50 protein-coding genes and 1 pseudogene (1 of these 51 running past the window's edge) are annotated in these 57,671 nt (G+C 61.1%); 28 read left to right on the top strand and 23 right to left on the bottom strand.

Annotated elements, in window-relative coordinates; genetic code table 11:
- The 5 genes in view from HMPREF3092_RS00265 to HMPREF3092_RS00245 are tightly spaced (at most 16 nt apart) and all read left to right on the top strand, a layout consistent with a single transcriptional unit that may run on beyond the window.
- Window positions 1–512 carry the 3' portion of a helix-turn-helix transcriptional regulator gene (locus tag HMPREF3092_RS00265; RefSeq protein ID WP_070423436.1) on the top strand. 505 nt of this gene lie to the left of the window's left edge, so only the last 512 of its 1,017 coding nucleotides appear in the window; its start codon lies beyond the left edge, outside the window; its stop codon occupies window positions 510–512.
- Window positions 505–1,431, top strand: a complete 927-nt coding sequence (locus HMPREF3092_RS00260; protein WP_070423435.1) for a WYL domain-containing protein — start codon at window positions 505–507, stop codon at window positions 1,429–1,431. Before HMPREF3092_RS00265 ends, HMPREF3092_RS00260 begins: the two co-directional genes overlap by 8 nt.
- Before the next feature lie 16 nt (window positions 1,432–1,447).
- Complete coding sequence (gene tatA / locus HMPREF3092_RS00255; protein WP_062021417.1) at window positions 1,448–1,720, top strand: twin-arginine translocase TatA/TatE family subunit; 273 nt, start codon at window positions 1,448–1,450, stop codon at window positions 1,718–1,720.
- Window positions 1,717–2,523 carry a twin-arginine translocase subunit TatC gene (gene tatC, locus HMPREF3092_RS00250; protein WP_083272000.1) on the top strand — a complete coding sequence of 269 codons (807 nt, stop codon included), beginning with the start codon at window positions 1,717–1,719 and terminating at the stop codon, window positions 2,521–2,523. Before tatA ends, tatC begins: the two co-directional genes overlap by 4 nt.
- Window positions 2,524–2,537: 14 nt before the next feature.
- Window positions 2,538–5,234 carry a DEAD/DEAH box helicase gene (locus HMPREF3092_RS00245; protein WP_070423434.1) on the top strand — a complete coding sequence of 899 codons (2,697 nt, stop codon included), beginning with the start codon at window positions 2,538–2,540 and terminating at the stop codon, window positions 5,232–5,234.
- A gap of 2 nt (window positions 5,235–5,236) precedes the next feature.
- On the opposite strand, the gene secA2 is transcribed toward HMPREF3092_RS00245, so the two are convergent.
- Complete coding sequence (gene secA2, locus HMPREF3092_RS00240) at window positions 5,237–7,492, bottom strand: accessory Sec system translocase SecA2 (protein WP_070423433.1); 2,256 nt, start codon at window positions 7,490–7,492, stop codon at window positions 5,237–5,239.
- A gap of 17 nt (window positions 7,493–7,509) precedes the next feature.
- The gene (locus HMPREF3092_RS00235) at window positions 7,510–9,213 is read right to left on the bottom strand and encodes a 5'-3' exonuclease H3TH domain-containing protein (RefSeq protein ID WP_070423432.1); all 1,704 of its coding nucleotides are present in this window, start codon (window positions 9,211–9,213) and stop codon (window positions 7,510–7,512) included.
- A 60-nt stretch (window positions 9,214–9,273) separates the two neighbouring features.
- On the opposite strand from HMPREF3092_RS00235, the gene HMPREF3092_RS11265 reads away from it, so the two are divergent.
- Complete coding sequence (locus HMPREF3092_RS11265) at window positions 9,274–10,224, top strand: amidohydrolase family protein (RefSeq protein WP_176745673.1); 951 nt, start codon at window positions 9,274–9,276, stop codon at window positions 10,222–10,224.
- Entirely contained in the window at window positions 10,224–10,952 is a 729-nt protein-coding gene (locus HMPREF3092_RS00225) for a polyprenol monophosphomannose synthase (protein WP_070423431.1), read from the top strand. The genes HMPREF3092_RS11265 and HMPREF3092_RS00225 overlap by 1 nt, the downstream gene beginning before the upstream one ends.
- 134 nt (window positions 10,953–11,086) lie before the next feature.
- On the opposite strand, the gene HMPREF3092_RS00220 is transcribed toward HMPREF3092_RS00225, so the two are convergent.
- A complete protein-coding gene (locus tag HMPREF3092_RS00220; RefSeq protein ID WP_019174989.1) occupies window positions 11,087–11,428 on the bottom strand; it encodes an RNA polymerase-binding protein RbpA in 342 nt (113 codons plus the stop codon).
- A 113-nt stretch (window positions 11,429–11,541) separates the two neighbouring features.
- On the opposite strand from HMPREF3092_RS00220, the gene HMPREF3092_RS00215 reads away from it, so the two are divergent.
- From HMPREF3092_RS00215 to HMPREF3092_RS00185, 6 genes are all read left to right on the top strand, one after another.
- Window positions 11,542–11,961, top strand: a complete 420-nt coding sequence (locus tag HMPREF3092_RS00215; RefSeq protein ID WP_061942814.1) for a hypothetical protein — start codon at window positions 11,542–11,544, stop codon at window positions 11,959–11,961.
- Window positions 11,962–12,031: 70 nt separating this feature from the next.
- The gene (locus tag HMPREF3092_RS11380; RefSeq protein WP_218078995.1) at window positions 12,032–12,709 is read left to right on the top strand and encodes a septal ring lytic transglycosylase RlpA family protein; all 678 of its coding nucleotides are present in this window, start codon (window positions 12,032–12,034) and stop codon (window positions 12,707–12,709) included.
- Window positions 12,710–12,822: 113 nt separating this feature from the next.
- On the top strand, window positions 12,823–13,623 hold the full coding sequence (locus HMPREF3092_RS11375) for a septal ring lytic transglycosylase RlpA family protein (RefSeq protein ID WP_062021438.1): 801 nt from the start codon (window positions 12,823–12,825) through the stop codon (window positions 13,621–13,623).
- 211 nt (window positions 13,624–13,834) lie between these two features.
- Window positions 13,835–14,599, top strand: coding sequence for a TSUP family transporter (locus HMPREF3092_RS00200; RefSeq protein ID WP_061942808.1), 765 nt, complete (start codon window positions 13,835–13,837; stop codon window positions 14,597–14,599).
- Window positions 14,600–15,215: 616 nt separating this feature from the next.
- Complete coding sequence (locus tag HMPREF3092_RS00190; protein WP_070423430.1) at window positions 15,216–16,388, top strand: hypothetical protein; 1,173 nt, start codon at window positions 15,216–15,218, stop codon at window positions 16,386–16,388.
- Window positions 16,375–16,848 carry a hypothetical protein gene (locus HMPREF3092_RS00185; RefSeq protein ID WP_231864024.1) on the top strand — a complete coding sequence of 158 codons (474 nt, stop codon included), beginning with the start codon at window positions 16,375–16,377 and terminating at the stop codon, window positions 16,846–16,848. The genes HMPREF3092_RS00190 and HMPREF3092_RS00185 overlap by 14 nt, the downstream gene beginning before the upstream one ends.
- A gap of 96 nt (window positions 16,849–16,944) precedes the next feature.
- Here the strand turns inward: HMPREF3092_RS00185 and HMPREF3092_RS00180 are convergent, their stop codons facing one another.
- From HMPREF3092_RS00180 to HMPREF3092_RS00170, 3 genes are read right to left on the bottom strand one after another with little or no spacing between them, the layout of a single operon-like run.
- Window positions 16,945–17,655: a DUF429 domain-containing protein gene (locus tag HMPREF3092_RS00180; protein WP_070423429.1), complete on the bottom strand. Its 711-nt coding sequence runs from the start codon at window positions 17,653–17,655 to the stop codon at window positions 16,945–16,947.
- Window positions 17,652–18,431, bottom strand: coding sequence for a class I SAM-dependent methyltransferase (locus HMPREF3092_RS00175; RefSeq protein ID WP_070423428.1), 780 nt, complete (start codon window positions 18,429–18,431; stop codon window positions 17,652–17,654). The genes HMPREF3092_RS00180 and HMPREF3092_RS00175 overlap by 4 nt, the downstream gene beginning before the upstream one ends.
- Complete coding sequence (locus HMPREF3092_RS00170; protein WP_070423427.1) at window positions 18,431–19,507, bottom strand: Ldh family oxidoreductase; 1,077 nt, start codon at window positions 19,505–19,507, stop codon at window positions 18,431–18,433. Before HMPREF3092_RS00170 ends, HMPREF3092_RS00175 begins: the two co-directional genes overlap by 1 nt.
- Before the next feature lie 165 nt (window positions 19,508–19,672).
- Between HMPREF3092_RS00170 and HMPREF3092_RS00165 the strand changes: the two genes are divergently transcribed.
- Window positions 19,673–20,896 (top strand): aspartate aminotransferase type Ic, encoded by a 1,224-nt coding sequence (locus HMPREF3092_RS00165; protein ID WP_256174340.1) that lies wholly within the window; start codon window positions 19,673–19,675, stop codon window positions 20,894–20,896.
- 70 nt (window positions 20,897–20,966) lie between these two features.
- Here the strand turns inward: HMPREF3092_RS00165 and HMPREF3092_RS00160 are convergent, their stop codons facing one another.
- Genes HMPREF3092_RS00160 through HMPREF3092_RS00150 form a run of 3 tightly spaced genes read right to left on the bottom strand, consistent with a single transcriptional unit; the run spans window position 20,967 to window position 25,769 of the window.
- Window positions 20,967–21,824, bottom strand: coding sequence for a 3-hydroxybutyryl-CoA dehydrogenase (locus HMPREF3092_RS00160; RefSeq protein ID WP_070423425.1), 858 nt, complete (start codon window positions 21,822–21,824; stop codon window positions 20,967–20,969).
- Window positions 21,825–21,877: 53 nt separating this feature from the next.
- Entirely contained in the window at window positions 21,878–22,375 is a 498-nt protein-coding gene (locus tag HMPREF3092_RS00155; protein ID WP_070423424.1) for a peptide deformylase, read from the bottom strand.
- Complete coding sequence (locus HMPREF3092_RS00150) at window positions 22,368–25,769, bottom strand: pyruvate carboxylase (RefSeq protein WP_070423423.1); 3,402 nt, start codon at window positions 25,767–25,769, stop codon at window positions 22,368–22,370. Before HMPREF3092_RS00150 ends, HMPREF3092_RS00155 begins: the two co-directional genes overlap by 8 nt.
- Window positions 25,770–25,908: 139 nt before the next feature.
- On the opposite strand from HMPREF3092_RS00150, the gene HMPREF3092_RS00145 reads away from it, so the two are divergent.
- Genes HMPREF3092_RS00145 through HMPREF3092_RS11580 form a run of 3 tightly spaced genes read left to right on the top strand, consistent with a single transcriptional unit; the run spans window position 25,909 to window position 31,402 of the window.
- On the top strand, window positions 25,909–27,027 hold the full coding sequence (locus HMPREF3092_RS00145; protein ID WP_061942781.1) for a metallophosphoesterase family protein: 1,119 nt from the start codon (window positions 25,909–25,911) through the stop codon (window positions 27,025–27,027).
- Complete coding sequence (locus HMPREF3092_RS00140) at window positions 27,024–30,056, top strand: AAA family ATPase (RefSeq protein WP_070423422.1); 3,033 nt, start codon at window positions 27,024–27,026, stop codon at window positions 30,054–30,056. The genes HMPREF3092_RS00145 and HMPREF3092_RS00140 overlap by 4 nt, the downstream gene beginning before the upstream one ends.
- A gap of 26 nt (window positions 30,057–30,082) precedes the next feature.
- Window positions 30,083–31,402 (top strand): ParA family protein, encoded by a 1,320-nt coding sequence (locus HMPREF3092_RS11580; protein WP_070423421.1) that lies wholly within the window; start codon window positions 30,083–30,085, stop codon window positions 31,400–31,402.
- A 91-nt stretch (window positions 31,403–31,493) separates the two neighbouring features.
- Here HMPREF3092_RS11580 and HMPREF3092_RS00130 read toward each other — a convergent pair whose 3' ends face one another.
- Complete coding sequence (locus tag HMPREF3092_RS00130) at window positions 31,494–32,060, bottom strand: MerR family transcriptional regulator (RefSeq protein WP_019174972.1); 567 nt, start codon at window positions 32,058–32,060, stop codon at window positions 31,494–31,496.
- Window positions 32,061–32,249: 189 nt separating this feature from the next.
- Window positions 32,250–32,954, bottom strand: coding sequence for a lysophospholipid acyltransferase family protein (locus tag HMPREF3092_RS00125; protein WP_019174971.1), 705 nt, complete (start codon window positions 32,952–32,954; stop codon window positions 32,250–32,252).
- A 108-nt stretch (window positions 32,955–33,062) separates the two neighbouring features.
- Between HMPREF3092_RS00125 and HMPREF3092_RS00120 the strand changes: the two genes are divergently transcribed.
- Genes HMPREF3092_RS00120 through HMPREF3092_RS00110 form a run of 3 tightly spaced genes read left to right on the top strand, consistent with a single transcriptional unit; the run spans window position 33,063 to window position 35,951 of the window.
- Complete coding sequence (locus HMPREF3092_RS00120; RefSeq protein WP_176745672.1) at window positions 33,063–33,809, top strand: alpha/beta hydrolase; 747 nt, start codon at window positions 33,063–33,065, stop codon at window positions 33,807–33,809.
- Window positions 33,799–34,203 (top strand): hypothetical protein, encoded by a 405-nt coding sequence (locus HMPREF3092_RS00115; protein ID WP_070423419.1) that lies wholly within the window; start codon window positions 33,799–33,801, stop codon window positions 34,201–34,203. Before HMPREF3092_RS00120 ends, HMPREF3092_RS00115 begins: the two co-directional genes overlap by 11 nt.
- Before the next feature lie 35 nt (window positions 34,204–34,238).
- Window positions 34,239–35,951, top strand: a complete 1,713-nt coding sequence (locus tag HMPREF3092_RS00110) for a DEDD exonuclease domain-containing protein (protein ID WP_070423418.1) — start codon at window positions 34,239–34,241, stop codon at window positions 35,949–35,951.
- Here HMPREF3092_RS00110 and trpD read toward each other — a convergent pair.
- Window positions 35,931–37,013 carry an anthranilate phosphoribosyltransferase gene (gene trpD / locus HMPREF3092_RS00105; protein WP_070423417.1) on the bottom strand — a complete coding sequence of 361 codons (1,083 nt, stop codon included), beginning with the start codon at window positions 37,011–37,013 and terminating at the stop codon, window positions 35,931–35,933. The two genes, HMPREF3092_RS00110 and trpD, sit on opposite strands and share 21 nt — an antisense overlap.
- Window positions 37,014–37,413: 400 nt before the next feature.
- Between trpD and HMPREF3092_RS00100 the strand changes: the two genes are divergently transcribed.
- The 4 genes from HMPREF3092_RS00100 to HMPREF3092_RS00085 are packed head-to-tail and all read left to right on the top strand — an operon-like array spanning window position 37,414 to window position 41,612.
- A complete protein-coding gene (locus HMPREF3092_RS00100) occupies window positions 37,414–38,058 on the top strand; it encodes an aa3-type cytochrome oxidase subunit III (RefSeq protein ID WP_256174339.1) in 645 nt (214 codons plus the stop codon).
- A 49-nt stretch (window positions 38,059–38,107) separates the two neighbouring features.
- Window positions 38,108–38,890 (top strand): cytochrome bc1 complex diheme cytochrome c subunit, encoded by a 783-nt coding sequence (locus HMPREF3092_RS00095; RefSeq protein ID WP_019174965.1) that lies wholly within the window; start codon window positions 38,108–38,110, stop codon window positions 38,888–38,890.
- Between the two features lie 41 nt (window positions 38,891–38,931).
- Window positions 38,932–39,987: a cytochrome bc1 complex Rieske iron-sulfur subunit gene (locus HMPREF3092_RS00090; RefSeq protein ID WP_070423416.1), complete on the top strand. Its 1,056-nt coding sequence runs from the start codon at window positions 38,932–38,934 to the stop codon at window positions 39,985–39,987.
- Complete coding sequence (locus HMPREF3092_RS00085) at window positions 39,987–41,612, top strand: cytochrome bc1 complex cytochrome b subunit (protein WP_061942767.1); 1,626 nt, start codon at window positions 39,987–39,989, stop codon at window positions 41,610–41,612. Before HMPREF3092_RS00090 ends, HMPREF3092_RS00085 begins: the two co-directional genes overlap by 1 nt.
- Window positions 41,613–41,914: 302 nt before the next feature.
- Here the strand turns inward: HMPREF3092_RS00085 and HMPREF3092_RS00080 are convergent.
- The 10 genes and pseudogenes from HMPREF3092_RS00080 to HMPREF3092_RS00035 form a co-directional block, all read right to left on the bottom strand.
- Window positions 41,915–42,166, bottom strand: a pseudogene (locus tag HMPREF3092_RS00080) (transposase); the annotation flags it as partial.
- A 45-nt stretch (window positions 42,167–42,211) separates the two neighbouring features.
- Window positions 42,212–43,428 (bottom strand): IS3 family transposase gene (locus tag HMPREF3092_RS00075; RefSeq protein ID WP_141737908.1). Its coding sequence is split into 2 segments (ribosomal slippage): window positions 42,212–43,167 and window positions 43,167–43,428, totalling 1,218 coding nucleotides; the frame shifts between segments, so codons are not numbered across the junction.
- A gap of 41 nt (window positions 43,429–43,469) precedes the next feature.
- Window positions 43,470–44,210 carry an IS256 family transposase gene (locus HMPREF3092_RS00065; protein WP_256174350.1) on the bottom strand — a complete coding sequence of 247 codons (741 nt, stop codon included), beginning with the start codon at window positions 44,208–44,210 and terminating at the stop codon, window positions 43,470–43,472.
- Entirely contained in the window at window positions 44,159–44,407 is a 249-nt protein-coding gene (locus HMPREF3092_RS11435) for a transposase (RefSeq protein ID WP_256174338.1), read from the bottom strand. The genes HMPREF3092_RS00065 and HMPREF3092_RS11435 overlap by 52 nt, the downstream gene beginning before the upstream one ends.
- A gap of 837 nt (window positions 44,408–45,244) precedes the next feature.
- Entirely contained in the window at window positions 45,245–45,646 is a 402-nt protein-coding gene (locus HMPREF3092_RS00060) for a cytochrome c oxidase subunit 4 (RefSeq protein ID WP_019174961.1), read from the bottom strand.
- Complete coding sequence (gene ctaD / locus HMPREF3092_RS00055; RefSeq protein WP_019174960.1) at window positions 45,643–47,346, bottom strand: aa3-type cytochrome oxidase subunit I; 1,704 nt, start codon at window positions 47,344–47,346, stop codon at window positions 45,643–45,645. The genes HMPREF3092_RS00060 and ctaD overlap by 4 nt, the downstream gene beginning before the upstream one ends.
- The gene (gene coxB, locus HMPREF3092_RS00050) at window positions 47,343–48,236 is read right to left on the bottom strand and encodes an aa3-type cytochrome oxidase subunit II (protein ID WP_070423414.1); all 894 of its coding nucleotides are present in this window, start codon (window positions 48,234–48,236) and stop codon (window positions 47,343–47,345) included. The genes ctaD and coxB overlap by 4 nt, the downstream gene beginning before the upstream one ends.
- Window positions 48,237–48,381: 145 nt before the next feature.
- On the bottom strand, window positions 48,382–49,023 hold the full coding sequence (aat, locus tag HMPREF3092_RS00045) for a leucyl/phenylalanyl-tRNA--protein transferase (RefSeq protein WP_231864022.1): 642 nt from the start codon (window positions 49,021–49,023) through the stop codon (window positions 48,382–48,384).
- A 13-nt stretch (window positions 49,024–49,036) separates the two neighbouring features.
- Window positions 49,037–49,384 carry a HesB/IscA family protein gene (locus HMPREF3092_RS00040; protein WP_019174957.1) on the bottom strand — a complete coding sequence of 116 codons (348 nt, stop codon included), beginning with the start codon at window positions 49,382–49,384 and terminating at the stop codon, window positions 49,037–49,039.
- A gap of 83 nt (window positions 49,385–49,467) precedes the next feature.
- Window positions 49,468–50,859 carry a dipeptidase gene (locus HMPREF3092_RS00035; RefSeq protein WP_070423413.1) on the bottom strand — a complete coding sequence of 464 codons (1,392 nt, stop codon included), beginning with the start codon at window positions 50,857–50,859 and terminating at the stop codon, window positions 49,468–49,470.
- Window positions 50,860–50,945: 86 nt separating this feature from the next.
- On the opposite strand from HMPREF3092_RS00035, the gene HMPREF3092_RS00030 reads away from it, so the two are divergent.
- Complete coding sequence (locus tag HMPREF3092_RS00030) at window positions 50,946–51,509, top strand: DUF3043 domain-containing protein (RefSeq protein WP_070423412.1); 564 nt, start codon at window positions 50,946–50,948, stop codon at window positions 51,507–51,509.
- Window positions 51,510–51,552: 43 nt separating this feature from the next.
- On the opposite strand, the gene HMPREF3092_RS00025 is transcribed toward HMPREF3092_RS00030, so the two are convergent.
- Window positions 51,553–52,617: a quinone-dependent dihydroorotate dehydrogenase gene (locus tag HMPREF3092_RS00025; protein ID WP_070423411.1), complete on the bottom strand. Its 1,065-nt coding sequence runs from the start codon at window positions 52,615–52,617 to the stop codon at window positions 51,553–51,555.
- Window positions 52,618–52,677: 60 nt separating this feature from the next.
- On the opposite strand from HMPREF3092_RS00025, the gene HMPREF3092_RS00020 reads away from it, so the two are divergent.
- The 3 genes from HMPREF3092_RS00020 to sucB all read left to right on the top strand — a co-directional run bounded on the left by HMPREF3092_RS00020 (window position 52,678) and on the right by sucB (window position 57,622).
- The gene (locus HMPREF3092_RS00020; protein WP_070423410.1) at window positions 52,678–54,171 is read left to right on the top strand and encodes a leucyl aminopeptidase; all 1,494 of its coding nucleotides are present in this window, start codon (window positions 52,678–52,680) and stop codon (window positions 54,169–54,171) included.
- Between the two features lie 130 nt (window positions 54,172–54,301).
- Window positions 54,302–55,690 (top strand): dihydrolipoyl dehydrogenase, encoded by a 1,389-nt coding sequence (gene lpdA, locus HMPREF3092_RS00015; protein WP_070423409.1) that lies wholly within the window; start codon window positions 54,302–54,304, stop codon window positions 55,688–55,690.
- 24 nt (window positions 55,691–55,714) lie between these two features.
- Window positions 55,715–57,622: a 2-oxoglutarate dehydrogenase, E2 component, dihydrolipoamide succinyltransferase gene (gene sucB, locus HMPREF3092_RS00010; RefSeq protein WP_070423408.1), complete on the top strand. Its 1,908-nt coding sequence runs from the start codon at window positions 55,715–55,717 to the stop codon at window positions 57,620–57,622.
- Window positions 57,623–57,671: the final 49 nt, after the last annotated feature.

Genomic DNA, 57,671 nt, shown 5'->3' with positions numbered 1-57,671 from the left:
GGCGCCCCATGCGCTTTCAGTATCGAAAGCCCGGCTCAGCCCCTTCGCGACGCGAAGTCGTTGGATATTGTCTGCTGACCCGCGGTGAGAAGACCTACGTGGTCGGCTACGACCTCGAGCGCAAAGCGCAGCGTGCCTTCCGCCTGTCCCGCATCGTCGGACGCATTACGCCACTGGCCGAATCTCTTCGCCACGCAGTGCCGGAAGACTTCGCGGTCAGTCCCCGCGCGGTAGGCGAGACCGCACACACCGGAACCCACACGCAGAAAGCCGTGCTCCGCCTCGTGCCCGGCAAGGGCCGGCCCCTGCGTCTGAGGGGTACAAAAACCGCCGACGGGACGTACGAGGTGCCGTTTGCTGATCTGCAGTCCTTCGCCGAAGAGCTGCTCGGGTTCGGCGACAGCGTCAGCGTTGTCTCCCCGCAGGAACTGCGCGAAGCCCACGTGGAGCTTGCTCAGGCCACCCTGGCGGCACTGGAGTCGGTTGACAACGGGGGAGACGCGCATGTGTGAAGCAACTCAGAGACTGTCGCGCCTGTTGGGGCTCGTTCCTTTCATCACGGCGAATCCGGGTACGCAGCTGGAAGACCTCGCCGCCCACTTCAACGTCCCTGTTGAAACGATCGAAGACGATCTTCAGCTGCTGTTCGTCAGCGGTCGGCCCGGCCACATGCCGGATGACCTCATTGACGCTCGTTGGGGACCCGACGGCGTTTTCATTGAGAACGCCGCGGAAGTCGATGCCCCTGTGCGGCTCAGCGGTGCGGAAGCCTCGAGCCTCGTTGTGGCGCTTGACTATCTGCAGGCTGCTCACCCTGACGTCGCCGGCATCGAAAACCTGCGCGCCAAGCTGCAGTCAGCCGACCGTTCGGCTGAGCCCGTTGTCGACGTGCCCGCCGTTCCGGATGACCTGCGCCGCGCCCTGCAGAGTTCTTCAGCTTCCGGCACGCCCATCGTGATTGACTACTACGTCACATCTCGGGACGAACTCACCCGCCGCGTCATCCGTCCCCACGGACTGCGGCTGGCCGGCCGCTGGTACCTCGACGCCTACTGTGAAACCTCCGGGGGAGAGCGCACGTTCAGCGTCGACAACATCGAAACAGCCGCTCTGGCAGACGGCGCCGCCGACATCGCTCCTGCACCCCAGAAAACAGAAGAACCCATTGACTACCGCTTTGGCTTCGCCTCGGCAGCGGCGTGGATTCTGGACGAGTTCGCCTTTCGCGACGTTGAGTTCGACGACGCAGCAGGCATCGCCTACGGCACCATCACGGTTCTCTCTCAGGCGTGGCTGGATCGTCAGCTTCTGCAGTGGGGCCGTTGGATCCGCTCAATCGACCCGGTGCCCGATCTGGCCAACGCGCTCGGCATTCTGAAGCGCGTTATCGAACAAGGCGAAGCAGGCGAGTACACTGGTGGGGCACGCTGACAACTAAGGAGCACATGTGAGACCCGGAATCTGGCAAATCGTCATCGTCGTTCTGGTGATCGTTCTGATCTTCGGCGCTTCCCGCCTGCCCGGTGTCGCCAAGAACGTCGGCAAGTCGATGAAGATCTTCCGCGACGAAATGAAGGACTTCGGCAAGGACGAACCGAGCGTCTCAGCTCCCAAGGACCCCAGTTCCATCGAATCAAAGAACGCACAGCCCGGCAGCTCTGACAGCGCCGGCGAACAGGCATCGGCGCAGACCGAAGCGGACGACGACAAGCGAAAGTGAGCCCGCGCAAGCGCCTGCCGCTGAAGGGCAATCCGCAGAAGCGAATGAAGCTCCTCGATCATTTCCGGGAGCTTCGCAACAGGGCGATAGTGGCAGCCGTTGCCCTGCTCATCGCCTCGGTTCTCGGCTGGTTCCTCTACGACGACGTTCTCGGTCTTCTGCAGAAGCCGCTGGATGACATTGCAGCAGCGGATGGTAAAACCGCCATGCTCAATTTCGCCGGTGTCGTTTCGCCCTTCGACATGAAGATCAAAATCTCGATCTTCATCGGCATCATCCTTTCTGCCCCGGTGTGGCTCTACGAAATCTGGGCGTTCATCATGCCCGGGCTGCACCGCAAGGAGAAGCTCTACACCATCGGCTTCCTCGGCACCGCGCTGCCGCTTTTCTTAGCCGGCGGCGCCCTTGCGTTCTTCGCTCTGCCCAATGCGGTGCGCACAATGGGCGGACTCGTGCCGCAGGGAACCTCGTACATCGTTCCCGCACAGGACTACCTGTCGTTCGTCACCGTCGTCATCATCGCCTTCGGTGCTGCCTTCGTGCTGCCTGTCCTCATGGTGGGGCTCAACATGCTCGACCTGCTGTCAGCCAGGACCATCCGCCGGTCCTGGCGGTGGCTGGTGGTGCTCGTCTTCGTCTTCGCCGCTATTGCCACACCCACGCCAGATGCCGTGTCGATGTTCTACCTGGTCATCCCGATGCTGTTCATGTTCTTTCTGGCCTGGCTCATCTGCGCGATCATCGATCGGGGCCGCAAGCGCCGCCGGATCGCCGACGGCACGTGGGTCGAACCTATTGACTGAGTAGACTGGGGGACATGGAATCCAACCTGTCTCCGGCTGACGCATATTCACAGTTTCTCCAGCGCCAGAGCGAAGCGGGTTCACCACTGGAGGCTTTCCGCCGTTCCCTGGACTACGAACTCGATGACTTCCAGCTGCGCGCATGCCGCAGTCTGCAGGATGATCACTCTGTTCTTGTTGCCGCACCCACGGGTGCTGGTAAGACTGTTGTCGCTCAGTTCTCGATTGCGCTGGCTGTTGCCCGCGGAGTGCGTGTCTTCTACACCGCGCCGATTAAGGCTCTGTCCAACCAGAAGTTCAATGAGCTCGTTGAGGCGTACGGGGCTGACCGCGTTGGCCTGCTGACTGGGGATACGAGCATCAACCGCGATGCGCAGATCGTCGTCATGACAACCGAGGTTCTGCGCAACATGATCTATTCGGGCACTGATCTGTCTGAACTCGGCTTTGTGGTGCTCGATGAAGTGCACTACCTGGGGGACAGGTTCCGCGGACCGGTGTGGGAAGAGGTCATCATCCACCTGCCGGCTCACGTGTTGCTTGTCAGCTTGTCTGCAACCGTGTCGAACGCGGAAGAGTTCGGTGCCTGGCTGGCAGAGGTTCGCGGCACCACCGACATCATCGTGTCCGAACACCGTCCGGTTCCGCTGCACAACCACGTTGCCGTCGGCACTGATCTGATGCCGCTGTTCGCGCCGAACGGCAAAGACATCAACAAGGGTCTCGAGGCTGCTGTCCGCCCGTACTCCGGTTTCGGCTCCCGCCGTGACCGCCGCCGAGGCGGAGCTCGGCACCGCTTCATGCGCCCGGCTCGGGCTGCTGTCATCGCGGAACTCGACAAACTGTCGCTGCTGCCGGCCATTTTCTTCATCTTCAGCCGCAAGGGCTGCGATGAAGCGCTCGATCACTGTTTGGCCGCGGGTCTGGACCTGACCACGAAGAATGAAAAGCGCAAGATCGCTGCTGCCTTGGAAGAACTCGAAGAGTCCCTGGTCGCCGAAGACCTCGGTGTCCTCGGCTTCCGTTCTTTCGCCGCCGGTCTCATGTCCGGTTTCGGCGTCCATCACGCCGGTCTCATCCCGCAGTTCAAGGAGCTTGTCGAAAAGCTGTTCGTCGAAGGACTCATGCGGGTTGTGTTCGCAACCGAAACGCTGGCTCTGGGCATCAACATGCCGGCCCGTTCGGTGGTGCTCGACAAGCTCAAGAAGTTCAACGGCGAATCCCACGTGCAGATCACGCCGGGGGAGTACACGCAGCTGACGGGCCGTGCCGGCAGACGCGGCATCGACATCGAGGGGCACGCGGTCACGGTGTGGCATCCCACGATCGAAGTCGCTGACATCGCCTCCCTTGCTTCTAAGCGAACCTACGCGCTCAACAGCCGCTTTGTGCCCACCTACAACATGGCTGCGAACCTGCTTGCCCGCATGACTCACGATGACGCACGGAAGGTGCTGGAAACCTCGTTCGCCCAGTACCAGGCCGACTCATCAGTTGTCGGCCTTGCCAAACGGGTGCGCAAAACAGACGAAGCGCTTGCCGGCTACAGGGAGGCCGCACAGTGCGACCGGGGTGATTTCTCGGAGTACTTCGGCTACCGCCTTTCCATTGCGCAAATGGAGAAGCAGGCGGGCAAGCAGCGCACAAAGCTCAAGCAGCGCGACGTTGTCGAATCTCTGTCGCACCTGCAGTTCGGCAGTGTCATCCTCCTGCCGTCAAGGCTGAAATTCGGCGCATGCGTTGTGCTCAATCCCATGCACAACGACCACACCGGCCTGCGTCTGCCGACCGTGCTCACGAGCGCCGGCAAGGTGTGGCACCTGCGCCCGCACGAAGTCACAGAACCTGCGGTGAGCCTCGGCAAAATCAAAAGCCCGCGAAAGTTCAATCACCGTAATCCGCGTGAACGCAACCGCCTGCTCGACATCCTGGATCAGGCCATCGAACAGGGACGCGTCAAAGATCCGGCCACTGTTCAGGTGCGCAAGACCAAGGGCCCTAAGGTCGGTTCGGAGGATGTTGACGCGCTGCGCCAGCAGATGCGCGCCCACCCGTGTCATGACTGCCCCGAACGCGAACAGCACGCCCGGTGGGCCGAAAGGGCACACCGGCTTGAACGCGACCGAGCAAAGCTCACCAGCCAGATAACATCGCGCACCTCGTCAATTGCCGAGGTGTTCGACCGAGTCTGCTCGGTTCTGCGGACCCTGGAATTCCTGCCGGATGACACCGCGATTCTGCGGCGCATCTACGGTGATCGGGACCTGCTGATCGCCATGTCGGTGCGCGCCGGACTGTGGGAGGGCCTGACAGAACCGGAAGCTGCGGCAATGGCGTCGTGCCTCGTGTATGAAAGCAGGCGCGAGCTTTTGACCCATACGCGCATGCCCACTCAAACTCTGCGACAGTGCGTGGGCGCTTTGGAAGACCTGTGGCGCACACTCGCAAAGACCGAAAGCGATGCTCGAACGGCCATCACCCCAGAGCCTGAATCCGGGATTGCCGTGCCGATCTACAGGTGGACAGACGGCAAAAATCTTGCCGCAGCGCTCGAGGGCACAGACATCTCAGCCGGTGACTTCGTCCGCTGGGCCAAGCAGACACTCGACGTCCTGGGCCAGATTGAGAACGTTGTGGGCCCAGAATCGGCGGAGACAATTGCTCGCGCTGCAGACGCTATGCGCCGCGGCGTGGTCATGGACCACTACTGATATCAGCGGCGAATCCGCTTGACCACAGCCTCGATATCGGAACCAAAGGTCGATTCGGCGGCAACATAGGTCCACGTTGACGAGGGCCGCTTCATGCCGATGGCCGGCAGATCGACCCCGTCAGAGGTGAATTCGACTTCCTCGAGCACGTCCTCGGTGCCTGCCATGACATCAGTCCAGAACTGGCTGAACTGCGCCATGGACTCCTTGTTGAACGCCTCGTGCGGACGCTCTTTTGCCAGTGTGCGCAGGTGAATGCCTTCACGCAGATCGTTCAGAAACGCCAGGTGGGCCACCCAGCGGTCGTCGATCTGGAACAGGAGAATATCGCGCAGCGCGTCACGAACAGCGTCGTCGCCTGCGGACTTGACATCGTCACGGTCTCTGACTTTTTCCAGCAGCTCATCAATGCCGTAGTCCTCCGTGAGCACAGCCTCGCGGCGGCTGAGCACCTGTTTGCGCTGCTTCGACATGAGGTCGTTGAAGCGCCTGGTGTCACGGTGGACGCCGGTGTTTTCACCTTCAGCCATGCGCTGGGCGTGTTCGACCAGTTGGGCCGCTTTGCGCGACTGGATGAAGCCGGTTTCGTCGCCGTCTTCCACAAAGCGCTGGATTTCGGGAACGCGGGTGAGCAGTTCGTCTTCCAGGCTGGTGAAGAACACTGATGTTCCCGGGTCGCCCTGGCGGCCGGAGCGTCCGCGCAGCTGATCGTCTAGGCGTGATGAGTCATAGCGGCCAGCGCCGATGACGAGCAGACCGCCCGCGTCGCGTGCCTCGTCGTCAGCTAGGCGAATATCGGTTCCGCGGCCTGCCATCTGGGTAGACACGGTGACAGCGCCGGATTCACCGGCCCGGGCAATGATGTCTGCTTCGCGTGAATCGTCTTTGGCGTTGAGAACCCTGACCTCGACTCCGCGCTGCTTGAGCCTGTGCGCGAGGCTTTCGGATTCAGCAACCGAACGGGTGCCGATCAGGATCGGCCGACCTTCGCGGTGCTCTTCGAGAACCTGGTCGACAATAGCCCGCTCTTTGGACTCCTGGTACGTGTACAGGCGGTCTGGCTCATCAATGCGGATGACCTCCTCGTTGGGCTCAACAGCACTGATTTCGAGGTCGTAGAACTCTTTGAGGTCATCGCCGACGGCCAGCGCAGTACCCGTCATACCGCACACGGTGCTGTAGGTCTGGATGAGCTCTTCGACTGTCATCTGGTCGAGGATTTCACCGGATGACGACGTTGTCAGGCCTTCCTTGGCTTCAACGGCGGCCTGCAGGCCATCTGGCCAACGCTGCAGGTCAGCAACGCGGCCTCGGGAATCCGAAATCAGCTTGATGCTGCCGTCGACAACGAGGTAGTCGACATCCCGGTGGACAACGGCCAGTGCGTACAGGGCGAGGTTGACCGCGGCCAGCGTTTCCGCATCGTCACCGTATAGGTCCACGCCAAGGGCTTCTTCGACGGCGTCGATGCCGGCTTCCGTCAGGGACACAGCGGTGCGATCGTGAGACAGTTCGTAGTGCTTGCCGGCTTCCAGCCCGGCAACAAGGCGCGTGATCTCGGCATCGACCTGCTCGACGCTTGCGGTGCCGGCCAAAACCAGCGGGACCCTCGCCTCGTCAATGAGAACCGAGTCAGCCTCGTCGACGATCACGACATCACGCTGGGCAATGCGGGGCTTCTGGCCCTGAGTGAGGAAACGGTCGCGCAGAGTGTCAAAGCCGACTTCCTGCACCGAGGCGTACACGACTTCCTGCGTGTAGGACTTTCGGCGAGACTCTTCCGAATCAGATTCGCCCACCGATGCTGCGGTCACACCCAGCAGGTCGAACAGGGGACGCATCCACTCGACGTCACGGGCAGCCAGGTAGTCGTTGACGCTCACCACGTGAACGGTGCGGCCCTGCAGCGCGTAGCCGCCTGCAGCCATCGCGCCGACAAGGGTCTTGCCCTCACCCGTAAGCATCTGCACGACCATGCCGTCGAGCAAGCCGATGAGGCCTTTCAGCTGTGTGAAGTAGGGCCGTTCGCCCAGCGCCCGGTCAGCAGCTTCTCGCACAAGCGCCGCGTAGCGGGTGAGCGATTCGCGGCGGTCCTCCAGGGTGAACAGCTTCGCTGCGGTTTCTGCCAGTTCTTCATCCGGCAGATCCGCGTACTCTTCGCCGTAGCGATCGAGGTCGTCCTGGGCTTTTGCGAACCAGCCGACACGTTTGTCTGCCTGCGCTCCGGGGCGGCCCAGCAGTCGGTCGAAAAAGCCCATAGTCGTTCCTCTCAGCTTTAGATTTCCAGAGGCCAATCGGGGTTTATCGTAGCGTGGCGCCCTTTGGAACGCAGAAACTCCTCGAGATCAGCCGCCTGTGCACGCTTCCATTCGATCTGTGCTGCGTGCAGCTCTTCGCCCGATCCAGAAGCCAGCAGCTGATGTTTGTCCGCCATGGCCCACAGAATGCAGCCGGCGGCAGTCGCATCAGCCAGAGCGTCGTGGTGGTTGTCCAGCTCGACACCCCACACGGTACACAGGTCTGCGAGCGTCCGCTTGCCCCTGCGGAAACGGTCCACTTCCCGATCAAGGACCAGGGTGTCGAAAATAGGCGGCAGAACATCGGCAACGGGTGTGGGCAGTCCCAAGCGGCGGCGTTCAGCTTCGAGCACCGTGAGGTCGTAGACGATGTTGTGTCCGACAACGTTGCCGCCGCGGCGGCGTATGCTCTCCAAGCACGCAATCACTTCGGCAACAACAGCGGTGCGGTCTGCTCCGTGCTTACGCGCGTAGTCACTGGTGATGCCGTGCACGCTGCTGGCGGCCTCGGGGATCTCGATTCCCGGGTCGGCCAGCCACGTGCGGGTCTCCAGCGGTGAGACGCCGCCGTTCACCCTGCCGAGGCGCACGCAGGCGGCCGTCACAATATGCACGGTGTGCGGGTCCAGTCCCGTTGTTTCGAGGTCAAAGCCCCACAGTTCGGACGTGGTCCAGGACGGGCCCGTGAAGGCGGGGAGCTGGTTCTTGCTCACCCGTCGGTCGACAGCCGGCGAGGTGCCGGCGGGTGTCGGCGGCACCTCGCCACCCAGTGTCTTCAGAAGGCGGGCAACGGCCCGGTCTGTGCTCCACTGGGTGCCGAATGCTCGCAGTGCTTCGCGGTTCATGCGCTGCGGCACCGCCGCGGCATCCTGGGCGGCGTACAGGACATCGAGGTCTTCTAGAACCGTCATGACCTTTTCGGCTCGGCGCACTGCGTCTTCGTTCTCTAAGAGAGCCGCAGCGCGTTTGGGGCTCAGGCCGTGGTCTTTTGCTCCGCTGGCTGCCGCACGGAAGAGTTCGTCCAGGCCGCCGTAGCCGGCCAGCAGCTTTGCCGCGGTCTTTTCGCCGATGCCGGGAACTCCGGGCAGACCATCGGAAGGATCCCCGCGCAGGGCGGCCATTTCGCGGTACGGAGCCCCACCCTTAACCCCGTATTCGGTGGGCACATCCGCATATGTCAGCGGTGCCCACTGGCCCTTCGGACGGGGCCGATGCAGCTGGATTCTGCGGTCTTCGCGCAGCACTGAAATGAGGTCTCGGTCGGGGGAGACAACTACGAGTTCGTCATCCGGGCCCATCTGCGCGGCAAAGGATCCGATGATGTCGTCGGCTTCTGTTTCGGGGATTTCGAGAACAGGGATCCCCGCCAGTCGGAGGGCTTCGCGGATGAGGGGGATCTGCGGTTTCAGGTCGTCGGGAGTTTCCGATCCCGTCTCTTCGTCCTGTACGCGCTGAGCTTTGTACTCCGGGACGATGGCTGTCCGAAAGGCCGGTCGCCAGTCGCCGTCCATGGCTGCGACGATCCGCGTGGAGCGAAGATCGTCAGCCAGGCCCGCAATTGTGTCCAGCAGGCCGCGCAGAGCCCCGACCGGTGTGCCGTCTGCGGCTGTGATGCTCGAGGGCAGAGCGTAAAAAGACCGGTAGTACAGGGCGGGGGTATCGAGAACGACGAGTCTGCTCACGCGGCTCAGCCTACCCGAGCCGCCATCACACGCCGGGGGAACGTCTGCAAGAATCGCAGGGTGGTGAATTTCGTTCTGTACAACGGTGATGTCTACAGCAGTGCCGACCCCTTTGCGACGGCCGCGTCTGTCAGTGGTGACGTCGTGGACTGGGTGGGCGGCGATGAGGCCGCGCAGGCGATGGGCTCTGAGCTCATTGATCTGCACGATGATTTCGCTGCCCCGGCCATGATCACAACGGTCGACCTGCGCAGCGAAGAAGCGACCCCGCGTGATTTTCTTGCGGCTGGAATCGTGTCTGTCCACGCAATCGGCACCGACGAGCAGCTTAGGACCTTCGCAGAGCATGCTGGTCCGCTGCGCGTTGTCGGCTACAGCCTCGACGGCACGGGTGACCGGCGTGCTCACGTTGGACTGCCGGACGACCGCCCTGACGCAGCCGTGTATGTCATCCTTGATGACCTCGAAGCCCTGAATAGCTATATCGAGGCTCTGGCAGACGCGGACTTCAAGCGCCACGCGGCCCGCAATGGCTGGCGCGTGTTCGCCAATGTGCAGATTCCCGAAGACTTCGCAGACCCGCTCGGCCAGTCGCCCCTTCCGCTCACTGTGAACCCGCGCACTTTTGCCCAGCCGGTCGGTGCTTTGCTGCGCGAGGGCGCACAGGTGAGCTTCGCCTCGTCATGTGAACCGTGGGAGGCCATGCGGCAGGCGATTTTCGCCCCCGGTTCCACGCTCAGCGGTCGTGCTGCGTTCAACTGCCTGACGCGCTTTGCCGAACGTGCGCTAGGCAACTTCGGCGGGGGAGTGATCGCGCCGGGCAGCCGTGCGGACATTGCACGGTGGAAGGTTGAGAACCTGGTTGTTCAGGCTGCTGACGAACGCGTTGCGGCGTGGAGCACAGACCCGCGTTCAGGAACGCCCGGGTTGCCGGATCTGACCCCGGGCACTCCGCTTCCGGAGCTCGTGTCGCTGTGGAGCGCAGGCGAACCGGTCGAACTGGACTCCTGATGCACGTACTCGTCTGCATCCCCACGTACAACGAACGCGAATCGCTGCCGAACACGCTGAAGGCGATATTCGAATACTCGCCTGATGTCGATGTTCTCGTCATTGACGACGGTTCCCCGGACGGAACAGCCGACTGGGCTGAAGAGCTCGGCGATGGCCGCGTGCACGTTATGCGCCGAACCGAAAAGGCAGGCCTGGGACCGGCATATGTTGCCGGCTTCACGTGGGCGCTGGCCCACGACTACGACGTCATCTGCCAGATGGACGCCGACGGCTCTCACCGGGGCCGCGACCTGCCTCTGCTTCTCAAAGCCGTACGAGGCGGAGCTGAGCTGGCCATCGGATCTCGCTGGGTGCGCGGGGGAGAGGTGGTCAACTGGCCGCTGAACCGAAATGTGCTTTCACGCGGGGCGAACCTGTACGCCAATGTGGCGATCGGGCTGCACGTGGCCGATGCGACTGCTGGCTTCCGCGCCTATTCGCGCAATCTGCTGCAGCGGATCGACTTGGCCGGTGTGCAGTCCCACGGCTACGGCTTCCAGATCGATATGACCGTCCGTGCCCGCCGTGCCGGGGCAAGGATTGTCGAGGTGCCCATCATCTTCGTTGAACGTGAGCTGGGAGCTTCAAAGATGTCCGGCAGCATCATCAGCGAGGCTTTCGTCAATGTTGCCCGCTGGGGTCTGCAGCGCCGCAGTCAGCAGGTGCGCAGCCTTCTGCGTCGCTGACTGAACACAGCAAGAGGAAGCCCGGCGGAACCTCGCCAGAAGAACCCGGCCGCGGCCGGGGAAGCAGACCAACAGAAGAGGGCCCGAAGCAGTATTCCTGCTTCGGGCCCTCACACGTTTAAGCGGGCGGGCGGTCAGACCTCGGGGGCCTTCTCGCCGCGGCGAATAGCCAGGCGCTCCTCCAGGATCACCTGGAGCTCTTCCATCGACCGGCGCTCCATGAGCATGTCCCAGTGAGTGCGGGCTGGCTTAGCGTCCTCTTCTTCGACTTCGGACACACCAACGCGCATGCCGATGCCGTGAGTACCGGAATCCCACGTGTCCGGAACATCTGCGTCCGTCGAGAACGGAACTTTGAACCGGTGGCCGTCTTCGCAAACGAATTCGACAAGCTGACGAGGTGCCGGCTCGACACCGACTTCCGATTCCAGGGACCGGGAGCCAAGCTGGGTGCCCCGCAGGCTGCGTTCGCTCATGTGACTGAACCTCTCACTCGGTGGGCGGGTATTCAAGCAGACAACAAGTCTAACGCCGCCGAGTATTCCAGGCACACACGACCCGTTAAGGCCAAGGTGCCACAATCACATGTATGAACGACGCCCCGCGCACGCACCGCGAACCGATCGAACCCGACGGCGTGTGGACAAAAGAAGAACAGTCCAGCTTCAAACGCGCCCACATGACCTATCTGAAAGCGCGCACACGCGCTGAGCGCACAGCGCAGTCGGTGTCCAAGTTCGCCGGCCAGGCGAAAACGGCAGGGGAGAGGCTCAAGAGCGCCGGATCAGCTGCAGCGCGCACAGCAAAAACAGCCGCGGGTGCAGCAGCCGTTGACGGAGGACTCATCGACAGGGTCAGCGACAGCATTGATACGACGGTCGAACGCATAGGAAAAATGAGCGGAGCTTCAACCGACGGTGTGAAGAGCGGAATTGCCGGAGCGCGCACGAAAGCTAAGTCTGCCGCGCGGCGTTTTTCCGGCACAGATCACAACGAGGACCGCGCGTAGAGCTTGCTTCGTAACCTGTTTGTTACCTAAACTTGCCTCTCGTTACAGATTCGCAACGAGAGGTGACACTGTGCCGAAGGCTTCGAAGACCCTGCGGGCATCCGACATTCTGCGCGCCAGCCGCCGACGTCCAGTTCTTGCAGCCATCGCGGTTCCAACTGCCGCAGCAGCTGCGATTACGGCTGCCGGTTTCGCCGCCGCTCCCGGAGCTGCAGAAGAACCCCAGGCCTTCGAAAGCAAGGTCGCACCCGAAGCAACGACAGACGACACTGCCGACAAGCAGCGGAAGGACGCCCAGGCAAAGGCCGAAAAGGAACAGAAGAAGGCTTCCGGTTCCATGACCCTGCCCGAACCCGAAAAGTCCGAATCGGACGCGGGGGAGAAGGCCAACAGCTCCTCTGGCAAGAGCGGATCAAGCAAGAGCGCGTCCAGCAAGTCTGAACCAAAGGCCAACACCAAGGCATCCGGATCAGGTGGCACGTGCAAGGCCTCGTACTACTGGCAGGATCAGATGACCGCCACCGGTGAGCGTTTCAACACAAACGACCTCACTGCCGCGCACAAGTCACTGCCGTTCAACAGCCGCGTAAAGGTGACGAACAAGGCAAACGGCAAGTCCGTCACGGTTCGCATCAATGACCGCGGACCGTACGTTGCAGGCCGTTGCCTCGACCTTTCGACCGCGGCAATGAAGGCTGTGGGTGGAACAGGAGCCGGCGTCATCACTGTTTCCTACCAGGTGCTGTAAACCGCCCTTTGGGGAACGTGCTCAAACACACCCCAGCTCCGTTACCTTTCCGTTACGAATTGATATAGCATTGCGTTATCGTTCCGAAACTTTCATCTGCGATTGGAAGATCTGTGAGCAAACACCGCGCTGAAGGCACCAAGGCCTCCGGAAGCATTTTTGACCTCTTTCGCCGTTCGTCCAAGCGTGGGCGCTACGGGAGCGAACCGAAGTCTGCCGCTGGAGTCCTCGCCTCTGCAGGCCGCCGCCCGGTCCTGGCAGCAATTGCCGTACCGACCGCAGCTGCGGCAAGCATCGTTGCAGCCGGCTTCGCTGTAACGCCAAGCGCAGAAGACGAACAGACCCAGTTCACCCAGAATGCGGCTCCGGCAGCAGACGCACCCGACACCTCGGCTGCCGAAAAGGCTGCCAAGGACGCCGAAAAGCAGCAGAAAGACAGCGCGCGTTCTCTGTCCGTCAAGGAAGAAGAGCCGGCTGAAGACACCCAGTCGGGCAGTGCAGGCAGCTCGAACTCCGCGGGCAGCTCCGGCAAGTCCGGCAGTACCTCCAAGAAGAGCGGCAACAAGGCCGGCTCAGGTGCCGCTGCCAGCGACAGCGGCAAGCCGAAGAACACAAAGGCATCGGGCAAGGCCGGTTCGTGCCCAGCTTCGACCTACGGCCAGGGTGACGGCTTCCACGGCAGGAAGACCGCCAACGGCGAACGGTTCAATCGCAACGCAATGACCGCAGCACACAAAACGCTGCCGTTCAACAGTCGCGTCAAGGTCACGAATACAAGCAACGGAAAGTCTGTCACCGTCCGCATCAATGACCGCGGACCGTACCACGGCAATCGCTGCCTGGACCTTTCCACCGCCGCAATGAACCAGATCGGCGGCGACGGAGTTGCTACCGTCAAGTGGCAGGTTCTCTGACATAACGCATACAGAAAGCGGCGCAGCGCAGTGCGCCGCTTTCTGTGTGTCACGACAGGCTAAGCGCAGTGCGCCGTGTCCCGCACAGCAAGCAGACAATCCGGTCTGAGCTCAGAGACTTCGCCAGCGAAACAGTCCTGTGACGCCACCTTTGCCATAAGCGCCGATAATATACATTATGTTAAGTAAAGATTGAGAGGCCGCTTCCCCGATGTCGATGACAGTCATCACCGTGCTTCTCGCGGGCTCTCTCGCCGCCGGATGGATTGACGCCGTTGTCGGCGGCGGCGGACTCATCCTGCTGCCACTCATCATGATCATGGCTCCGGGACTGACGAACGCTCAGGCACTTGGCACCAACAAGCTCGCCGCGGTTTTCGGCACAACGAGTGCCGCCATTACTCTCGCTCGCCGCGTTCCAAACGCTCTTGGCGCTCTGCGCTGGGCTCCCCTGGCTCTGGTCGGCGCGGCCATCGGCGCGCTCATCGCTGCCAGCGTTGATCAGCACATCATGCGGCCGATCATCATCGTCGTCCTCGTTGCCGTCGGCTTCTTCGTCCTGCTGCGCCCATCCTTTGGCCGTGACAGCGAGCCGCGCATTATGTCAAAGCGCTCGTGGACAGCAGGTGCAGCGATCATTCTGGCCATCGGCATCTACGACGGCGCATTCGGGCCCGGCACCGGCCTGTTCTTCATCATGTCTCTCACGGCGCTCATGCGCGGAGATTTTATGACAAGTGCAGCCTGGGCGAAGGTCCTCAACGTCGCTACCAATCTCGGCGCGCTCATTGTGTTCGGGCTGCGCGGTGATGTCCTGTGGCTGCTGGGCCTGGGCCTCGCCGTAACGAACATCATCGGCGCCCGCATTGGCGCGCGCATGGTGCTCGGTCGCGGCGCCGGCTTCGTCCGCATCGTGATTCTCTGCGTTGTCGTCATCATGGCGGGCAAACTCACCTACGACCAGTTCTTCGCCTGAGCCGCTCCCCTGGCTTACCTACACTCACAATAGTCGGTGCGACCATATTGCCAGTCGCCATCGGCGCACTGATCTCATCGATCCGCCCTCCAACCGCACCAAAGTCGGCTCCAAGTTCCGGCGGACACTGTAAGCGTAAGCCATCACAAACGTGGATAGTACGTGAAAGCCGAAAACCCGGTCGACCAGCACAACGATTTCGCTGACAACTACGGTCGTAAGGTCGTAACGCCCGGGCTTGAGGACCCTCGCAACTCAGAAAACTTCGGCAGGTGGTGGCATCGCTGTCCTTCGGCTTCGACAAAGTCGGGGACCGAAAGCCAAACTCGTATCATCGTCGCGGATCGCTAACTGGGACCCATCCATCCTTGTTGATGCACATTTTTGGAGGCGGTAAGTATCGGAATCACAGATTCGTTTACCGCCCTACGGTCTGGGCAACGCGGATGGCAGCGCTTTCAGCAGGGTATTCCATTGCCCCGATAGCTATCGTATTCTCGAGTAACAATTCAGACGTTTAAGCGATGGGATATAGGGGGCGCAGCTTGGCAAGATTAAGCAATCATAGCCCTCTACACAGCCCAGTGTGCCGTGAACATCCGGAGGTGAAGAGCTCATGATTCTGCAAAGAAGAATTGTGTGGACGTTTATGTCTGCGCTGGCAACGGGCGCGTTTCTGGCGAACATGGCCTTACCCGCGCAAGCAGAAGGTGTGCAGGTCCGAGATGCTGAGTATACTCTCGACGCATTGTCGAGTCGCGATCTTGTCATCGGTGGTATTGATTCCGTAAAGAGTTTGACACGTAACGGCACGCCAAACTTCGACATCGAGGATGGGGTGCAAATAGGCACATTTAAAGGCGATAGAACTGTGATCGTCGACGCTTCTCTCGTGGCGCATGGAGCACTCGCGGTAGTCGACACAGAGCAAGTTGATCTTTCTTGGGAGGGCGTCGACGCCACACGAAGGTATGCCGTGTTTCGCGACAACGAACTGCTTGCAGAAACGTCTGAACGGTCTTTCCGAGACGCGAACACTTCGCCAGGCGCAATTTATCACTATCGTGTGGAGACCGTTGTCCCTGAGGGGACGGCTCTTCCTACCTCGGAAGATGCGACGATTCATGGATTCGACGTCATCGTTCCTGACTCCCCGGACCTAATGGCAGAGGCAGCGGAATACAACACCAAAATTAAAGCAATGGCCGCGCGTAAGGGATCGACGGTGCGATATCGGACGTTCATTCCGCAGGCAAAGCTCAGCGCACCACTGGTAGGTTGTGGTAGCTACCGCAGTCTGAGCGGGCACAAGTTCGGTGGGGATAACCGGGGTTACAATGCCAGTTATGGGACTTCTCGCACGAGTATGACGGCGAATGTACGGTGGGACGGCCGGGGACTCGTTAGCAGTTCCAATAAAGTAGGCGCAACGAAAGTATACAATTCGAAGGGCAAGCTTGTAGCTACGAAGACGGCATCTGCCAAGGACATATCAATTAAGCAGCTCGGAAAGACAAAGTCAGCCGTCGATCTTCGTTTCAGGCTAAAAGCAGGAAACCCATTTTGCAAGCACAACTCGATTCAGGGCGCGTTTACGATCACGATCACTAAAAATGGCTCCTACAGGATAATTTCTGGCAGCCATCGTCAAATGCCGAATCACGAGGTGTATGTATCCTCAACCACCGGAAAGTGGAAGACTGTCTACAAGCGAAAGTACGCAAGTGCTGCGTGCCTGGTTCGTTGGGCCTGCCCAGAGGCTCAGATGGTGGGTTATGGAAGCTATTGATCGACCACACAGCTCTGGGCTTGTGCTGCGACGCCGTTTCTTCATGGTCAGTGCTCTCGCGGGCGGATTCACAATACAGACACTTTACAGCTTTGGGTTCGCCGCGTATCTGAACATCCCAGAGGGTCACCGATGGCCGCCTGTCGTTGCCGCCGGTCTCATGACCCTGGTCCTCGCGGTCGGCGCCTGGGGACGCGAAAGAAAAATGGCTCGCATCGCCAAAACTGCCGCCATTTCGGCCGTTGCGTTCATTCTCTCGAACGCTCTGCTCGCACAGATCGATGCCTTAGTTCAGGCCCAGATTTTCATGAGTGTGAGCCATGTGGTGAGCGATGTGCTCATGAGGATTTTCTACTTCTTCATTCTCACGGGCGAAGCATGGTCATCGTTCTTCATCTCGATGGCTGTAGCCGCCCTTATCACTACTCCAGCCGCGCCACCTTCCCACACCCGCAGGTAGACACGAGAAGGCCACAACAACAGCCCCTCCATCTGCAACCGGCCAAGCTTGCTGCGCGTGTTCCCTTCCGTCAATGAGTAGATCAGCACACAAGTATCAGTTATCGGTGCGCGGCATCCAAATCCAGCCTTCGCACAGTGCGGTCTGTCTGTGCTCTTCCGGCGGCCCATAAGCTTTGCCCGTCACCACCGTGTGTGCTGACACAGCGGCGAGAACAGCATCGAGCGCATTGTCATCTGCCACACAGAGATCTGCGTGCTCGTCACTCATGACGAGGCGGAGGGACCTCAGAATCTCTTCTCTCACCTGGGCGCCCGCCGCGCCTTTGTATCCACGGTGCTTAAGCCCGTGTTGGAAGAGGAAACCTGCCGGATAGACCTCGCAGATCCGCCCTGATCCATCGCGCGCCGTGTCGATCCCCAATAGCTTCAGCTGCGCTTCAATGCCGCTCCACCGCAGTGCCGGATATGCGATCCTGTCAGTTGACACACTCAGCGGGCGCAGACCGAAATCGTCCTTGAGGACCCTGTCCGTCATACGGAGAACCGCCTCTGTCCGCCAGTCAGCACCCTGCTGCGGCCCACCGGCGTGGTGAGCACTGACCAGGTCAACGAACCTGTCCGGCCAGCCGAGCGGCACATCGACCCCGGTCTTCACCGACTGCCGGATGGCTTCGATGATGGCGCTGTCGTGGACACCGATGTCAAGCGTTTCAACCCGCAGCGTGGAGTCGTCAGCAGACAGAACCGCGAGACCTGTCTGGGCAGTCTGTGAAGCAAGGTCGACCCCAGCAATAAACACTGTCATTGCTTCTGCGCCATGTACGTCAAACACATGTACGGAAGATCAAACGGCTCACTCACCGGATGCTCTTCGGTCAAATAGCCGCGCAGGTTGCCCTCGACACGCGCGCGGACCGTGTCATTTGAGCGCAGCCAGTACGTACGCGTTGCTGTCAGCGCAACCGTGTCGTCAATCGTCATCGGCACACTGAACTCATCAATGCGCGCTTCGACCGTACCGAAACCTGCTCCAAGCTCGGGCCGCCACTGCGGGCGATAGACATCACCGGCGTGCATAATCCGTGACAGTCGTAGAACCCAGTCAACCCGCACATCGAGCTGGTTGAGAACTATGGCCGCCACTCCCCCGGGTTTGAGAACCCTCGCGAACTCCGCTGAGGCCGCCTCGGCATCAAACCAGTGCCACGCCTGTGCTGACACCACAAGGTCGAACGATGCATCAGCAAAGGGCAGCTCTTCTGCCCGGGCTATTGCCGATGGCAGCGGGTTGATCTCCAGGAGCGCCGAGTCCGGATCGACTGCATGGACGTCAAAGCCGAGTTCAGCAAAGGCCCGCCCGTACTTTCCGGTACCAGAACCAACATCGAGCACGCGAATACCCGCAGGATCAGCGGGCACCTCTCCCCCAGCCTCATCGGCTGCAGCAGTCGACGCACGCTCTGCGACAGCGCGGACCGCAGCATCGGGATAGCCGGGCCGAATGCGCTCGTACTCGTCTGCCGAAGCACCGAACAGAGTGCCGCGTTCTTTGGCTTCTCGACGAATCTTCGGGCCCGCCATCAGAACTCAGTCAGAATGAATTCCGCCCCGGCTTCCTCGACGGCTTCCCGGATCGCCTGCACCATGCCGTCCGAAATGGGAATTCCGTTGACGGAGCGATCCTCGACCGAGCGGTGCTCAGGATCACCGGCAACCTGCACGGGTTCGTCCGGGTCAACGGGCTCCATACCGCGCAGGGTGTCCCGCAGAACGCGTGCGTACTCCTCGGCGTCCGCACCTTCTCCGAAAGCGCGCGGATCAATCGCCAAGAAGAAATAGCCAATCGACTGGCGTCCGGCAACATCACCCGGCTGGTCGGAACCGGACAGGGCAGCTGACAGCAGCTGCACCATCGTGGCAAGCGCGTAGCCCTTGTGCCCACCGGCGCTGTTGCCGCCAACCGGAAGAAGCCCAATGTCGGAGCTTTCCGGGTTCAAAAGAGCGTTGTAGACCTGCATGCCGTCCGTGACAACCTCACCATTGCCGTCAGTTGCCCATTCGCCGGCGAGAGGCTCATCCGCGTAGGCGTAGACCTTGACCTTGTTGCCGGGCACAACGGTGGTGGCCATGTCAACAAAAATGGGCTCTTCGTCCTTCACCGGGTGCGCAAAGGCAATCGGATTCGTTCCCATGAGCGCATGCTTGGCCCCGGTCGGCTTCTGCATGGCCGAACGCGTCGAACACGTGGCAATGCCCACCATGCCCCTGCGAGCAGCCCGCAGAACATACTGTCCGGCAGCCCCGAAGTGATTCGCATTGCGCACCGAGCCGATGCCAACCCCGAACTTCTCGGCCGCCTCGATCGCCGCGTCCATCGCGCGCACGCTCACCGGATGACCAAAGCCGTGGTCGGCGTCGAAAACCGAAACCGCACCGAACTGGTGAACCAGGCGCTGTTCCGCCTTTTCATTCAGTGTGCCGTCGGAGATCTCCTGCCAGTACAGCGGAAGCATCGAAATGCCGTGCGAGTCGACTCCCGACAGGTCGGTGGCGAACATGATCTCCGTGCACACCTGAGCCTGGTCCTGAGCGAGACCAAAGGCTTTCAGCCCAGTGAAGATCTGCTCTTTGACGGACTGCGGGGTATAACGACGCATAGGAGGCCTTCCTCAGCTGGGGTTGATTCAAGCGGCACACGTGCCGTGTGTGTCGGTTCGCTGCGACCCAGCCTATCCGGTGTCTGCGGCGTACCAATGGGAGCCTAAAATGAACCGAGAGTGTATATTTCCTGGGTTTTCTTCTTAAGAACCAGAAAGGCCATGATGGACGTTTCCCTTGAGCAGGCACAGGCTGACTATCGCGCGTTCGCCGCTCGCGGCCTCAATCTCGACATCACCCGAGGCAAGCCGGCACCCGAACAGCTTGACCTGTCGGCTGATCTGCTGACGAACGTCACGGGTGATGACTTCACCTCGCCTTCGGGAATCGACACGCGCAACTACGGCGGTCTCGACGGTCTGAAGGAACTGCGGGAAATCTTCGGTGAGCTGTACAAGGTGCCCACCGAGCAGATCCTGGCTCAGGGATCGTCATCTTTGACGCTTGAATACATGACCCTGGACTTCGCCAAGCGCTACGGCACCCCCGCAGGCGGTCCGTGGACGAACGGCAAGATCCTCTGCCCCGTTCCCGGCTACGACCGTCACTTCCAGCTGGCAGAAGCTCTCGGCTACGAGCTCATCACCATCCGCACGGACGACGAAGGTCCTGTCATGGATGACGTCCGCCGCTATGTGGCAGACCCAGATGTCCGCGCCATGTGGCTCGTTCCCATGTATTCCAACCCGACAGGCAGCTCGATCAGCGAAGCCCGTGCTCGCGAACTTGCCGAAGTGAAGACGGCAGCAGAAGACTTCACGCTCCTGTGGGACAACGCCTACGGTCTGCACCACCTGTCGGATGACAACCAGGCACCCATGGTGGACATCCTGTCCTTGTGCGCCGAAGCCGGCAACCCCGACCGCCCCTGGATCTACGCCTCGACATCGAAGATGACCTTCGCAGGCGCGGGTGTGGCGTTCTTCGCCAGCTCCCCCGCCGTCATCGAGTGGTACCGCACCCACATGGGGGCCGCCATGATCGGCCCTGACAAGATCAACCAGCTGCGCCACCTTCGGTTCTTCCGCGATGCCGACGGCGTTCGCGAGCACATGCGCCGCCACGCCGACATCATCCGCCCGAAGTTCGAGGCTGTGCTCACCGCGCTCGAAAACGGACTGACCTCCGATATCGCTTCCTGGACGCAGCCGAACGGCGGCTACTTCATCACCCTGCGCGTCCCCAACGGCACCGCCTCCAAGGTTGTGAAGTACGCGGCCGAAGCCGGTGTGGCACTCACCCCCGCAGGCTCCACCCACCCGCACGGGCTTGACCCCAACGACGCCTACATCCGGATCGCACCCACCATGCCGAGCCTCGAGGACGTCACCGCCGCAGCCGAAGGCCTGGTCGCCTGCGTGCGCCTGGCCGCAGCCGAACTCGGCTGACCCCTCCCCCAACAAAGAACGAGGCGGAGCTCACTTTGGTGAGCTCCGCCTCGTTCGTTCTGTTCCCCAGTCAGCGGTAGTCGTAGAAACCGCGACCGGACTTCCGGCCGAGCAGTCCCCCGTCGACCATGCGCGACAGCAGGACCGGCGGCTTGTCGGCGGCAGCACCGGTTTCTTCATAGATCGACTGGCCGACGAATAGGCACGTGTCCAGCCCGATGAGGTCAGCAAGCGTGAGCGGACCCATGGGGTGAGCGGCACCGTTCATCATGCCGTTGTCGATATCTTCCTTCGTCGCGTGACCCGCTTCGTACATGCGGATGGCGCCGAAGAGGTACGGAATGAGCAGAGCGTTGACGATGAAGCCGGGGCGGTCATCCGAACGGATCGGCTTCTTGCCCAGTACCTCAATTGAGAACTTCTCAATCGTGTTTGCAACTTCCGGGTCAGTCAGCACGGAGCTGATGATCTCAACCAACGGCTGCACAGGAGCCGGGTTGAAGAAATGCAGCCCGAGAACCCGCTCCGGACGCGAGGTCACCTGCGCGAAGCGGATGATCGGCATGGACGAAGTATTCGATGCAAGAATCGCGTTCTTGTCGGTGACGATGCCGTCGAGTTCAGAGAAGATCGACTTCTTGATCTCTTCGTTTTCACTGGCAGCTTCGATGACCAGCTGACGGTCGGCCATGGCCTGCAGATCAGTTGTGAAGGTCAGGCGGCCGAGAGCCGCGTCGGCGTCTTCCTGGCTGAGCTTGCCGCGCTCTACGCCCTTGGCGAAGGACTTTTCGATCCGGCCGCGGCCGGCTGCGACAGCTTCGTCGCTGATATCCCGGACGACGACGTCCAGACCCGAACGAGCGAGCACCTCGGCAATGCCCGAGCCCATAAGGCCGGAGCCGATGACACCTGCTTTCGTGATTTCCATTGTACTCCTTTCGAAGACGAAAGGCGGCGACCCCTGACGGGCCGCCGCCGATTTCAGTTGCCGAACCAGGCGGAATTGCGAATCTGCTTCATCGCCTCTTTCCGCCGTGGCCCGGGCAGTGTCTGAACGTACACAACGCCGTTCAGGTGGTCTGTTTCGTGCTGGAGCATCTGCGCGAACACACCCTCACCGCGCAGTTCGACCGGGTTGCCGTCAGCGTCGAAGCCCTTCACGGCCGCATATTCCCAGCGCGGGGTGGGAAACTGCAGACCCGGGATCGACAGGCAGCCTTCGCCGATGTCGCGCTTCTCCCCTGATGTTTCGATGATCTCGGGGTTGAAGATCGCACCGGTGCGGCCGTCGACGTCATAGCCGAAGGCTCGAAGGGCAACCCCTATCTGGGGCGCTGCCACGGCGGCACGGCCGTCGGGCAGCGACGAGTCGATGAGGTCTTGCGCCAGGGCCCGAGTTGCCGGCCCGAATTCGGTGACGGGCCGGCACTCAGTGCGCAAGACGGGATCTCCGAAGAGCCTGATGGCTCGCTCAGCCATCGATGACCACCACGAGGTCGCCACCCTCAAGCTGCGCGACAGGTTCGATGGCCACACGCGACACGGTGCCGTCGATCGTCGCCGTGATGGAGGCTTCCATCTTCATCGCTTCGATCGTGGCGACCGTCTGGCCTGCCTTGACCTTGTCGCCTTCGGCAACCTGGAGGGTGACGACACCCGCGAACGGGCTGGCCACGTGACCAGGGTTGGATTCGTCGGCGCGTTCTGCAACCGCGATGTCAACGTCAACCGAACGATCGCGGATCGACAGCGGGCGCAGCTGGCCGTTGAGCGTTGCCATGACGTTGCGCATACCCCGTTCGTCCGGCGAAGAGATCGCCTGGATGCCGACGAGCAGAGCCTTGCCCTTTTCGATGACGACGGAGTGTTCGTGACCTTCGCGAACGCCGTACAGGAATTCGTTCGTCTCCAGCACCGACAGGTCGCCGTACTGGTCGATCATGCGACCGTATTCCTTGGTCGGCTGCGGGAACAGCAGACGGTTGAGCGTGTCCTGGCGTGTCTTGCCGGGCTCGCGCAGGAGCTCAGCTTCGTGCGCCTCAAGGTGCTCAGCCGGCTTGACGTGTTTGCGGCCTTCCAGCGCCTTGGTGCGGAACGGCTCGGGCCAGCCTGCCGGCGGGTCGCCGAGGTCACCGCTGAGGAACCCGATGACGGAGTCCGGGATGTCGAAGCTCTGGGGGTTCTCCGCGAATTCCTTGGGGTCGGCGTTGACTGCAACGAGGTGCAGTGCGAGGTCGCCGACAACCTTCGAGGAGGGAGTCACCTTTACCAGGTGGCCCAGGATCTTGTCGGCTGCTTCGTACATGAGCTCGACTTCTTCGAAGCGCTCGCCCAGGCCGAGTGCAACTGCCTGCTGGCGCAGGTTCGACAGCTGTCCGCCCGGGATTTCGTGGCGGTAGACGCGACCCGTCGGTCCCGGCAGACCGGATTCGAACGGCTTGTAGACGTTGCGCACGGCCTCCCAGTACGGTTCGAGGTCCTGCACGTTGGCCAGGTTGAGGCCGGTATCGCGCTCGGTGTGCTCGAGGGCTGCCACGAGTGCCGACATGGGCGGCTGGCTCGTGGTGCCGGCCATCGATGCGGAGGCTGCGTCAACAGCGTCCACGCCGGCTTCCGATGCGGCCAGGAGGGTGGCCAGCTGACCGCCGGCGGTGTCGTGGGTGTGCAGGTGCAGCGGCAGGTCGAACTCGCTGCGCAGCGCGGTGACCAGCTTGGTGGCCGCGGCGGGACGCAACAGGCCTGCCATGTCCTTGATTGCGAGGACGTGGGCGCCGGCTTCGACGATCTGCTCTGCAAGGCTCAGGTAGTAGTCGAGGGTGTAGACCTCTTCCTTCGGGTTGAGAAGATCCGAGGTGTAGCACAGCGCGACTTCGGCCACTGCCTTGCCGGTGCCGCGAACAGCCTCAATTGCCGGGCGCATCTGTTCGACGTCATTGAGGGCGTCGAAGATGCGGAACACGTCGATGCCGGTGCGGGCGGCTTCGTCGACGAAGGCGTCGGTCACTTCGGTCGGGTAGGGCGTGTAGCCGACGGTGTTGCGGCCGCGCAGCAGCATCTGGAGGTTGGTGTTCGGCATGGCCGAGCGCAGCTTCTCCAGACGTTCCCACGGGTCTTCTGCGAGGAAGCGCAGCGCGACGTCGTAGGTGGCGCCGCCCCATGCTTCTACCGAGAGCAGTTCTGGCAGCATCCGGGCGATGTACGGTGCGACAGCTTCGAGGTCACGGGTGCGCACACGGGTCGCCAGAAGCGACTGGTGCGCATCACGGAACGAGGTGTCGGTGACCTTGAGTTCCTTGGCGTCACGCAGAGCCTTTGCCCAGCCCTCGGGGCCGAGTTCCAGGAGGCTGTTGCGCGACGACGCGGGTGTTTCTTCGGAAAGTTCCAGCTGCGGGAGCTTTTCAGAGGGCTTGAGGTCAACCGGTGACGGGCCGTAGGGCTGGTTGACGGTCACGTCGGCGAGGTATTCGAGGACCTTCGAACCGCGGTCAGCGCCCACGCGTGCTTCCAGCAGGTGGGGACGCTCTTCAATGAAGTTGGTCGACAGGTCACCGCGAATAAAGGCCGGGTCGTCGAGAACAGCCCGGAGGAAGCCGATGTTCGATGCGACACCGCGGATGCGGAATTCGGCAAGTGCGCGACGCTGGCGGTTGACCGCAACGTCGTACGTGGCACCTCGTGCGGTGCACTTGACGAGCATTGAGTCGAAGTGGGCCGAAACCTCGGCACCCGCGTAGACGGTGCCGCCGTCCAGCCGGACGCCCGCACCGCCGGCCGAACGGTACGCGGTGATCGTTCCTGTGTCCGGGCGGAAGGAGTTTGCGGGGTCTTCCGTAGTGATGCGGCACTGCACGGCCGCACCCTTGTAGCTGATCTTGTCCTGAGTCAGGCCGAGTTCTTCCAGGCTTGCGCCCGCGGCAATGCGCATCTGCGCCTGTACGAGGTCGACATCGGTGATCTCTTCCGTGATCGTGTGCTCAACCTGGATGCGCGGGTTCATTTCGATGAAGGCGAACTTGCCTGCGCGCGGGCCGGCGGTTTCCAGCAGGAATTCAACGGTGCCGGCGTTCTGGTAGCCGATCGAACGAGCGAACTGCAGCGCAGCGTCGTGCATTGCGCTGGCGATTTCCGGGTCGAGGTTCGGCGCGGGGGCGATTTCGACGACCTTCTGGTGGCGACGCTGGATGGAGCAGTCGCGTTCGAACAGGTGAACGGCGTTCGAGTCGTTGTCAGCCAGAACCTGGACTTCGATGTGGCGGGGCCGCTGAACGGCCTGCTCAATGTAGACGGTCGGGTTGCCGAACGCACCTTCGCCTTCGCGCATGGCGATCTTCGCGGCCTCAACCAGTTCGGTGCGGTTGTCAACACGTCGCATACCGCGACCGCCGCCACCGGCGACTGCCTTGACGAACAGCGGGAACTCCATGTTCTCAGCGGCTTCGAGCAGTTCGTCGAGGTCAGTCGATGCCGGGGTTGCATCGAGCGTGGGAACTCCCGCTTCGCGTGCTGCGGCGATGGCTTCAACCTTGTTGCCGGCCATCTGGAGCACATCGGCACGCGGGCCGATGAAGGTGATTCCCTCGCGGTCGCATGCACGAGCAAGTTCCGGGTTCTCCGACAGGAACCCGTAACCGGGGTAAACGGCGTCTGCTCCGGATTCCTTGGCCACGCGAATGATCTCGTCGACGTTGAGGTACGCCCGAACCGGGTGCCCTTCGTCTCCGATCATGTACGCTTCGTCAGCCTTGAGGCGGTGCTCCGAGTTGCGGTCTTCGTAGGGGAAGACGGCGACTGTGGACGCGCCGAGTTCGTAGGCTGCGCGGAATGCGCGCACCGCGATTTCACCGCGGTTGGCTACCAGGACTTTCTTGAACATCAGGCAAGCTCTATTCCGGTTGTGCCCCTTAAGGGGCGGCCTCCAGTTTGTGTCTGAACCACTGTACCGAATGCGGTAGTGATCTCCGTCATGCGGCTTGCACAAGCCCATGTCCGTGCCACCCTCTACGCTTGTGCCCATGCGGATCCTTCACACCTCGGACTGGCACATCGGACGGACGTTCCACGGCATGAACACCGTTCCGCACTTCCTTGAGTACGCCGACTTCCTCATTGAGACCATCAAAAGCAGCTCAATTGATGTGCTGCTTGTCTCCGGCGATGTCTTCGACCGTGCCGTTCCGCCGCTGGACGCACTGGAGGCCTACGAAGCCACGATGGCTCGGGTCCTCGACACCGGTGCAGTCGCAGTGTTGACCAGCGGCAATCACGACTCCCACCAAAGGCTGGGGGTCGGCCGCCGACTCATGGAATCCTCCGGGCTGTACATTCGCACGTCCCTTTCCGACATTGAACGACCCGTTCTGCTCGGCGACGACGATGACCGGGCTGCCGTATACGGAATCCCATATCTGGAGCCCGCCCTCGTCAGCGGCGTCTTCGGCACCTCGCGCACACACAGCGCAGTTCTCAATGCAGCAATGGAGCGCATACTCGCCCACCGTGCGCAGCACTGCCCGGACCACACGGCGATCGTCATGGCACACGGATTCATCGCCGGTGCCGAACCCAGCGATTCCGAAAGATCAATTGAGATCGGCGGTGTGGGCAGGGCGGAAGCGGACCTCTTCACGTGGGCCGACTATGCCGCCCTCGGCCACCTGCACCGCCCACAAACCGTCGTACCGAACGTACGGTATTCGGGTTCGCCCCTCCCCTATTCCTTTTCCGAGGCCGGCACAGACAAGCTCATGTGGCTGTACGACACCCGGTCTGGAGCGATCGATTATGTGACGATCCCCGAGATCCTTCCGGTCGCTTCTCTTACCGGCAGCGTCGAGGAGCTGCTGGTGAAAGCACCCGATTACCAGGACCACGCGGTCGAGGTGCGGCTGACCAACACCACGGTCCCGCAGGGCGCTCTGGACTCACTCCGGAAAACATTTCCTCAGCTGCTCAGCGTCCAGTGGATCAACCTCGTGCAGACCACGGCGCCACGGAGCAGGCGAACACAAACCGTCGACGACGCAGAAGTCTTTGCACAGTTCTGCAAAGCAACAGTCGGGCGCTCACCCTCAGAATCAGAACGAGAACTGTTCACCAACGCGATGCAATGGGCTCAGGAGCGGACTCGATGAAATTCCACACGCTTTCCGTTGAAGGCTTCGGCGCCTTCAGCCAACGCCAGACGGTCAACTTCGACGCCCTCGCCGACGACGGCCTGTTCCTCATTTCCGGCCCCACTGGGTCAGGCAAGACCACCATCCTCGACACTGTCACGTTTGCCCTGTTCGGCCGTGTTCCCGGTGTGCGCAATGATGCAGGCGAACTGCGCTCCACCTACGCCGGTCCCGATACTCCAACAACAGTCGTGCTCGATTTCACAGCGGATGGACGCAGGTGGAAAGTTGAACGCAGCCCAAGCTACGACCGACCGAAGCTGCGCGGTGAAGGCACGACGAAAGAAAAGCCGCGGGCGTTTCTGTTTGAACAGCGCGGTCAGAATTGGAAGCCCGTGGCTTCCGGCAGCCGCCAGGTGGGCGAAGCCCTCGCACCGGTCATAGGTCTCACAGCAGAGCAATTCACCAAAATCGTGCTGCTCCCCCAGGGAGAATTCACGGCCTTCCTCAGAGCTGACACAGCTGAGCGAGAACCCCTGCTGCGCAAACTGTTCGGAACAGAGCGCTTCAGCTCCGTCGAAGACTGGTTCCAACAGCGGTCACAAGACGCAAGGCAGAAACTCGACGACATCATGCGGCACCGCTGCGATGTCATGAAGACCGCAGCTGAACAGTGTCTCGACCGCCTGGCAGTGCCAGACGACCAACGGCCGGGCTTCGTTGACGTCGTCGCTTTTCTGGCTGCTGCGAAAACAGCTGCAGTCGAGCACGCAGAAACAGCGACCATCGCTGCCAGAACCGCTGATGAAAGCCTTGAGCTTCACAACAACCGTGCCCAAGAACTGAAAAGCGCCGCCGTAAAATCCGAGGCTCTCGAAGAGCACCGGCGGTTGGAAGCTGAGCATGAGAACCAGCGGGAGGCTGTCGAGGCCGCCCGCTGCGAACTCGAACGCAAGAAAGCTGCGGATCGCATCATGCCGAGCCTGCGCGAACAGAGAAAAGCTCACCGAGCGCTTTCAGATGCTCAACAGCAACACGAACGGGCACAGGAAGAACTGAAAGCTTCACTAGGCCAGGTTGAGGATCTCGCACAGTGCGAATCCGTCACAAACACCGCTTACTCCGCAGCAGGCAGCCTGGCCCGCAGTCTGCGCAGGCGGGAAGCGCTCGAAGCTGAGAGCAGACGATGCCGCGAAGCGCTCGAGGCCGCGCACGAAGAGCTGAAGAAAGCCCAAGCGGCCCACACCGAAGCCGCCCAAGCCGACACGGCGGCGCAGAACGAACTCGCGGAAGCACCCGATCTCGCCAAGCTCGAAGCCGAACACCAAGACATCGCGACGCACGCCGACAGTGCGTTCAATGCCCACAGGCGACACGCTGAAATGCAGGACCTCGTCCAGAGCGCACAGGCGGTGCTGCGCGAGCGTGAAGACACCGTACGTGATGCGACAGAGCACTTTCGGAAAGTCCGGGGCCTGCGCCTGAGCGCAATAGCGTCTGAACTTGCCCGGGACCTGCGTCAAGGACACGCATGCCCAGTGTGCGGATCGGAAGAACACCCGAGTCCGGCCCGGGCGGCGGGCGCAGAGAACTCACGGGATGCAGAAGAACGGGCCGAACGAGCAGCTGATCGGGCGCAAACGGCACTCGACGAGGCACGCACTGCCGTTTCATCGGCCCAAGCGCAGCTGGCTGCCGCGGAAGAGGCCGTGCAGAATGCGAAGTTCACCGACCCCGACGAAGCTCGGGGGGCTTTGGACAAAGCCGCCGCTGAACTGCAACGCGGACGCGAAGTTCAGCAGAAACTCAAGGGGGCAGCAGAACGCGCGGCTCTGCGCTTGGCATCTGCTCACGAACGGCTGACAACCGCGCAGCAGCAGACCGATGCGGCCAGGGAGCGCTTTACGGATGCTGACTCGCAGATGGATGCCATGTCACAGACGCATGATTCGGTGTTCGCTCCCGACATCCGCGCCGCAGGGGTCGAGGTCCCGGACACTGCCGAGGCTGCATCCGCCGTTGCCGAGGCCCTCAGCAGACGAATGTCGCTCATCCGCAAGCTGCAGACTGCCGAAGACCACGTGCAGCGCGCCGAGCGCGAGTTCACCCAGCGTGCGGCTGACTACGCCGCCCAGCTCGAAGCATCCGCATTTGCGGATGACCACCAGCTTGAGAAGGCGGCGGCTTCCGACGCCGAGCAGCTCGAAAACGTGCTGACGGCGAATGAATACCGAAACACCAAACTGCACGAAAACCGCAACAGCGACTGGTTCGCGGAAGCTCAGACGCTGCCCAGCGCACAGGAATGTCATGATCGCGCCGCGGAGGCAGCCGCAGCTGCTGACACCTGGGCTCAGCAGTCACAGCGGCTGCACCAGCGCCTAGCTGTCGTCGCCGACCGTCTGAATTCCCTGGAAAGACTCCTCGAGCGCTTCACAGCCGAATCCGATCATGAGCGCCGCGCAATTGATCGGCTGAAAGAAGAAGTCCAATTGTCGGACCTTGTACGCGGCACAGCGCAGCATTCGAAGCTGCCTTTGAGCTCGTTCGCGCTTCTAGGACTGTTCGAAGCGGTCACACGCAGCGCCTCAGACCGACTCAGCGCCATGACCAGCGGGCGATACCGTCTGTCAGTGAATCCTCTTGGGCAGAGAAAGGAACGCAAAGCGGGACTCAGCCTCGTCATCCACGATGCGTTTTCCGAAAGCGAACGAGACCCCCGTTCCCTGTCGGGCGGCGAGTCATTCATGGCCGCGCTGGCTTTGGCGCTCGGCCTGGCAGACACAGTTGCCGAAACAGCAGGAGGCCTTCGTCTGGACACCCTCTTCATTGACGAAGGCTTCGGCAGCCTCGACCCCGATTCACTGGACGCGGTGCTCACCGTGCTCGACGAACTGCGCACGGGAGGTCGCTGTCTCGGGGTTATCTCCCACGTCGAATCCATGCAGCGGGCAATACCAGCAAAGATCATCGTCGACCCGGGTCCTGCCGGTTCCAGCATCCACACCTCCGGGCTGAAAGATTCCCCGGGCGCCTCCAGCATGTAAGCAGCAGAATCGGATAACGTGGAACTGTGCTTGTCCTCAGTATTTCCAGTCTCAAAGGCGGCGTCGGCAAGACGTCGGTAACTCTCGGCCTGGCTTCTGCCGCGCAGAGCCGCGGAATCCCGACCCTCGTGGTCGACATGGACCCCCAGGCTGACGCATCGACGGGTCTCGACGTCCCGATTTCCACGCCGCTGGACATCGCGGATGTCCTCGCCGCACCGAAGTCGAAGCTCGCACGCGAAGCGATGGTGCCCAGCGGATGGACCGACAAGGGGTCCAGCCGGCTCGACGTCATCCCCGGCTCACCGCGCGCCGCCGAATTCGATCGACCCAGCTTGTCCGAGCGTTACCTCAAGAGGCTGCGCGATGCACTCGACAGAGTTTCGGACGTCTACAGACTGGTCATCATCGACTGCCCGCCATCGCTCAACGGTCTGACGCGTACGGCCTGGACAGCCAGCAACCGGGTTCTCGTCGTCACTGAACCCGGCCTGTTCTCTGTCGCTGCAGCTGATCGTGCACTGCGCGCCTCAGATGAACTGCGCAAGCGCACAGCCAAAGACCTGCAGCCGCTGGGCATCGCGCTCAACCGGGTACGTCCGTCGTCGCGCGAACACAGCTTCCGCATCAACGAACTCAAGGACATGTTCGGGCCGCTGGTGATCAACCCGCCGCTTCCCGAACGCACTGTCCTGCAGCAGGCACAGGGTTCTGCCCGACCGATTCACCAATGGCCTGGGCGTCCCGCCAGCGAACTTGCTCGCGCTTTTGACAAGATTCTCGATCGTGCGCTGCGCAGCGAAAACATTCGGGGACGACGCCCCGCTGAAGAGCCCTCTGCGGCGCCGGCATCGCCGACTGCGAGCACAGCACCGCAGCAGCCACAGAGCGCCGATGCTGGTTCGGATGCCCAGACAACCGGTTCAAAGGTCGAAAAGCCCAAGGACACGAACACTGCGCCTTCCAGTCCAGCTGAACCGCAGACGCAGAGCGTAGGCACCGCACCCGCCGGCACCTCCGCCAAGCCGGAAAACCGACCGGCCGACAAGTCCGCGCCTGCAGGCACCTCCGCCAAGCGGGAAAACCAGCCTGCCTACAAGGGCGTACCCGCAGCAAAGCCCGGTACAGCAGAAAAACGCGGTCCTGCGACGAAACCTGGCCCAAGCCAGAAACCCGCCGCCGAAAAGCCTGCTGAAGCCGCCAAGGCGAAAGGCCGGGCTGAAAAGACCCAGCCGGCGGAACAGACAGCGCAGACAGATAAGTCCGAACCCGCGAAGTTGACCGGCCCGCGCCCCGACGGCACATACCCCAGCCGTCGTGAACTTCGCCAGAGGCGCGCAGACTGACGCACACCGAGACACAGCACAAAAAAGGCGGCCAGGAGATGTTCTCCTGGCCGCCTCTGTTTATCAGGCCTTCAGTCCCCCAGGGCGCAAATCAGCTTGACTTGCGCGCCCTCCGAAGTGCGAGTTCGTCAATCGGCAGCTGTGCCTGTTCGGGCCTTTCGCTGGGAAGTTCAGACAGCGTTCCTTCGACTTCGCGCCAAACCTGGCCGACGGCGATGCCGAACACGCCCTGACCGCCCTGGACGAGGTCAACGACTTCATCAGCGGACGTGCACTCAAACACCGACGCGCCGTCGCTCATCAGGGTGATGCGCGAGAGATCATCGATTCCGTGTTCGCGCAGGTGTCCCACGGCGGTGCGAATCTGGTTAAGGGCAACCCCGGTGTCGAGAAGGCGCTTGATGACCTTGAGCACCAGAATGTCGCGGAAAGAATACAGGCGCTGCGAACCCGATCCGGTTGCAGTGCGAATAGAGGGAACGACGAGGTCCGTGCGTGCCCAGTAGTCGAGCTGACGGTACGTGATGTCAACGACACGGCACACCGTGGGGCCGCGGTAGCCCGCGTCTTCGTCGAGCTCCGGAAGATCGTCGTCAAAAAGCAGCCCTTGGGCTGCGCGTGGAATCGGCTTGACCGATTCTTCTGTTGAGTGGCTCACGCCATCTCCTCCTTAGACCCCTGGGGGAAGTAAGGGCACGTTGTCGAAGTCCTCTGAGTTTACCGCATAGGACAGACACGAGCCCGGGGCTGTCTTCAAGAAGAACCTATGTGCTGGGCGGAGTCGTTTCAAACATTTAGAAGATAACGTTTCTGCGTGTCGTCGTTATCCTAAGAATCAAAACTGTGCTCAGCTTTCCCGTTCGGGCTTCTTTTCCGTGAGCAGTCGGGTCTTGACCGTCGATGCGTATTTGTCTTCGTACTGCTGTCCGGACAGGCGCAGAATTTCGTACATGACCTCATCGGTGATCGAACGCAGCAGGAACCTGTCGTGCTCAAGGTCCTGATAGCGGCTGAAGTCCATCGGCTCACCGAACACCACGCCCACACGGCGCAGCTTCGGGATGACGGAACCGGTTTTGAGCACCTTGTCCGTGCCGATGACAGCAACCGGAATGACCGGCACACCAGCCTCGAGAACCAGGCGGGCAACGCCGGTACGACCGCGGTAGAGCTTCCCGTCGGGACTGCGCGTGCCCTCCGGGTAGATGCCCAGGAGAGCCCCGCTCTTGAGAACTTTCAGACCGGCCTGCAGAGAGGCCTCGGAAGCCGACCCTCCGCCTCGGTCCATGGGGAGCTGGTTCGTGGCCTTGAAGAACCACTTGGTGAAGAAGCCGGTGATTCCGCGCCCCATAAAGTAGTCCTTCTTAGCCAGGTAGACCACGGGACGCGGTGCAACCAGCGGCGTGAAGATTGAATCGACAAACGAAAGGTGATTTCCCGCGATGATCGCCCCGCCCTCAGCGGGTATGTTCTCGAGGCCGCGAACCCAGGGACGAAAAAGAGCCTTGAGAAGCGGACCGACGAAGATCCGCTTGAGCAGCCAGTAGAACACTCAGAGCCTTTCGGGACGCACCGCGCTTGTTTGCGCTTCCGAGTATAGGTCCTTTGCGACCCTCTGCTGTGGCATCCTGGAAACATGACCGCCCAGCACTCAACAGACTTGACGCAGCCCCTCCGCCTGACCGGCTCAGGTGACGTCGGGATTCTCGCCGTTCACGGCTTCACCGGCTCCCCCGCCGCGATGAGACCGCTTGCGCAAGCACTCCACGCCAGCACCGGCGCGCCGACCTCTGTTCCGCTGCTGCCCGGCCACGGCACGAATCTGAAGGACATGGCTGCCAGCACGTGGCAGCAGTGGAGTGAAGCAGTAGACCAGGCCGCTGACGAACTGCGCACCGAGTGCGGTGAAATCGTCATCATCGGATTGTCAATGGGCGGGGCCCTCAGTCTGCACACTGCGGCCAAACGCTCAGACATTGCACACGTCGGTCTCATCAACCCGGCCGTCTATGTCGACAGCCCCTTCGCGCCTTTTGCCGGTGCTTTGTCCATATTCATCAACCGGGTGTCGGGGATTGAGAACGCAATCAACAAGCCCAGACAGGACGAACAGGCGTACCCGCAGGTGCCTCTGCGCAGCGTCGGTGAACTGTACCGAGGTATCCGGGTCGTGCGCTCCGAACTGTGGCGGGTGCACGCACCGATCACCTATTTCCTATCCGGGACCGACGATGTGGTGGAACCGCGTTCGTGGAAATGTGTGCGCCAAGGTGTGCGCGGACCGATGAGAACCGTTCCGCTGCCCATGAGCAATCACGTTGCAACCCTCGACTATGACGCAGACAAGATCGAAGAAGAGCTGACCGCCGTCATCCGTCAGCTGCAGGAGGAACCCCGTGGCGCGTGACGGGCACGAACCCGAATGGGACCGACTGAAGCCGGATGAAAAGGTCACCGATGAGCAATGGGACTCGATCATGTCCGGCTACAGCGATTTCGACGCGGTCAACTCCGAGGTGTCTGCTTCAGAAACCGCCGACTACCTCGCAGAGCAGGATGGCTGGACGGCTCCCCCAGCGCCGAAGATCGGCATTCGCAGTGCACGACCAGGGCTCGTCGTATCCACAGCCGCATTTCTGCTCGGGATCATCGGGCTAGTCCTGACCGCGCTGTTCTTTCGCTCGGCACCGGGACTTGTGACCGCGTTCTTCATCGTGTGTGCCGCAGGAGGTGCGGTTGCATTGATACTGTTCCTCCCCCAGTCCCGCACCGACCGCTATGACGACGGCGCGCAGGTGTGAATCTCCGTGTCAGTGCCAGGTGAGACGATTCCGGAATGAAGGAATTTCCCGGCTTCGATCTCCCGGAACCCGCACGTTCCGGCCAGCTGAGCATCGCCGACATCGGCACTGATCTGAGCGACGTCACGTTCACGGTGCTCGATTTCGAAACCACCGGAGCAGACCGCGCCGGCGGCAACGTCACAGAGATCGGCGCCGTCCGCGTTCGCGGCGGAAGAATCGACGGAGAATTCCAGACACTCGTCAATCCAGCCGGCCAGGCCATATCGCCGTTTGTGCAGCGGCTGACCGGCATCAGCAATTCCATGGTGGTCACAGCACCGGAAATGCGCGCGGTGCTGCCGTCGTTTTTGGAATTCGCACGAGGCACGGTCTTAGTTGCCCACAATGCGCCGTTCGACATCGGCATTCTCAGGCGGGCCTGCGAAGAACACGACTATCCGTGGCCGGGCTTTCCCGTCGTCGACACACTCACACTCGCCAGGCGCCTGCTTCCCAAAACGGAAGTGCGCAATCACAAGCTCGGGACACTCGCACAGCACTTCGGCACAGAGACTGACCCCGAACACAGGGCACTCGCAGATGCTCGAGCAACGACGGAGCTCCTCCACCACCTCTTCGACCGTCTGGGCGGCTACGGTGTCACAACGCTCGAAGAACTGCTGTCGATCAAGCCCAAAGGGCTTGGCCGCAGGCGCACGAAACTGCACTTGGCAGAAAATGTTCCCTCAGCTCCCGGCGTCTACATGTTCCTCGACGGGGCGCGCCGTGTTCTCTACATCGGAAAATCACGCGACATGCGCTCGCGTGTCCGCTCGTACTTCACTGCCGGCGAAACTCGAGGGCGCATGACGGAAATGGTGACAGCCGCACAGGAAGTCACCACAATCCCCTGCGCAACAGAAATCGAGGCCTCGGTGCGCGAAGTGCGGCTCATCGGCGAACTCGCCCCTCCCTACAACCGACGATCGAAGAGACCAGAACGCCAAACGTGGCTGAAGTTCACCGACGAGGCGTTTCCCCGGCTGTCAGCAGTACGCTCTCGACCACCCCGAAATCTACTGGTCGCCGGCCCTTTTTCGTCGCACAAGAGCGCACTCCAGGCCAAGCAGGTGTTGGAACAGCTGTATCCCCTGAAAACCTGCACTCAGAACCCCCGGTCCGAAAAGTTCAGGCCGTGCGCAGCCAGCCAGGTCGACGCGTGCGGCGGCCCATGCTCTGGTGTAACGGACGAACAGGCGTACCAGGACGCCATAAGCGGGCTTGAGCAGTTCGCAGCGGGTAACACGTCCGATTTCAGCCAACAGCTGCATGGAAGGCTGCGGCAGCTGTCCCAGAATCAGCGCTTTGAAACTGCCGGGGAAACACTGGATGCGGCAGTGCACATGCTCCGCGTCCAAGCACGGGCAGAAGCAGCAGACCTGCTTAAGGACACCGAGCAGATAACCGCTGCGCGCCCGCAACCTGACGGAAGCTGGGAACTGGCGCTCATCCGCTGGGGACGGCTGGCCGCATCAGAAACTGCTGCAAAAACCTCTGGCGTGCTCAGCGCGGCACAGGCGATCGAAGCGACAGCCGCCCACGTTGAACCTGATCAGCACACGCTGCTGGAAGAGCACACGCTTCTGTCAGGGTGGCTGTACGCAGAGGGAACCGTACTCATCAGCTCGACGGCACCTCTGCTTTTGCCGCGAACAGGTTTCAGCTATGCCTCAGCGCAGCTGGGCTCAAGCGGACGCGGCGGCTGACTCTTCAACCAGCTGGTCGAGCTTCGCCGCGGCCTTTCCGGCATCAAGCGTTTCCTGAGCACGCTGGAACTGAGCCGACAAGCGGTCGGCAAGCGGCGCCTCGGCGTCATCAGAAGCGGCCACGAGCGCCGCCGCGGCATTGAGCAGCACAGCGTCTCGCACAGGCCCGGTCTCCCCGTCCAGGGTGCGGCGGATAACGGAGGCGTTGTATGCGGGATCGCCGCCGCGCAGGTCGTCCTTGGTCACACGTGCAATGCCCAGCGACGTCGCATCGAACACCGAGTGCTCAATCTGTCCGCCGCGCACTTCCCACACGTCATTGACTGCAGTGTTGGACAGTTCGTCAAGACCGTCCTGCGAACGGAAGACCAAAGCGGAATCGCCGCGTTCAGCAAGCACACCCGCAATAAGCGGCGCCATAGCAGGATCCGACACGCCGATGGCGGTCGAACGCGTGCCGGCCGGATTGGCGAGCGGGCCGAGGATGTTGAACGCACTGGGCACTGCAATCTGCTTGCGCACAGGGGCGATGAAGCGCATAGACGGGTGGTAGACGTTCGCAAACAAGAACGCCATGCCGACTTTCTGGGCAACCGCTGCAGTCTCCTCCGGGGTCAGGTCCAGGGCCAGCCCAAGGTGTTCAAAAACATCAGCCGACCCCGAGGCCGAGGAGGTGGCCCGGTTTCCGTGCTTTGCCACCGGCACCCCGGTTCCGGCGATGACGAACGAAGCTGTCGATGAGATGTTCACCGTCTTGGCCCGGTCGCCGCCGGTGCCGACGATGTCGACATAGCCGTCGAGACCTTCGATGGAAACGGCGTGCTCCATCATCGCCGACACAAGACCCGTGATCTCTTCGACGGTTTCGCCCTTGCCGTGGTGGGCTACCAGGAACGCGGCCATCGTGACGTCGGGGACGTCACCGGACATGATCTGGTCCATGGCCCACGCCGCGGTGCCTCGGTCCATGTGCCGGTGATCCATGAGTCCCACAATGAGGTCCGACCAGTTACGCACGTCCTTCATGACGCTGCTTTCGTTCGCGGTGAAGGGAACGGTCATAACTGTGCCTTTCTGCTGGGCAATCTGTACGGCGGGACAAACGCGGTCAGTCTATCGGCGTGAAAGGTACAGCATGTTCCCGGCCTGGCACGCACGCAATCAGATGATGAAAAGCCAAGGATTCTGAGCTCTCCATGCCGCGACTCCCATACCTCATAAAACAGGCACTTGGTCGTGGCTGGTGAACGAAACGGGTGAAACTATCGCCAAACATAAACAGAACCTAATGTGAGTGATACGCACCACAGTAGTGCGACACGCAGGCGAGGCCGGGTGCCGCATCGAGTAAATCTTCACAAACCGCGCCAACTCGCCGAAAGATGGGTATTGAAATCTCAATTAATGAGTGAATCCTGAGTGAAAGATGAAATTCACCTGCGGACTGGGTAATAATCGTGGTGTGTCAACTGCAGCTTCATCTCAAACAGCGCCGGTTCATCCCGTGATCAGCAGGCCGAACACGACAACCATCGGGTTCATCGTGTGGCTTGCGAGCGAGCTGATGTTCTTCGCCGCGCTCTTCGCCATGTACTTCACGATCCGCTCCGTGGTTCCCGACATGTGGGCAGCGGAAACGCCCAAGCTCGAAGTGCCCTTCGCGCTCGTGAACACTTCGATCCTGGTCCTGTCTTCCGTGACCTGCCAGATCGGCGTTCACCACGCTGAGCACTTCAAGCCTCGCCGCCCGGAGGGCAAGGGTCTGTTCGCCATCGGCCAGTGGGGCATGATCGAGTGGTACTTCCTCTCGTTCATCCTCGGCTCGATCTTCGTCGGCGGTCAGGTCATGGAGTACGCAACGCTCGTCTCCGAAGGCGTAGCAATCAACTCGAACGCCTACGGTTCCGTCTTCTACATGACGACCGGATTCCACGGTCTGCACGTCATCGGCGGACTCATCGCGTTCCTGTTCGTCATCGGACGCGCCTACGGGGCTAAGCGCTTCGGCCACCGCGAATCGACGTTTGCAGTTTGTGTTTCCTACTACTGGCACTTCGTCGACATCGTTTGGGTTGCGCTGTTCGCAATCATCTACCTGCTCCAGTAAGCGGACGACCCGCACACCCGCAGCGAAAATTTAGTAAAGGACAAGACTCGTGAAGTTTCTTGCAGAACGCCGCCGGCACCCCATGGCGCTCGTTGTTCTCCTGCTGGTCGGACTGCTGTTCACCGGCGGGGCATACGCGCTGTTCACCGGCGGAAGCGATGCCAACGCAGACGAATACTCCGCTGACCAGATTGACGCCGGTCAGAAGCTGTTCGTCACGAACTGCGCAACCTGCCACGGCATGAACGCCGAAGGCACTGAAAACGGACCCAGCCTCATCGGCGTGGGCGCATCAGCGGTCGACTTCCAGGTTGGCACAGGCCGCATGCCGCTCCAGATGCACGGCCCCCAGGCTCCCGTGAAAGCCCCGCAGTTCGACCAGGACGAAATCGACGACATGGCTGCATATGTCGCCTCGCTTGGTCCTGGCCCGGCAATTCCCGATGCTGAATACCTCGACGCCTCCAAGGGCGACGCTGCAGCAGGCGGCGGCCTGTTCCGCACGAACTGCGCCATGTGCCACAACGTGGTCGGCGCCGGTGGTGCTCTGACCCGAGGCAAGTACGCTCCGAACCTCAGCGAAGTTTCCGAGCGCCACCTCTACGAGGCAATGCAGACCGGCCCGCAGAACATGCCGATCTTCAACGACGCAAACCTCACCCCCGAAGACAAGCGCGACATCATCGCCTACATCGAAGACACCAAGAAGCCCTCCCCGGGAGGCTTCAAGCTCGGAGCCCTCGGCCCGGTTGCTGAAGGTCTCTTCATCTGGTTCTTCGGACTGTCCGCAGTCATCGGCATCACCGTGTGGCTCACCGCCCGGTCGAAGTAAGCCAAGCCCTTATCCGTTTCGAGTACTAGACGAGGATGCACATGACCTCGAGTCACAACACTGGCACCACCGGCCAGCTTGAGCCGGTGAACGGGTTTGAGAACCCCGGCCTGCCGCAACACAACCCCAGGATCACCGACGCTGAACCACTGGCCGAAAAGGCGGCAGAGCGTCAGGTAGCCCTGTGGTTCCTGCTGTCGATGATCGGAACCATCTGGTTCATCGTCTCCTTCTTCCTGTTCGGACCCAAGGGAGAAGAGCCCACCCACGCAGGCCTGCGCCTCCAGACCCTCATGCTGGGTCTCGGCTCGGCTGCTGCGCTGTTCGGCCTCGGTATCGGCATTGTCCACTGGGCACGCACGCTTCTGCCCGATGCCGAAATCGTTGAAGATCGCCACTCGATTGCCGGTTCTGAAGAAGACCAGGCTATTGCTCTGGAAATCCTCAACCAGGCAAAGGAAGAGTCGGGTATTGCCCGCCGTCCGCTTCTGCGCAACATGCTCATCGCGGCCGTTGCAATCGCTCCCCTGCCTGCCGTCCTCGTCCTGCGCGACCTCGGTCCGCTGCCGGGCGACAAACTCTTCACCACCCTGTGGAAGAAGGGCGTCCGTCTGGTGCTCGACCCGGGCGGTGTTCCCGGTGAAGGCGAAGAGCGCGCGATCAAGCTCGCTGACGTCACGATCGGCTCGGCTTACCACGTGGTGCCCGAAGGCATGCACAAGTCGGAAGAGCCGCTGAACGAAAAGGCCAAGGCTGCTGTTCTGCTTATGCGCATCAGCCCGGACGAACTCAACACTGAGCCCGGCAAGGAAGACTGGGGCGTTGACGGAGTTGTCGCATACTCCAAGATCTGCACCCACGTTGGATGCCCTGTCGCTCTGTACGAACACCAGACGCACCACCTGCTGTGCCCGTGCCACCAGTCAACCTTCGACGTGACTCAGCACTGCAAGGTCATCTTCGGCCCTGCTAAGCGTCCGCTTCCGCAGCTGCCGATCGAAGTCGACAGCGAAGGCTACCTGGTCGCCCAGAGCGACTTCCACGAGCCCGTTGGTCCGACCTTCTGGGAGATCAACACGAGGGAGACTGACGCCTGATGAGCAACACACTCACTGACAACAAAGCACTGATTGCCGGTGGCCGCTGGGTTGAATCCCGCACCGGCGCTTCCAAGGCCGTCAAGGAGTTCGGCCGGAAGATCTTCCCGAGCCACTGGTCGTTCATGCTCGGCGAGGTTGCACTCTACAGCTTCATCATTCTGGTTCTTACGGGAACCTTCCTGACGCTGTGGTTCCGCCCCACCATGGGTCACGTGATCTACGAAGGTCCGTTTGTCCCGCTCAAGGGTGTACAGATATCTGAGGCATACGCATCGACCCTCTACATTTCGTTTGAGGTTCGCGGCGGTCTGTTCATCCGTCAGATGCACCACTGGGCAGCTCTTCTGTTCATGGCCGCTCTTTCGATCCACGCGATGCGCGTGTTCTTCACCGGCGCTTACCGCAAGCCCCGTGAGATCAACTGGATCATCGGTGTCGGCCTCATCGCCATGGGCATGGCAGCCGGCTTCACCGGCTACTCACTGCCGGACGACCTCCTGTCGGGTAACGGTCTGCGAATCATCGACGGTCTGCTGAAGTCCATTCCGCTGGTGGGAACGTACATTTCGTTCTTCCTGTTCGGCGGGGAATTCCCTGGCGAAGACATTGTGTCCCGCCTGTACTCGATGCACATCATGGTCGTGCCAGCACTGCTCATTGCATTGATCGGTGCCCACCTGATGTTCGTCGTGATTCACAAGCACACACAGTGGCCCGGAGCCGGTCACACCAACCGCAACGTTGTCGGCGAACCCGTTCTGCCCACGTTCGCGGCTAAGGGCGGCGGCTTCTTCTTCATGATCTTCGGCCTGCTGGCCCTGATCTCCGGTGTGTTTACGATTAACGCGATCTGGAACTACGGACCGTACGACCCCTCCCCCGTTTCGGCTGGTACCCAGCCTGACTGGTACATCGGCTGGCTCGATGGATTCCTCCGAATCATGCCAGGTTGGATGGAATTCTACGTCTTCGGCTACCCGATCTCCGTTAACATCAACACCGCGCTTCTTGCCACCGGAGTTCTGTTCGTCGGGATGATCGTCTGGCCGTTCTTCGAGCAGTGGCTGACCAAGGACACCCGCGAACACCACGTTCTGGAACGTCCGCGCAACAACCCCACGCGCACCGCGTTCGGTGTGGCGGCAGCCATTTGGTACATCAACCTGTGGGCAGCAGCTTCGGGTGACCTCATCGCAGTGTTCTTCCACATGTCGCTTAACGACATGATCTACATCTTCCGAGCACTGTTCTTCCTTGGACCGATCGTCGGCTACATCGTGACTAAGCGCATCTGCCTGGCCCTTCAGCGCAAGGACCGTGAGATCGCACTGCACGGTTTCGAGTCGGGTGAAATCATCCGTCTGCCCCACGGTGAGTTCCAGGAGCGCCACAAGCCACTGTCAGAAGACAAGCTGTGGAAACTGACCGCCTTCGAAGCTCCGGGCTACATCCCCGCGCAGCCCAACGAAGACGGAGTCATCACCAAGGCGGAGAAGCGCCGCGCACGTGTTGCACGATTCTTCTATGAAGACCGCGTTGCTCCTGTCACGAAGGCAGAGCTTGACGCTGCACACCATGACCACGAAGAGGTCGAAGCAGCTGACAGCAAAAAGCTGAACTGACAATAGGCAGCTGAAGCCCCGCAGCCATTGAGGCTGCGGGGCTTCTGCTTTGTCTGCCGGCGCTCCACCTCGTGCCCCCTCCAGCCGGCCTAGAATCACGTTTCAATGCAGTTTTGCGCGGTGCTGCGGCGCATTTGCGCGTGAGTTTGCATTAAAGCGCAAATATGGCGTGGTGGGTTGCGCGCTCTCGCCTAGCCGCCTGCAGCCAGGCCAGTCTTTCCACTCAGTCCGGCCCTCGGTCAAGTCTCGGGTAGTGGTGTAGCCGTGTAGCTTTCGGCTCGGTATGTCGTTCGGGGTTGTGGTTAGGCGGTTAGCTGGTTTTTGTCGCCGTGATCATCTCCTGGGTGGTGCATGAGGTGTTTGGTGTGCTCGAGTGCGGATAGTGACATGTAGCGCTTTTGTTGGATCCAATCATCGTGCTGCTCGGCAAGAACTGCGCCGACGAGCCGGATGATGGATTCGCGGTTCGGGAGGATGCCCACGACATCGGTGCGGCGGCGGATCTCCCGGTTTAACCGCTCGGTTGGGTTGTTTGACGATACTTTTGTCCAGATGGGGTTACCCGCAAATCGTGGACACGTAGTGGAGCTACCTAGTGGTTAGGCAGCTATTTCTTTTCTGCTAGTGATTAGACCTATTTGGTTCTCAAAGTCGACGGGGCTGACCATGCCGAGTGCGGAATGTCGGCGTCGACGGTTGTAGACGACTTCAATCCAGTAGGCAACGGCCTTGCGTGCAGCATCACGGGTCGTCCAGCGCTTACGGTCGTAGAACTCGGTTTTAAGCGTCGACCAGAACGACTCAGCCATCGCGTTATCAAAGCACACACCAGTACGCCCCACGGACTGAGCAATGCCCAGGCTGCGGCAAACCTCCCAGAGCTGCTCGCTAGTGAATTGAGCTCCGCGGTCAGCGTGAAACACCAGCCCATCAGGAACGTCACCACGCAACGTGTGCGCCATCCGCAGGGCCCGCTCGACCAGGGAAGTATCTTGAACGCTATCCATAGCCCAGCCCAGCACCCGGCGGGAATGGCCATCGCGGACCGCGCACAAGTACAACCAGCCTTCACCGGTGCGCAAGTAGGTAATATCTGACATCCACACCCGGTTGAGCTCACCAGTATCAAACATGCGCTTGACCAGGTCAGGAAGCGTGGACTTACGCTTAGCTTGAATCGTTGTCACCGGGACAAAGGCCCGCGGTGAAATCCCCTCAATCCCCATCATGCACATCCGTTTAGCCACAGTCTTACGGTTAAGCGCAATGTGGTAGCGCTCGGCAAGTTCTGCGGTGATCCGCGGCGCACCATAAACCTCATCGGAGTCTTTCCAAATCCGGTGAATCTTGCGGTCAACATCATCGTAAAATGCTGCACGATCATCTTCGCCCGATAGTCGCTTCTGCTGCGTATGGGCCCATTTGTAGTATCCAGACCGAGACACTTTTAAAAGCCGTGCCATGCGCTTGATGCTGTAGTTCGCCTTCTCCTGCTGCATCAATTCGAACTTTTCTGCTCGCGTTGCTTCGCAGCGAAGAAGGCTGTCGCTTTTGACAAAAACTCGTTATCCATCTTGGCTTCAGCCAGCTCCCGACGAAGACGAGCATTCTCAGCACGAAGATCAGCCTCGCTCATCCCATCTGATGCTCCTCGGCGCTCACGCTCGAGTTTGACCCACCGGCCTAAAAGCCCGGCGGACACACCAATCTCCTTAGCCACATGAGCAATCGGACGCCGCGACTCTATTACCAGGTTCGCGGCTTCACGCCGATACTCCGGCGTGTACTTCTTGCGCTGTTGACTCACAATGAACATCCTCTCCTACGGACACAAGATCCGCACTAATAGGGTGTCCACTAAACGAGGGTAACCTCACAGACTGGTTTCGGGGCTACGGTAAACGCCAACACCTCATCAAGCGACTCCTCCAGATAGGCCGCAACCTGCGGGAATTTCGGCTCCAACAAGTCGACGACTTCCCGGGCTTGTCCCCAAGTAGATGATGCATCGGGTTGCTGGAAGATGGTCTGGAACATCGCAGAGACCATCGGCCATTGTGTTTTCGGGACCTTTTCGTAGAGGTTTTTCGCGAAGTGGGTGTGGCAGCGCTGCCACGACGCATCAGGAAGCACTTCAGAAATGGCGTGCTGGATTCCTTCGTGGGCGTCACTGGTGATAAGGAAGACACCACGAAGCCCGCGGGCTTTTAAGGCCTGGAAGAAGCCTTTCCACGATGCGTTGGATTCCGCAGTGGCGACATGCATGCCGAGCATTTCGCGGTAGCCGTCAGCGTTAACACCGGTGGCCAAAAGTACGGAGCATTTGACCACCCGGCCGCCTTCGCGGACTTTGATCGTCAATGCGTCACAGGACAGGTAGGCGTACCCGCCGGGATCGAGTGGGCGGTTTTTGAAGTCTGCGACCATCTCGTCGAGTTCTTCCGACATGCGCGATACTTGGGATTTCGGTATGTTGGAAATCCCAAGTATCGCCACCAGGTCATTCATCCTGCGGGTAGAAACCCCTTTGAGGTAGCAGGTCGCGATCACACAGTCGATAAGGCTCGTTCGGCCCGTGAGCGGCGCTCTAACAGCCAGTCCGGAAAGAACGCGCCGCGGCGCAGTTTCGGCACTACGACATCGATCGTGCCCACACGGGTATCAAAGTCACGGTGGCGATACCCGTTACGGTGGTTGACCCGCTCGGCCGAAGCGACGCCGTACTCGGCCCCGCAGACGGTATCAGCCTGGGCGGAAAGGATCTGGTTGATAAACCCTTGCAACATCTGACGCATCAGATCCGGGAAAGCCTGTGCCAGCAGATCGTCCAGATAGGTTGCAAGGGTCGATAGAATGCGGAGCAGCGGTCATCGTCATGCGCCTTTCGGTGAGATGTGGTAGCAGAGTCGAAAGGTTACTGACGGTGGCCGCCCCTATATTTCCCAGGGCCCACCATCACAAAGCGTTACACCACACTAAGGGACGCAACCCACAGATGAGGCGGCTCCGTGCGGTTCCACCTCTATATGTGCCCAAATCTGTAGAACCTACTGAGACCTGTGGTTTGTTTCTTGCCAGCGCGGTTGTTGCATGGCTGCCAATATTCCGCGCGCCACCCGTTAGCAGCAAATCCGCGCTTTAGCCGCATCGAGACTCCGTTCAGCAACTGAAACTCCCGTTAGCAGTTGCTGCTAGGGCGCAGAATCCAGCTAAAGGGCGACACGTCACCAAAAAGGGGACGTGAACGGAGACGCAAGATATCAGCGGTCCAGTTCTCAGCGGCAGAAGCGAACGCTGTCCTGAATCCGGACAGACGGGAAGGCAGCCTACAGGCGCAACGAGCAGCAGTGACAGACTCGAAGTCTCGAGGTGGCCTTTATGTTCGCAACGTTGTTTTCGAAGCTGTTGGTGTGCGCAGATGATGCCTCAGCGAAGTGAGCACACACGAGATTGCCTTCATTTTTGAGATGAATCTGTTCTGGATGGGCATCCACCCTGTTCACGTGTGCAGAGGCGCGGGCATCATCTAATAACAGTGAAGCGGCGCAGTCACAAAGACCACACTTGGGAATTAAGAAGCACAACAAAGCGCCCCCGTGCACAATGCACGGGGGCGCTTCAGTCAGAGCTGATCAGTGCGCGTGGTTGCCGCGATCGTACTCGTATACGAGTCCGATCAGGGATACCAGGCACAGCACGCCACCGAAGGGCATGATCCACCAGCCGACTGCAACCCCGAGGAAGCAGATGCCGATGCCTGCAGCCAGAGCCAAAGGCCACCAGCTCCACGGGCTGTAGAAGCCGTACTCGTAGGATTCATCGCTGATCTCAGCAGATTCGATGTCCTGCGGGTGCTTGCCCATCTTCTTGTCCTCCAAGAAGACAAACGCACCGATCATGAGCGACATCAGACCAACAAGCAAGATAGCTGGAAATCCAACCAGTTCCTTGAAGTCCGTCAGGTAACCGTAGACGAACGCGACAGGAATGAAGAAGAAGATTCCTGCACTGAAAATCAGGCCCGAGATCCTCACTTGGTGCTCCTTTCGGGCAGCGAGTAAGCGTCACTGGGGTGACCAGCCAGTTCCAGAAGTTCTGGGTGGTTCGCGTCGAATGCCGGGCGCTCCGAGCGGATGCGGGGCAGCGACGTGAAGTTGTGACGCGGTGGCGGGCAGGAGGTTGCCCATTCGAGCGAACCGCCGTAGCCCCACGGGTCGTTCACGGTGACCTTCGGCGCCTTGCGTGCGGTGATCCACACGTTCCAGAACCACGGGATCATGGAAGCTGCAAGGATGATCGTGCCGACGGTCGAAAGCTGGTTCTGCCAGGTGATGTTGTCCTGCGGCAGGTAGTCAGCGTATCGACGCGGCATGCCTTCAACACCGAGCCAGTGCTGGATGAGGAAGGTGGCGTGGAAGCCGATGAACAGAATCCAGAAGTGGATCTTGCCAAGTGTTTCGTTGAGCATCTTGCCGGTGAACTTCGGCCACCAGAAGTAGAATCCGGCGAACATCGCGAAGACGACGGTACCGAAGATCACGTAGTGGAAGTGAGCCACAACAAAGTAGGTGTCGGACACCTGCTGGTCCATGATCGGGCTTGCCAGAACAACGCCGGTGAGACCACCGAAGACGAAGCTGACGAGGAAGCCGATCGACCAGAGCATCGGGGTTTCGAAGGTCAGCGAACCGCGGAACATCGTGAAGATCCAGTTGAAGATCTTCACACCCGTCGGAACCGCGATGAGCATCGTCATAAACGCGAAGAACGGAAGCATGACTGCACCGGTGACGTACATGTGGTGAGCCCAAACGGTAACCGACAGGGCTGCAATCGCGATTGTCGCGTAGACAAGCATCTTGTAGCCGAAGATCGGCTTACGGCTGAAGGTCGGGAAGATCTCAGACACGATGCCGAAGAACGGCAGTGCAATCACGTAGACCTCAGGGTGGCCGAAGAACCAGAACAGGTGCTGGTACAGAATCGGTCCGCCGTTCTCCGGGCTGAAGATGTGTGCGCCCAGAACACGGTCTGCTGCAACAGCGAACAGAGCAGCCGCCAGCGGCGGGAATGCCATCAGCACGAGGATACCCGTGATCAGGACGTTCCAGGAGAACACCGAAAGACGGAACATCGTCATACCCGGTGCGCGCATGGTGATCACGGTCGTAATGAAGTTCACGGAACCGAGAATCGTGCCGAAGCCCTGGAAGGCGATGCCGAGCGTCCACAGGTGGCCGCCCAGTCCGGGCGTGTACGTGGTGTTGCTCAGCGGAGCGTAAGCCGTCCACCCGAACGATGCTGCACCCTGCGGGGTCAGGAACCCGGAGCAGGCGATGAGCGAACCGAAGAGGAACACCCAGAAGGCGAATGCGTTCAGTCGCGGGAATGCGACGTCGGGAGCACCGATCTGCAGCGGCATGATGACGTTGGCAAAACCGGCAAACAGCGGCGTTGCGAACATCAGCAGCATAAGCGTGCCGTGCATGGTGAACAGCTGGTTGTACTGTTCCTTCGTTTCGATGATCTGCATACCGGGCGCGAACAGCTCAAGACGAATGAGCACGGCCATGACACCGGCGATGCAGAAGAAGAGGAACGACGCGATCAGGTACATGTACCCAATCGTCTTGTGGTCGGTGGAGGTCAGCCAGTTGACGATGACCTTGCCCTTACTCACCGGAACCTTCGGTGCAGCACCGAGGTCGACGGGGCGATCAGCTACCGCCGTCATTTGTCAGCACCTTCTTTCTGGTATGGGTTGGAGTACCAGTTTGTGCGGTCGAATTCTTCGCCGAGTACACCGGTGTTGCCCTGTTCACGGAGCTTGTTGGTGTAGGCCAGGTATTCGTCCTTCGACACAACCTTGACGTTGAAGATCATTTCGGAGTGGAACTCACCGCAGAGCTCGGCACATTTTCCGAGGTATTCGCCTTCCTTCAGGGCCTTGAGGTGGAGCGTCGCCACACGGCCCGGGATCATGTCGCGCTTCTCGAGGAACGCGGGAACCCAGAAAGAGTGAATGACGTCGCGCGAACGGAGCTGGATCTCAAGATCCGTGTTCGCCGGCAGGTACAGCGTCGGTGCTTCTTCACCGGGCTTTTCAGTACCGTCCAGGTTTGCCTGAACACCTGCGTAGTGGACGTCCTGCGAGGTGTAGTTGAAGTCCCAAGCCCACTGCTTGCCGACAACCTCGATCTTCTCTTCGCCCGGCGTCTTGTCATTCGTGGTCTCGTCGAACAGCGCCATGTTGTGGAAGAAGAAGCCGACAACAAGGATGATCGGAATGACCGTGTACATGATCTCGACGGGCATGTTGTACTGCAGCTGCACCGGCAGTCCGCGATCGTTCTTACGACGGCGGTACGCGACGATGCAGAAGAGCATCAGACCCCATGTGATGGCGCCTACGGCTAGAGCAGCAATCCAGCCTCCGGTCCACAGTGCGGTGTACGCGTCTGTGTGGGACGTCGCGCCTTTCGAAGCGGCGGGCATATAGCCCAGCTCCGGCGCACCGTTGGAGCAGCCGGCGAGGAGGGCAGAAGAAGCCAGGGCGCCTGCAGCGCCCACCTTCTTCGCCCAGGCCTTCGGAGACCTGCGTGCTGACTGATTCGGAGAATCCACGTGCAGCCTTTCGGATACCTAACGGATGAATCCTGCGTGTTGGGCGGCACTCATAGGTGCGACGCCAACCGACGGAAGTCACCCAACTCTGACTTTGTCTTAACCACCCTACCGCTAACGGGGGTGAAATTTCATACTCACCTGCTCATTGCATGAGAAAATCCTGTGTGTGAAGACCGCGAAGCCGCATTTCTACGGCTTTTGCGTACTCGAGCTCAGAGATTTCCGACACGCCGAGCGATTCTAAGTGTGGCGTGGACCACTGCGCATCGATGAGCCACGGGCCTTCCTCACATCTGGCCTCCATGTGGCGAACGAGTCCGACGAGGGCCGCTTTGGAGGCATCGGTTTCCTTGTGGAACATGGACTCACCCGCAAATACGCTTCCCAGGTCAAGCCCGAACAGCCCGCCGATGAGTTCGCCATCGCGGTCCCACACATCGACTGATTTCATCCATCCTGTTCTGGCCAACTCCGTGTACACGGCTTTTATGTCGTCGGTGATCCACGCACCCGGGCGCGAGGGGTCGGCACACCCGACCAGGACGTCGTCGAACGCCTCGTTCCACGTAATGCGCATTCCCCGCATCGACTTGCGAAGGCTCTTAGAGACCCTGAGCTCGCCCGGCAGAAGCACACCGCGCGTTTTGGGCGACCACCAGCCGCAGCCGTCTTCGCCCGCATCGCCGAGTTCCATCGGAAACAGTCCGGCACGATAGACAGAAACAATTCGGCCGATCTCCAGCTGCGGTGAAACAGCTGCGAGATCGGCCGGTTGCATTCCCATTGACGAAGGTGCGTCAGTGGAAAGAATCCCCGCAGGCACACGAGCCAGCGGCATTGGGGTTGTCGATCGTAAAGCCCTGCTTTTCGATGGTGTCCGAGAAGTCGATGGTGGATCCGTCGAGGTAGGGAACGCTCATGCGGTCGACGATGACCTCGACGCCGTCGAAATTGCGCACTGCGTCCCCGTCGAGGACGCGCTCGTCAAAGTACAGCTGATAGATCAGGCCGGAGCACCCTCCAGGCTGCACAGCAACACGCAGGCGAAGGTCGTCGCGGCCTTCCTGCTCGAGGAGGCTGCGAACTTTGTCGGCTGCCGCTGAAGAAAGATCAACTCCGTGCGACGCCTGTTCTGTAACAGTCATATTCACTCCAATTCATCGGCAATGCCTACGGTACGTATGGAAACGGCTGGGGCAAGCATAGTATTCCCGGCCGACAACTCGGATCAGGCCCGTTCACCCAGCCGCTTGAGCAGAAGAGCCTCGGACACAATAGCCCGCTTGAAATCAGGCAGGTAAAGACTTTCGTTGGCACTGTGGGCGCGAGTGTCAGGGTCTTCAATGCCGGTAACGAGGATCGAGGCATTCGGGAAGACCTCGAGCAGGTCCGCAATGAACGGGATGGATCCGCCCAAGCCCATCTTCACCGCTTCCTCCCCGAAGCCATCGGTCAGCGCTTCGAGTGCCTTGCCGAGAACCGGGTCAGATTCGTCGGCCTGCCAGGGGCTGCCGAACTCGGATGCGCCGAACTCGATCTGCGCGCCGAAGGGCACATGTTCTTCAAGGTGCTTGCGGAGCATGTTAAGAGCAGCCTCAGGGTCTTGCCCCGGGGCCAAACGCATCGACACTTTCGCACCGGCGCGAGCGTGCAGAGTGTTCGAGGAATCAGCCACGCTCGGCATGTCGATCCCAATGACGGTAAGTGCCGGCTGCGACCACAGACGCGAGGCGAGTGGGCCGCGCCCGATGAGGTCTGTCCCGGGCAGGACACCGGAATCGCGGCGCAGGTCTTCCTCGCTGTATTCAACAGCGGCCTCTTCAGAGGCGACGAGCCCCTCGACCGCCGGCGAACCGTCCTCGTTGTGCAGGCTGGACAGCAGGCGGATGAGGGCGAGCGGTGCATCCGGCGCCACTCCCCCGTACATGCCGGAGTGAACCGAGTGCTTCATCGTCGTAACGGTGAACTCGAGCGACGCCATGCCGCGCAGGCTCGTGGTCAGTGCGGGTTTGCCCTCCGCCCAGTTGCCGGAGTCGGCAACGATGATGACATCAGCAGCCAGCTTGTCCCGGTAGCGCTCAATGAAGTCTCGGAAGCTGGGAGAGCCGGCTTCTTCTTCACCTTCAATGAACAGAGTCACACCGACATCAAGTTCGTCCGCCAGCAATCGCAGCGCAGTCAGGTGAACCAGGATGCCAGCTTTGTCATCTGCCGAACCACGACCGTAGGCGCGGTCGCCCTTGACGGTAAGTTCAAACGGTTCGGTATCCCAGTCATCGCGACTGCCAGCGGGCTGTACGTCGTGATGCGCGTACAGCAGAACCGTGGGCTGCCCTTCCGGAGCCGCACGGCGAGCCACTACCGCTGGATACCCCTCGCTGCCGTCCTGGTTGGCACCGCGCAGGATCTCGACGTTGTCAAACCCGACTTCTTCGGCGAGCTCAGCTGTGAGCGCCGCTGAATCAGCTACGTGCTGAGGATCGACGTTCGGCCATGCGACCGACGGCACAGCGACGAGTTTGGTGAGGTTGTCAAGGACAACCGAGTAAATGGCGTCCAGCCGCTCGTGCAGAGCCTTGGACAGAGCAGTTCCGTGCTGTGGAGATTCAGAAATGGTCATGCTCCGATACTATTAGCGCCGTACAGCCACAGGAAGCAGCGCGCACAATACACGTGCGGAGAGCATTATCAGGAGACGAACCAGGCATGTCGGACAAGCCAGAATCCAACGAGCATCACCGGGACCCCGAGGCGAAGAAGAACCGCCCCACACCGTCCCGTCGCCAGCAGGAGCAGGCTCGCCGTCGCCCTCTCGTACCCGAAGACCGCAAAACAGCCAAGGCTGAGGCCCGCGCCGAAATGCGCCGTGAGCGCAACTACATCCGCGAACGGATGATGGAAGGCGATGAGCGCTATCTCCCCGCTCGTGACGTCGGCCCGCAGCGCCGCTACATCCGCGACTATGTCGACGCCCGCTACTCTTTCGGCGAGCTGCTCATCCCGATTGCTCTTGTCATTCTGCTGGTGAGCCTGTTCATTCAAAACGTGCAGGTGCAGGCCTATTCGACATACGTCATCTATGTGCTTCTGGGCCTCGTGGTTCTGGACGGCTTCATCATGCACTTCACCCTGAAGAAGAAGATGTCTGCCAAGTTCGGAGCCGAAAACCTGCAGCGCGGCAATACCTTCTATGCGATTATGCGGAGCATTCAGCTGCGTATGCTCCGCACTCCCCGCGCCCTCGTCGGCCGGCGCGAATATCCCAACTGACAACCATGCCGGCTGCAGCTGACCCGCAGCGGCAGCCGGACATTCAGCGGCCGAGGATCTTCTGTGCAAGGCGCGGACCTTCGTAGATGAGGCCCGTGTACACCTGCACCAGATCTGCACCTGCCGCAATCCTGGCGAGGTAGTCAGCACGCGACTGCACTCCCCCAACAGAGATGACGGTCATGTCCTCCGCAACCCGCGAGCGGACCAAACGCAGAACTTCAAAGGACCGCGCGGCAGCCGGGGCTCCCGAGATCCCTCCTGCTTCCGCCTCGGCAAGTTCGCGATCCGCACCGGTGACTACCGAACGGTCCAGAACAGTGTTGGTGCAGATAATCCCATCTAGGCCGACCTCCGATGCGAGGTCACAGACAGCCAGAACGTCGTCGTCGGCGAGGTCCGGTGCGATCTTGACCAGCACCGGGACGTGACCGAGCGTCGAACGCACATCAGATGAGCCAACTGCCCGTGTTTCTTCCAGAACCGCAGTGAGGATCGGACGCAGCGCCTCGATCGTCTGCAGATCCCGCAATCCCGGCGTGTTGGGTGAGGAGACATTGATCACGAGGTAGTCGGCGTACTTCGCAAGACGCGACGCCGACACCCGGTAATCATCAGCCGCCTGCTCCAAGGGAACAGTTTTCGTCTTGCCGATATTGACCCCGATGATGGGACGGCGATCTTCAGGAAACTCAGCAATCTGCTGGCGCGCACGCTGCAGATTGCGCTCCGCCCGCTCAGAACCATCGTTGTTGAAGCCCATGCGGTTGAGAACCCCCTCCGACTGGGCCAGGCGGAACAACCGCTTCTTCGGATTGCCGGGCTGGCCCTCAGCAGTGACGGTGCCCACCTCAATGTGGCCGAAGCCCAGCCGGGACATCGCCCGGACGCCCACGCCGTTCTTATCGAACCCGGCGGCCAGCCCCAGACGATTGGGGAACGTCAAGCCCATGACGGTGGCCGGTTTCGGTCGCACACCGAACAGGGAGCTGATGAGATCTCCGCCCCCGGGAAGAGAATCAAGTAGGTTAAGAAGTGAGAAGCTCGCGCTGTGCGCCAGCTCCGCGTCAGAGCGGACAAGAACAGAGCGGTAGAGGGCTTTGTACATAAAGCTATCTTTACCGCCTGGCGCGCGCGGGAACAAATGACAGCAGAAGAAAGGTTTCGCATGACCCAGTCGATTCCATCCGCAGCAGGACGCACCGCGGCCGCGCACAAGGCCAAGGCCGATGTGCTTGTGGTCGGGCTGACCGCTGAGGGCACCGTTCTAGCAGAAGACCTCAAGCCCGCTCTCGCCAAGGACCTCGAGAAGGCCGCCGTCAGCGTCGACGCGTCCGGCCGACTCGACTCGACGGCGCGGGTGCCCGCACCCGCTGGATTCGCGGCAGGTTCTGTCGTCCTGGCCGGACTTGGGGAATTCTCTCCGGCTGACCTGACTGAACCGACCAAGGCAGATGCAGCCCTCGATGCTCTGCGTCGCGCTGCCGGTTCAGCTCTGCGCAGCATCACGAAGGCCCGTTCGGTCGCGCTCGCTCTGCCCAGCCCCGACGCCGCGGCTGCCGAAGCGATCGCAACCGGTGCCGTGCTCGGCGCCTACCGCTACGGTGCCTACCGTTCCGAAGACAAGGCGAAGACCCTTGCTGCCGGCATTGAAGTGCTCACGGCGAAGTCCAACCTCAAGGCTGTTGAGCGCGGTGCCGTCATCGCACGCGGCACCTGCGGTGCACGCGACTTCGTCAACCAGCCGCCGCTGGATCTCTACCCGGAAACGTTCGCTGCTGAGGTCGTAAAGCAGGCGAAGGCCGAAAAGATCAAGGCAACCGTTTGGGATCCAGCGAAACTCGAGGCCGAGGGCTTCGGCGGACTCATCGGCGTTGGCCGCGGTTCAAAGCGCGGACCCCGCCTGGTGAAGCTCGAGTACGCACCCCGCCGTGCTTCCAAGCACCTGGCCCTGGTCGGCAAGGGAATCACCTTCGACTCCGGCGGCATTTCCCTGAAGCCCGCTGCAAGCATGGAGGACATGAAGTCCGACATGGGCGGCGCCGCAGCCGCGGCTCAGGCCATCATCACGATCGCCCGCCTGCAGCTGCCGGTCAAGGTCACCGCCTGGCTCGCCATGGCTGAAAACATGCCCGGATCGGACGCACAGCGCCCCAGCGACGTCATCACCATCTACGGCGGCAAGACCGTCGAGGTGACCAACACCGACGCAGAAGGCCGTCTGGTGCTGGCCGATGCCCTTGTTGCGGCAGGCAAGGAGAACCCGGACCTCATCATCGACATCGCGACCCTCACCGGTGCGCAGATCGTCGCCCTGGGCAACCGCACCTCGGGTGTTATGGGCCGGACGAATGCCCGCAACGCCGTAGTCCTCGCCTCCGAGAAGACCGGCGAGGCCATGTGGCCGATGCCCTTCCCGGAAGAGCTTCTGAGCTACTTCGATTCGGAAACCGCTGACATCAAGAACTCCGGCAAGCGCCCCGGAGGCATGCTCAGCGCCGGCGTCTTCCTGCAGGAATTCGTCGCAGACGAACAGGATTGGGCACACATTGACATCGCCGGACCGTCGTTCAACTCGGAATCGCCGTGGGGCTACACCCCAGCCGAAGGCACCGGCGTTCCGGTTCGCACACTCGTCCAGGTGGCCGAAAACCTCGCCTGATCGCATCCGTCCCCGGTTTGACAGTGGTCACACTGCCGAGCCGGGGCGGGACTTTATCGGAATTAAGTGAAAAGATAGGACCAGCCGCCACAGCGGTCCTCAACCGACCATTTTGCTAGGAGCACATTTCGTGAGCGATTCGCAAAACAACTACGACCTCATCGTTCTCGGCGGTGGCACAGCCGGCTACGCCGCGGCACTCCGCGCGACGCAGCTTGACATGAAGGTCGCTCTCATTGAGCGCGACAAGGTCGGAGGCACCTGCCTTCACCGCGGCTGCGTCCCCACCAAGGCACTCCTCCACGTTGCCGAAGTCGCAGACTCGACACGCGAAGCCAGCGTGTTCGGCATCGATGCCACCCTCAACAACATCAACGTCAAAGACGTGCTGAAGTTCAAGAGCGGCATCACCGACAAGAACCACAAGGGCTTGCAGGGCCTCATCAAAATGGCCGGCATCGACACCGTCATCGGCGAAGGCAAGCTGACCGGCAAGGACACCGTCACCGTCTCCACCGACGAAGGCGATGTCGAACTGACGGGCAAGAACATTGTCCTGGCCACCGGTTCGACTTCCCGCACACTCGGCATCGAGATCGGCGGCAACGTGCTCACCAGCACCGAAGCTCTCAACCTCGACCGCGTTCCCAAGTCCGCAATCGTGCTCGGCGGCGGCGTCATCGGCGTTGAGTTCGCAAGCATTTGGAACTCCTTCGGATCCGACGTCACAATCGTCGAAGGACTGCCGAACCTCGTGGCCAACGAAGACGCATCCGTTTCCAAGGGCCTCGAGCGCGCATTCAAGAAGCGCAAGATCAAGCAGAAGCTCGGCGTGTTCTTCAAGGAAGTCGAGCAGACCTCCGACGGCGTCAAGGTGTCCCTCGAAGACGGCACTGAACTCGAAGCCGAGGTTCTGCTCGTGGCTGTCGGCCGCGGTCCCGTGACCGAAGGCTTCGGCTTCGAAGAGCAGGGAGTGAAGCTCGACCGCGGTTTCGTCACCACGAACGATCGCCTGCACACCGGTGTCGGCAACATCTACGCCGCCGGCGACATCGTGCCCGGCCTGCAGCTTGCACACCGCTCCTTCGCGCACGGTATCTTCATTGCCGAAGAGATCGCGGGCAAGAACCCGGCACCGCTGGATGAAACCGGCGTTCCGCGCATCACCTACTGCGACCCGGAGATCTTCTCCGTCGGCCTCACGGAAAAGAAGGCTGCTGAGAAGTACGGCGAAGACAAGATCGAAAAGGTCGAATTCCCGCTGGCCGGCAACGCCAAGTCCGCCATCCTCAACACGCAGGGATTCATCAAGATCATCCGCGAAAAGGACGGCCCGATTGTCGGCGTTCACGGACTCGGCGCTCGCCTGTCCGAACAGGCCGGCGAAGCCCAGCTCATCGTGAACTGGGAGGCCTTCCCCGAAGAGGTCGCATCGCTCATCCACGGACACCCCACCCAGAACGAAGCCATCGGCGAAGCAGCGCTGGCGCTTGCCGGCAAGCCGCTGCACTTCCGCTGATCGAGCCATAGGGAGACTGACACAATGGCCAACACCGTAAAGATGCCCGCTCTCGGCGAATCGGTGACGGAAGGCACCGTCACCCGCTGGCTGAAGGAAGTCGGCGACACCGTCGAGGTCGACGAACCGCTTCTCGAAGTGTCGACTGACAAGGTCGACACCGAAATCCCCAGCCCGTACTCCGGCGTTCTGCAGGAGATCCTGGCTGAAGAAGACGACGACGTCGAGGTCGGCGGCGACCTCGCTGTCATCGGCGACGGAGAAGGCTCCGGCGACTCCGCTGAAGACGACTCCGCTGGCGAAGAAGAAGCCGAAGAACCAGATGCCGAAGAGCCAGAGGCGGACGAAGAGCCCGAAGACGACGCAGCCGAAGAAGAGGACGAAGCTACCGCTGCGAAGTCGGACGACAAGCCCTCCGGCGGTTCCGGTGAATCGCAGGAAGTCACCATGCCGGCTCTCGGCGAATCGGTGACGGAGGGCACCGTCACCCGCTGGCTGAAGGAAGTCGGCGACACCGTCGAGGTCGACGAACCGCTTCTCGAAGTGTCGACTGACAAGGTCGACACCGAAATCCCCAGCCCTGTCGCAGGCACCGTGCTTGAACTGCTTGCTGAAGAAGACGACGACGTTGAAGTCGGCGCACCCCTGGCGCGCATCGGCGACGGCGACGCTTCGGCTTCGGATGACAAGCAGGACGACGCTGACGATGCCGACCAGGCTGAAGACTCGGCTGACAACACTGACGATGCCGACCAGGCTGAAGACTCGGCTGACGAAGCTGACAACGCTGACGAAGCCGATGTCGAAGAAGAAGCCATCGAAGAGTCCGAAAAGGACCTGTCGAAGGAAGAGCCCAAGAAGGCTCCCGCCTCTGAGTCGACGGCATCGGATGACGAAGCCCAGACCGCTGCTGCCAAGCAGGCTGCGGGCGAATCGAGCAGCGCACCCAGCCGCTCCGCCGAGTCTGCTTCTTCGGCCGCACAGACCGTGACCTCCGGCCAGGCGCCCTACGTCACGCCGCTGGTGCGCAAGCTTGCACGCGAAAAGGGCGTTGACCTTTCGACCGTGCGCGGAACGGGAGTCGGCGGTCGCATCCGCAAGCAGGATGTCCTTGCCGCACAGAGCACCGCCAGTGCCTCTGCCCCGGCTGCGTCTGCTCCTGCGGGCCGCGAACCTTTCGTCATCGAGGTTTCGGAAGAAGCCAAGAAGCTGCGCGGCACCACGCAGAAGGCCTCGCGCATTCGCCGCACCATTGCACAGCGCATGCGCGAATCGCTGCAGAACTCCGCTCAGCTCACCCAGGTGACCGAAGTCGACATGACTGCTGTTTCGGCTCTGCGCAAGGCCAAGAAGGAAGAATTCCAGCAGAAGCACGGCGTTAAGCTGACGTACCTGCCGTTCTTCGCCAAGGCCGTAGCAGAAGCCCTGCAGGCGTACCCGCGTGTCAACGCCACGTTCGATGTCGAGGCTGGAGAGATCGCCTACCCCGACTCTGAGAACCTCGGCATTGCGGTCGACACCGAACGCGGTCTGCTGGTTCCGGTCGTCAAGAACGCCGGCGACCTTTCGATCGCTGGCCTGGCCAAGGCAATCGACGACGTCGCGTCCAAGACTCGCGATGGCAAGATCAGCCCTGACCTGCTGTCGGGCGGCACGTTCACCATCACGAACATCGGTTCGTTCGGTGCTCTGTTCGACACGCCGATCATCAACCACCCCGAGGTCGGCATCCTGGGCACCGGTGCTATCAAGCGCCGCCCGCAGGTTGTCACAACCGAAGACGGCACCGAGGCAATCGCTATTCGCGACATGGCGTACCTGCCGCTGACCTACAACCACGAACTGGTTGACGGTGCGGACGCCGGTCGTTTCCTCAAGGCCATTAAGAACCGCCTTGAGAACGGTTCGTTCGAGGCCGATCTCGACCTCTGATCGATCCTGATCGATCCTGAATAGAAGCGCCCGCGGAGAAATCCGCGGG

It is taken from the genome of Brevibacterium sp. HMSC24B04, from assembly GCF_001806835.1.
GTDB classification, from domain to species: Bacteria; Actinomycetota; Actinomycetes; order Actinomycetales; family Brevibacteriaceae; genus Brevibacterium; species Brevibacterium ravenspurgense.
The sequence above is the reverse complement of the archived record's forward strand: the minus strand, read 5'-3'. Positions and strand labels throughout refer to the sequence as shown.

Bases quoted from the DNA above. Each gene is read 5' to 3' on its own strand.
- HMPREF3092_RS00260 (WP_070423435.1), top strand. From the start codon at position 505: ATGTGTGAAGCAACTCAGAGACTGTCGCGCCTGTTGGGGCTCGTTCCT.
- HMPREF3092_RS00245 (WP_070423434.1), top strand. From the start codon at position 2,538: ATGGAATCCAACCTGTCTCCGGCTGACGCATATTCACAGTTTCTCCAG.
- secA2 (WP_070423433.1), bottom strand. From the start codon at position 7,492: ATGGGCTTTTTCGACCGACTGCTGGGCCGCCCCGGAGCGCAGGCAGAC.
- HMPREF3092_RS00225 (WP_070423431.1), top strand. From the start codon at position 10,224: ATGCACGTACTCGTCTGCATCCCCACGTACAACGAACGCGAATCGCTG.
- HMPREF3092_RS00220 (WP_019174989.1), bottom strand. From the start codon at position 11,428: ATGAGCGAACGCAGCCTGCGGGGCACCCAGCTTGGCTCCCGGTCCCTG.
- HMPREF3092_RS00215 (WP_061942814.1), top strand. From the start codon at position 11,542: ATGAACGACGCCCCGCGCACGCACCGCGAACCGATCGAACCCGACGGC.
- HMPREF3092_RS00200 (WP_061942808.1), top strand. From the start codon at position 13,835: ATGTCGATGACAGTCATCACCGTGCTTCTCGCGGGCTCTCTCGCCGCC.
- HMPREF3092_RS00190 (WP_070423430.1), top strand. From the start codon at position 15,216: ATGATTCTGCAAAGAAGAATTGTGTGGACGTTTATGTCTGCGCTGGCA.
- HMPREF3092_RS00185 (WP_231864024.1), top strand. From the start codon at position 16,375: ATGGAAGCTATTGATCGACCACACAGCTCTGGGCTTGTGCTGCGACGC.
- HMPREF3092_RS00180 (WP_070423429.1), bottom strand. From the start codon at position 17,655: ATGACAGTGTTTATTGCTGGGGTCGACCTTGCTTCACAGACTGCCCAG.
- HMPREF3092_RS00175 (WP_070423428.1), bottom strand. From the start codon at position 18,431: ATGGCGGGCCCGAAGATTCGTCGAGAAGCCAAAGAACGCGGCACTCTG.
- HMPREF3092_RS00170 (WP_070423427.1), bottom strand. From the start codon at position 19,507: ATGCGTCGTTATACCCCGCAGTCCGTCAAAGAGCAGATCTTCACTGGG.
- HMPREF3092_RS00165 (WP_256174340.1), top strand. From the start codon at position 19,673: ATGGACGTTTCCCTTGAGCAGGCACAGGCTGACTATCGCGCGTTCGCC.
- HMPREF3092_RS00160 (WP_070423425.1), bottom strand. From the start codon at position 21,824: ATGGAAATCACGAAAGCAGGTGTCATCGGCTCCGGCCTTATGGGCTCG.
- HMPREF3092_RS00155 (WP_070423424.1), bottom strand. From the start codon at position 22,375: ATGGCTGAGCGAGCCATCAGGCTCTTCGGAGATCCCGTCTTGCGCACT.
- HMPREF3092_RS00150 (WP_070423423.1), bottom strand. From the start codon at position 25,769: ATGTTCAAGAAAGTCCTGGTAGCCAACCGCGGTGAAATCGCGGTGCGC.
- HMPREF3092_RS00145 (WP_061942781.1), top strand. From the start codon at position 25,909: ATGCGGATCCTTCACACCTCGGACTGGCACATCGGACGGACGTTCCAC.
- HMPREF3092_RS00140 (WP_070423422.1), top strand. From the start codon at position 27,024: ATGAAATTCCACACGCTTTCCGTTGAAGGCTTCGGCGCCTTCAGCCAA.
- HMPREF3092_RS00110 (WP_070423418.1), top strand. From the start codon at position 34,239: ATGAAGGAATTTCCCGGCTTCGATCTCCCGGAACCCGCACGTTCCGGC.
- trpD (WP_070423417.1), bottom strand. From the start codon at position 37,013: ATGACCGTTCCCTTCACCGCGAACGAAAGCAGCGTCATGAAGGACGTG.
- HMPREF3092_RS00090 (WP_070423416.1), top strand. From the start codon at position 38,932: ATGACCTCGAGTCACAACACTGGCACCACCGGCCAGCTTGAGCCGGTG.
- HMPREF3092_RS00085 (WP_061942767.1), top strand. From the start codon at position 39,987: ATGAGCAACACACTCACTGACAACAAAGCACTGATTGCCGGTGGCCGC.
- HMPREF3092_RS11435 (WP_256174338.1), bottom strand. From the start codon at position 44,407: ATGCGTCAGATGTTGCAAGGGTTTATCAACCAGATCCTTTCCGCCCAG.
- ctaD (WP_019174960.1), bottom strand. From the start codon at position 47,346: ATGACGGCGGTAGCTGATCGCCCCGTCGACCTCGGTGCTGCACCGAAG.
- aat (WP_231864022.1), bottom strand. From the start codon at position 49,023: ATGGGAATGCAACCGGCCGATCTCGCAGCTGTTTCACCGCAGCTGGAG.
- HMPREF3092_RS00040 (WP_019174957.1), bottom strand. From the start codon at position 49,384: ATGACTGTTACAGAACAGGCGTCGCACGGAGTTGATCTTTCTTCAGCG.
- HMPREF3092_RS00035 (WP_070423413.1), bottom strand. From the start codon at position 50,859: ATGACCATTTCTGAATCTCCACAGCACGGAACTGCTCTGTCCAAGGCT.
- HMPREF3092_RS00030 (WP_070423412.1), top strand. From the start codon at position 50,946: ATGTCGGACAAGCCAGAATCCAACGAGCATCACCGGGACCCCGAGGCG.
- HMPREF3092_RS00025 (WP_070423411.1), bottom strand. From the start codon at position 52,617: ATGTACAAAGCCCTCTACCGCTCTGTTCTTGTCCGCTCTGACGCGGAG.
- HMPREF3092_RS00020 (WP_070423410.1), top strand. From the start codon at position 52,678: ATGACCCAGTCGATTCCATCCGCAGCAGGACGCACCGCGGCCGCGCAC.
- sucB (WP_070423408.1), top strand. From the start codon at position 55,715: ATGGCCAACACCGTAAAGATGCCCGCTCTCGGCGAATCGGTGACGGAA.